Origin of the sequence: Marinobacter sp. SS8-8 (genome assembly GCF_030540945.1) — a bacterium.
GTDB lineage: Bacteria > Pseudomonadota > Gammaproteobacteria > Pseudomonadales > Oleiphilaceae > Marinobacter.
This window is the reverse complement of record NZ_JASSVN010000001.1, coordinates 346,029-402,793: the sequence shown is the minus strand read 5'-3', so window position 1 is coordinate 402,793 and position 56,765 is coordinate 346,029. Positions and strand designations below refer to the sequence as shown.

Genomic DNA, 56,765 nt, shown 5'->3' with positions numbered 1-56,765 from the left:
ACAGGAACAAATTAGCGACGATTGACGTATACGTCAATTTCAAATTGGTGAATGACTGGCCATTTTCATGAGTTATTCAACTAACGGTTTGAGCTTCGGGCAAAAATTTCCTGACGTATGGTGGTTTTTGCTTATTCGTTTTTCGCGAGTTACCGCATAGCTTCCCAAGATGTCTGCCATTACCTATTCTTATCAAATTCAGCCGCATAAAGTGCGTGCGGAATTCTTCCGCCTCTTACCCATCTCGCTGTTTGTGGTGGCGTTCGGGGCGGCCTTCGGCCTGGCCGCGACCCAGAAGGGGCTTCAGCCGCTGGAGGCAATTCTGATGAGTACCACTGTTTTTGCCGGTGCTGCCCAGTTTGCCGCCATCGATATGTGGGGCAGCGAAGTTTCGGCCCTGCCCCTGATGGTCGTGGTATTTGCCATCAACTCCCGTCATCTGTTGATGGGCGCTTCGCTGTACCCGATGCTCAAGGATCTGTCACCCGGCAAGCGGTATGGCCTGTTGTTGCTGCTGACGGATGCCAACTGGGCGGTATCTGCCCAGGAATACCAGAGTGGCCGGCGTAACCTTGAGGTGATTCTCGGTGGCGGGCTGGTGCTCTGGCTGGCCTGGATTGTCGGTACCTGGCTGGGTGTTTACTTCGGTGGGTTGTTGCAGAACCCGAAAGCCCTGGGGCTGGATATGGTTCTGGGGAGCTTCCTGCTGGCCATGGCACTGGGCGGCAAGAAATCACCGAGGGTGCTGGTGGCCTGGACTGTTGCAGCGCTGGCTTCGCTGGCGGCCTGGAAATGGCTGCCGCCGAATTCCCACGTTGTGGTGGGCGCCCTGGCCGGTGGCGCGATCGGGTTCTTCTGGCTCGAGCGCAAGCCTGCCATCGATGCGGAGGCAGATACGGAGGAGGGCGCCCATGATCATTGAAACCACCACAGCTGGCATCCTGTTTCTGATTGCGATCATGACCGCCGTTACCCTGGTGACCCGCTTCGGCGGGGTATTCATCATGTCCTTTGTAAAGATCAGTCCGCGGATTGAGAGTTTCATCAATACCATGGCCAGCTCGGTACTGATCGCCATTATCGTGCCCATGGCGGTCAGCGGTGACGCGGGGGCTCTCGCAGCCTTGCTGGTAACCGCAATAACCATGCTTGCATTGCGTAAACCGCTGCCAGCCATCGCTGCCGGCATCGCGGCGGCCGGGATCGTGCGTTATCTGGCGTAAGCTGCCGATTCCAGGCTGATTGGAATTCTCTAGCCTCTGAAACCCTGCATCGGAGCAAGGAACAGGCGGGCAGAGCCTCCCAAAAACCGCTGTGAATACGTCCATGTACGCTTGGCTCCGCCATCCATGGCTCCGCACATTTTTGGAAGGCTCTGCCCGCCTGTTCCCCCTGGCTAAGGAGTGGTATCGGGCATTGGGTTCGTGTTTCGCAACGCGAGTTCTCCAACACCGGGAAGTTTGATGCCCAGCGCCAGCGGATTAACTCCGAACGACAGTCCCAGCACATTCAGCTCCAGACCTTCCCTGATTCCTGCCAGCAGACCGAAATAGCCTCCCAGTGAAATCTGGTAACCGGCCCCGCCCGGCACCTCCGCGACGAACTGCTCACCCAGGTAATCCTTGCCAATCGCATGGCTTGGCAGTGCAACTTCGAGCCCCGGCACCTCCCGGATCACCCAGGCAACGAAGGTATTGCTGTTGGGTCCGGGCCAGGCTTCGTACTCGGTCGGGTAGGGGTAGGATTTCACGGCCTGGTAGATATCGGGGATCAGTTTCTCTGCTTCTTTGCCCCGTATGTCCGCATACAGCTCCGGCTTCGCGCCGTACCAGTGTCGGTCCGGTTCACCCGGTAGGGAGTTGACCACATAGTGGCGCCAGCCGGTGACCTCGTGAACACGGTAATAGCTGGCACCTTTCTCCTTGGTGGCAATCCAGGTGTGCACCGAAAAATAACCGCGCCAGCTCCAGGCCCGTGCGCCATAAACCTGCACGATCGCTTCCTCGGTTGTCTCCGGTGCCGGTGCGATGCCCGCGCTCTCCCGGGTGGCGGTCTGCCAGCTTTCCGCGCCCTGCAGGCTGCCGCTGGTGGCCAGGAGGATTGGTCCGGAAAGCAGGAGTAGCAGACCACCAAGAAGCCACCCGATGTATTTGAAAAATCGTTTCATGAACCTGTCCAGTGTGGTCAGACCTTCGAGACTTGGTCAGCGCCGATAAGTTCCGGGCCTGCAGAAGGATTGCAGTGAAGGAGTACGATCACGGTTACCTCGCGGATGAGCACTGGGTGGTGCCGTGGTTTGCCGGAGCGAAGCTTGTCTTCTAGGCTCAGGGGTATCACGAACAAATTTTCAGCGAGGCCTATTATGTCTGACCATCATGTTTACAAGAAAGTGGAGATTGTTGGCTCGTCCAAAAAAAGCATTGAAGACGCCATCGAAAGTGCGCTTGAAGAATGTGGCAAGAGTGTCCGCAACATGGAATGGTTTGAAGTGACGGAAACCCGTGGCCACATAACCGATGGAAAGGTAGGCCACTATCAGGTGGTAATGAAAGTGGGTTTCCGTATTACTGACAGCTAAGGCCCGCTGGTCTTCAGCTATTTTGGATGGTCCGGTGCCGGATGGATGACACCAGTTGATTCATAAGCTCCCGGGCCTCGCCCTCATGGAGACTGTGGCACTTGTCCTGCAGTACCCGCCGGTCGTGGTTCGATGAGGCGCTGGTGACATCTTTAAGAAGATCCAGATACTGGCAGGCAGCCAGGTGTGCCTTGATCTCTGCGTCAATCAATCGTGTGACCAGTTCATCCACGGATTCACTGCAGAAAGGGCGGTTCCTGTTCAGAAGGTGACGCGCTTCCAGGGCGGCGTTCCGGGATTCCAGCCTCAACTCCCCTGCGGGCTCACCCGCTTCTACGGCCCTCAGGAAGGTGCCCAGGCGCTCGTAAAGTTGCCACACCTGTGGCCAGATCTTACTGTAGGCCTCCATCTCGGTATGGTAGCGGGCTTCCTCAAATGACGAGGCTGCCCCAGCGCTTCCGGCATCGCCTGGGCGGTTGAATTGCGCTACCCGAATGTCATCTAACTCACGCCAGAGTGTGTCGCACTTCTCGCGTAAGCTCGCCAACTGGTCCCGGTTTTGGTGTCGGGTGCCGGAAATAAGGCTAAGGGAAATCAGGGCCAGCAGTAAGGCTCCCGCAGCGACCAGCAGCGGTAAATGTACTGATGAGAGCATGCGCCAAAGCGCGTCCGTGTCCATGGTATCTGACCCCGTCGAATTCCTGTCCCGGACTTTCAGTATAGAAGCTAATCCTGCCCCTGCTGTCGGAAAGGCAGGGCAGATCTGGCGTCTTCAACGTAATCGAGCACGTCGCCTGCTTCTTCCCGGGTAAAGTTTTTGATGGCCTCGCGAAAACCCGGGTGCAGAACGCCATGCCAGGAATGGGTAATAACGGGCTCAAAGCCCCGCACCAGTTTGTGTTCGCCCTGGGCGCCGGCGTCGATGTGCATCAGGCCCAGGTCCATGGCCAGCTCGATGCCCTGATAATAGCAAGTCTCGAAGTGCAGGTGATTGTATTCGTCCAGGCACCCCCAGTAGCGACCGTAAAGGGTGTCCTCACCGGCCAGGAACAGTGCCCCGGCAATTAATTCGCCTTCTCGAACCGCCATGATGAGGTGCACATGCCCGGGCAGATACTCCAGCAGAAGTTCAAAGAACCGTTTGTTCAGGTAGGGGCGCTGGCCACGCTTCCGGTAGGTTGCCTGGTAGAACAGGTAGAAGGCTGAGAGCACATGGTTCGGGGTATCCCGACCCTGAAAGCGGACAAAAGAAATGCCTTGCTCAGCCACCTGCCGACGCTCCTTGCGGATGGATTTGCGCTTGCGGGAGTTCAGTGCTCCCAGAAAATCCTCGAAGTTCTGGTAACCGTGGTTATGCCAGTGGAACTGGCAGCCGATGCGGTGCAAACCCCGGTCGTGATGGAGCAGCTCCTGGTCTTCGTTGTCCGGGAACAGCAGGTGCCAGGAGTGGGCACCAAGCTTCCCGGTCAGCCTGTCCAGTAAGTCATGAAGCTGTTCCGGCGTCAGTTGGTGGCGCAGGCACGGATCCAGCAATAACCTGGGGCCTGCGGAGGGTGTAAAGGGAACGGCGATCAGCAACTTTGGGTAGTAGTCGAGGCCATGACGCTGGTAGGCATTGGCCCAGGCCCAGTCAAAAACGTATTCACCCATGGAATGGTTTTTCAGGAATCCGGGTGCCACACCGACAATCCGGCCCGCCATTCGGAAGACCAGGTGACATGGCGTCCAGCCGGTAGCCGCAGAGGTGCAGGCAGACGCCTCCAGGGCCAGGAAGAACTCGTAGCGGAGAAACGGGTTGGTGTGCCCTGCCAGTCGCTGCCATTCCTGTGCAGGAATGACAGTGATGCTGTCACAGGTTTCCAGGGTGAGGTCGGAAAGTCCGGATTCTGGCATGGTTGGGCAGTACTCCTTGATCTACCCGATACCATACGTCAGAACCCGGCTTCTGATCACCTGTCGGATTCAGCGCAGCGTTTTTCCAGTTCCTCCTGCCAATTTTTCATGCGTTTTTCGTGCTTTTCACGCCTTTCTTCGTGCATCTGGTTCCAGATTTCACGCTGCTCATCGTTCAGTTTGAGGCGCTCGGCCATAGCCTCACGACGCTCCGCCATCTCTTGCTGGCGTTCTTCCCTGTTGAACTTACCTTTGCCATCTTTGAGATTCTCACACATCTGTGCCATGTCATGCCTGTCGCCCCGATGCTTGTAACCGTGATCGTCAGCCATGAGGGCCGGGCTGCTCATCAACAGGGCGGAAGCAAGGGCGCCTGCGGCAAGGATTGAACGGGTGCGTGTTTTCATAAAGCTATTCTCCAATAGTTGCTGCGTTGGCAGCGGTTGCGTTAACGGTTGCTATGTTAGCGCCACCTTTCGTCAACGAGCGTCAGGTCTGTGTAAAGGTTCTGCAAAGGAAATTACGCCGAATCAGCGGCTTGTCGTGAGCGTGTTAGACTTCTTGCAGTCAAGGTGGAGAGCAAAGATGCAGAGCAGGGTTTTACTGGTCGAAGACGATGATGAATTGCGAGAGCTTCTGGCCCGCTACCTGAACAATCAGGGCTTCTCCGTCCGTGAAGCGGCCAATGGCCGGGATGGTCTGGCTCTGGCGTTGGCACAGGACTGCGACATTGTTGTTCTGGATATTATGCTGCCGGATATCAGTGGGCTTGAGGTGCTGAGAGAGCTCAGGGCAGAAACTCACTTACCGGTTGTGCTGCTGACGGCCAGGGGCGATGAAACCGACCGGATCGTCGGGTTCGAAGTCGGTGCCGATGATTACATTCCCAAACCCTGCAATCCGCGGGAACTGGTGGCTCGTTTACAGGCCCTGTTACGCCGGATTGCCTGGGACCAGAAAACCGAGGTCAATGCTGCCCGGACTTATGGTGATCTGAGGGTCGAGCCGGGCCATCGCCGGATTTATCAGAACGATAAGGCACTGGAGCTGACGGCCACGGAATACGAAGTGCTGCAGGTTTTGCTGGCCCACGCCGGCAGTGCGGTTCGCAAAACCGATCTGATGCAGTGGGCTTTGGGTCGAAGGCTTGAGGCCTACGACCGGACCCTGGATATGCATGTCAGTAATCTTCGAAGGAAGCTGGGTAACGAGGATCCACCGAGGATCGAAACCGTGCGGGGTCTTGGCTACAGTTATCGGGTACCGGAATGAAGCATCAGGTGAGATTTCCACTTTTCTGGCGGATCTTTTTTTCGATCTGGCTGGCCATGGCCCTGACCGTTGTGGTCAGCAACATAGCGACCCGGGTGCTTCTGGATCGGGAACGGCAGGCTATTGAGCGGCAGGCGGGACTGCTGGACCTTGCCAGGGAAGCGGTAAAAATCCGTGAATCGGGCGAGCGGGGCAGTGCCTGGCGTTTTCTCAAGTCAGAGGGCGAGCGACTCGAGCTGCACCTGATCCTGCTTGGAAAAGATAAAAATGATGGCAGGCTGCCTCCGCACATTCGTGAGCGAATGGACTCGGGCTGGTATCCGCAGAAGCCTGCGGTGTTGGATGTCAACGAGGATTATCGCCTGGTGGCATGGCCAAGGGCCGAGGGGGAGGGTTGGTTGGACCCCCGGTTTTTCCGAGCCATTGAACTCGGCCTTGCCTTCGTGATGATTTCCCTCGCGTGCTGGTGGATTGCCCGGCGAGTATCCCGCCCTCTCAAACACATGGAAACAACGGCCCAGGCAATTTCGCGGGGGGACAATTCACTCCGTGTAAGTGATCGCATTGCCCAGCGTAGAGACGAAGTAGGGCAACTTGCAACGGCTTTCAATGCCATGACGGAGCAGCTGTGCAGTCTGTTGGAGCGGCAGAAACACTTGCTCAGGGATATTTCCCATGATCTTCGGACACCGCTGGCACGCCAGCGTATTGCCATTGAGCTGGCGAGCGAAGCCGGCGCGGATGAGGAGCTGATGGCCAGCATTCTGCGCCAGAACGAGCGGCTCGAAACCATGACGGGCCAGATCCTGACGCTGTACCGGGTAACCGAAGCTGGCGGGGATATTGAGCGTGAGCCCCTGAAGCCGGTAAAGGTGATCAACCGGGTGCTGCAGGATGCGGCGGATTACGCGGAGCATCGGGGCGTCGACTGCAAACTTGTTGTCTCGCCGGAAAGTGCCGGCACCTCGGTGCTGGGCGATGAGGGGCTGTTGCAGCGAGCGATCGATAATATTCTGCAGAATGCCCTGGACCATACTCCGCCGGGCAAGGCCGTGAAACTTGCCCTGTCGGTCTCCGGCGGGTGGCTTAGTCTGGCCGTTGAAGATAATGGCCCGGGGGTTCCGCAGGAGACACTGCCGCATCTGTTCGAGCCGTTTTTCCGGGCCGATAAATCCCGGGGTGGAACGGGCTGGGGGTTGGGGCTGGCTGTTGCCAGGGATATCGTTTCCGCTCACGATGGCCGGATTGATGCAACCATCGCGGAGGCGGGCGGCCTAAAGGTGAGGGTTCGCCTTCCGGTGTTTATCGGTGGGTGAGGCGCAGGAATTCGGGGCATTTTGTGATGCCCGGACGTTGGATTACAGTTTTGAAAGGTGAGGGGTCTGAAGGGCACCTTTGTGCGTTTCCTGTGCGTATACTGGTTATCAGTTAAATCCTCCATTGAGGGAAGAAGTGATGATGCGTTTTGTGATGTTGGCGATTGTTGCATTGGCCATGACCGGTTGCGCGAGCAGTGTGGTGACCGACTACAACTCGTCTGTGGTTTTCGGAAACTACTCCTCCTGGGCGTTCGGCAATGGCACGGATTCTTCGTCTTTTATATCTCTGGATGGCACCCGGGTGCGCGCCGCTATTGAAAGAGAACTGAATCGTAAGGCTCTGAGGCAGGTGCCTGAGTCAGAGGCGGACCTGCTGGTCAACTGGCAGATTGTTCCCGAAGAAAGGCTTCAGCAGATTGGCCCTGGACTGGGGTTCGGCCTTGGTCACGGGAGCTTTGGGTGGTTGTTGTCCTCGCCGCCCCCGGTTCGCGAAATAGAAGAGGGTAAGCTGGTTGTCGAGCTGGCGGACAGTGAGTCCAAACAGGTTGTATGGCGGGCAGCCAGTCGCCGTTATCTGAACGAAAACCAGTCACCGGAAACCCGGAGGGAGCTGATCGACGAGCTGGTGTCCGAAATGTTTGCCAGGTTCCCCCCCGGCCTTGATGGAGCAACAGATTGAGCAGCGCAGGAAAAGCACGGAGACAGAATACAGAATGAAGAAACGACCTGAAGGCGGGCTGGTTTTTTCAACCGGGCAGGGTCGAATGTGCCCGGGCTGCAGAAACACCGTGGCTGACTGCACCTGCAGTGATTCCAGGCGGCCCGCCGGAGACGGCATTGTCCGGGTGAGCCGCGAAACCAAAGGACGCAAGGGCAAGGGCGTGACCCTGATCACTGGCATTCCCCTGGGCGACAGGGAACTCAAGGCCTACGCGAAGATTCTCAAGGCCAGGTGTGGTACCGGGGGCACCGTGAAAAACGGTGTGGTCGAAATTCAGGGCGATCAGCGAGACATTCTGGTGCCCCTGCTGGAGCAGAAGGGGTGGGTGGTCAAGCGCGCCGGTGGCTGATGGGATCACACGCAGTCGCCTCACTCTCAGTTTACAATACGGTCTGAAATTCACTATTCCCACGTTTGAGATTGACCGGAGTCTGGCCGGGATATCCCGGAGTTTCCCCGGGATGGGGGCTCCTATTGACCGGAGGCACGAATGCACATACTGGTTTTGGGTGCGGGCGTTGTTGGCATAACGACGGCCTGGTTTCTTCAGAAGCAGGGGCATCAGGTCACCGTTGTTGATCGGCAGAACCGGGCGGGTCTGGAAACCAGCTATGCTAACGGTGGTCAGATTTCTGTTTCCCATGCCCAGCCCTGGGCCAATCCGTCAGCACCCCTGAAAGTACTGAAATGGCTCGCCCAGCCAGACGCACCCCTGCTGTTCCGGCCAAAGCTGGACCCGGCACAGTGGCGCTGGGCTCTCTCTTTCCTCGGGCAGTGTACGTCTGCCAGGGCTGCTCACAATATCCGTCAGATGGTCAATCTGGGAACTTATAGTCGTAGCCAGTTACAGGCTCTGCGCAAGGATGCCAATGTTCAATACGACCACCTCGAGAAGGGCATTTTGCATTTTTACACCAATCCTGCCGAGTTTGAGGGTGCCAAAGAGCCTACCCGGATCATGCAGTCTCTTGGTTGTGACCGCCGGATTATCGATGCCGATCAGGCGGTTGAGCTGGAGCCGGCCCTGAAACCCATCCGGAACCGGATCGCCGGTGCAACCTACACCTCCGAGGACGAATCCGGTGATGCCCGGATGTTTACCCAGAACCTGGCCAAACGCTGCGCGGAGGTGGGTGCAGAGTTTCGATACGGCACCGAGATCCTCGGCTTCGAACAGGCCGGTGAGCGAGTGCTGGGGGTTCAGGCCCTCTGTGATGGCCGTCACGAGACTCTTCGCGCGGACGCCTATGTTTTGAGTATGGGCTGCTTCAGTGCCGCACTCGCCCGGCAACTGGGTATCTTCCTGAATATATACCCGGCCAAGGGCTATTCCATTACCGTGCCGGTGAAAAATGAGAAGGCAGCGTTCAAGGTCAGCCTCACCGATGATGAGTACAAGCTGGTTTACTCGCGTCTTGGAGACCGGATCCGTGTCGCGGGCACGGCGGAACTCAGTGGCTACAGCCGGAAACTCAATTACACCCGCTGCCGCGCCATCGTCCGGCGCACCGCGGAAGTGATGCCCGAGGCGGGTCACTGGGACCAGGCTGAATTCTGGACCGGCCTGCGCCCGGCCACGCCCTCTAACGTTCCTTACATTGGCAAAAGTCATTTCGCCAACCTCTACCTCAATACCGGGCATGGTACGCTGGGTTGGACTCATTCCTGTGGCTCGGCGGCGGCCCTGGCCGATATTGTTGGTGGTCGCACGCCGGAGGTGGATTTTACGTTCTCCGGACTGTAAAGACTGAAAAAGGGTCATGAAAAAGGGGTCAGATGAAAGCGTTCATCTGACCCCAGGTTCTGACCCCGCTTTCACGTCAGTTGATCCCGGATCAGCTTCTTGTTGATCTTGCCAACGCTGGTCTTCGGGATATCGTCAACGAAATCAATCTGTCCGGGAATGGCCCATTTATTGATTTCGCCACTGTCCACGAACTGCTTCAGGTGGTCCTGGATCTCCTCGGCACTGGCTTGCTCACCCGGCTTGAGGGTGACCAGGGCGTGGGGGCGTTCGCCCCATTTTTCATCGGGTACGCCAACAACAGCGGCGCCGGCCACGGCCGGGTGCTGGCTGATCAGGTTCTCCAGATCCAGTGAGGACAGCCACTCACCGCCGGTCTTGATCACGTCCTTGATGCGATCCTTGATGGTGAGCGTGTTGTCCGGTTCCATGGAAGCAACGTCGCCAGTGTGCAGCCAGCCGCCTTCCCAGAGCTGTTCGCCTTTCTCGGGCTCCTTGAAGTAACTCTGGGTCAGCCAGGGCGCGCGGGCCACGATTTCGCCTTTGGCCTGGCCATCGTGTGGCACCGGGTTGCCTTCGGGGTCCACGATTTCCAGCTCAACCATGGGCGTCGCAATGCCGGTCTTCACCCGGATTGCAGTCTGCTGCTCAAGGGGCAGTTCCATGTCTTCCGGCTTGAGGTGCGAAGCGCAGAGCAACGGACAGGTCTCGGACATGCCGTAGGCAGTGTACAGCTTGATTCCGAGCTTGGTCCCGGCGTCACACAGGCCTTTGGTCAGTGCGCTGCCGCCGATCAGGACGTGCCAGTTGCTCAGATCGGCGGTTTTGATGGATTCGGTGGCCATCATCATCTGCATGATGGTGGGTACGCAGTGAGAGAAAGTGACCTTATGCTCTTTCAGAAGGTCGACCAGCAACTCAGGCTCGTAACGGCCCGGATAGACCTGTTTGATGCCCATCATGGTAGCGGCATAGGGCACGCCCCAGGCATGAACGTGGAACATGGGCGTTACCGGCATGTAAACCGATGAGGAGCGCATCAATGGCATTTCATCGAATGAAGCCACGGTGCCTGTCATCACCAACGTATGCAGCACCAGCTGTCGGTGACTGAAGTAAACGCCCTTTGGATTGCCTGTGGTACCGGTCGTATAGAACGTGGTCGCCACGCTGTTCTCGTCAAAGTCCGGGAAGTCGAACTGGTCATCGGCTTTTGCAATCAGGGTTTCGTAGTCACCGATGGCATCAACAGAGGTTGCCTGCGGGGTATCGTTGTCGGTCAACTGAATCCAGGTACTGACCGTTTTGATGTCGTCTTTCACACCCTCGATGATCGGCAGGAAGTCGTCGTGCACCAACACAACGTCGTCTTCGGCGTGGTTCATCGTGTAAACAATCTGTTCTGGGGACAACCGAATATTGACCGTATGCAGAATGGCACCAATCATCGGAATGGCAAAGAAACACTCCAGGTATCGGGGCGTATCCCAGTCCATCACCGCAACCGTATCACCCGGTTTAACACCGGCATCCGTCAGGGCGTTTGCCAGACGATGGATTCGTTCAACCAGGTCGGTATAGGTGTATTTGCTTCGGTTTGAATAGACAATTTCCTGGTCCGGATTGTACCGGGGGCCTGAGAGCAGGAGTCGTTTGATCAGCAACGGGTACTGATAGGCGTTGTCAGCCGGGGGTAAAATGCGGGTCTGTGCCATTGCTCGTTTCCTCTTTCCCAGTTGTTGGTGTTATCGCGAGAAACAGGAATAAATCTGACACAGATTGGGTAAAACGGGAACCGGAAAAGTGAAAAAATACAGAGCGAACGCTGGCTTGGGTAAAAAGCCGGTTTCGCTCCGCGAACAAGCCTGTTGTCGGGCCGTGGGTTACTCGTAGGTGCAGAGGTAAGCGGTGTCGATGTCGGTCCTTGCCTTGAAACTTGCCTGGCCCGCTACGTCAAAACTTTCGCCCGCGCCGTAGGTCATCCATTCCTCCATGCCTGGCAGCAGAACCGTCAGGGCCCCGCTGATCACCGTCATGGTTTCCTTCTTGCGGGTGCCAAACTCGTATTCGCCCGGGCTGATCACGCCAACGGTGGCCGGCAGGGTGGCGGTCCGGAAGGCAATGGACTTGGCCTTGCCGTCGAAATACTCATTTACTTTCAGCATGTGCTGGGCTCCTCATAAGGGTTTGGGGGCCTACTATACGGCAAAAATCTTCAAGTCCAATGACAAAATCCGGTCGGTGTGCCAACTGCGGCCATTCACTGCTCCCAGGGCTTGCCTTTTGTGTTTTCCACCGTTCTGACGCCTATATGCATGGCCGCCTTGGCAAGAATGTTCGCGCTAACCGGGGCCGTGATTACCAGGAACAGGGTAATCAGGATCTCCGAAGTGCCCACGCCCTCTCCCGTGGCGCTGAAGTGAATCACCGAGCTGAGCATGATGGCGCCGACCCCCAGGGTTGTAGCCTTGGTCGGGCCGTGAAGGCGGGTAAAAAAGTCCGGCAGCCTGGCCAGGCCGATGGCACCAATCAGGGTAAAGGCGCTCCCGAGAAGCAACAGGGCAGAAATGATGTATTCCGCGATCATGCTCATGATCAATATCCTCCGCGACGTGATCGGTTAGGGGCAATCCTATTCAATGACACTGCCCCGCTTCAGGTATTTGGCCATGGCCACGGTTCCGACAAAGCCCATGACAGCGATAAGCAGGGCGGCTTCCAGGTACATCCGGGTCCCCAGAGTGATTCCAAGCAGGATAATCAGGGCAATGGCGTTGATGTAGAGCGTGTCCAGTGCCAGTACCCGGTCTGGTGCGTCCGGCCCCTTGATCAGCCGGTAGACATTGAGTAGGGTCGCCAGGGTGACCATGGAAATCGAGGTGTAGAGGGCGATTGTCATCATTGGAACATCTCCATCAATGGCTTCTCGTAGCGGTTGTGTATGGCGTCAATGACTTCCTGGTCGCTGGCGGCATCAAGGGCGTGGATCAGGAGGGTTTTGTTGTCATCGCTGACATCGACGCTGACGGTGCCCGGTGTGAGCGAAATGGTGCTGGCGAGGATGGTAATGGCCAGCGGCTGCTCAAGCTGAAGAGGGTAACAGACGAAAATCGGTCGCGGCTGGCGAGGGCTCAGAATCAGGCGGGCGACCGAGAAACTGGCAACGACTATGTCCTTGAGCACGACAGCCAGATACATTGGCATCCGCCAGGATTTAACGAACGCCGGCCGCTCGGGCCAGAATCCCTGAGTCAGTTGTGGGATCAACCAGGCCAGGATCAGGCCCATCACCATACTGGCGCCGGACACACCGTCGCTGAGCAACTGCCAGGTCGTGAACAGGATCAGGCTCAACCAGGGTTGCGGAAAACTCAGGCGATCAAGCATCAGTTATCCTCCCCGACCATGGGGGTCTGCAAGATTTCGAGGTAGGCATCGCTGTTATGAAGCTGTGCCGCTGTTGCGTCGGTGTACTGAGTTATTGGTCCGGCCAGGGCAACCATCACTATCGCAAGAGCGGTCAGCGCTCCGGCCGCAACAGAGATTCGGGCCTTAAGCGGGCCCGGCGTTTCCAGGTGGCCATCTATAGTCCGCCAGAAAACAACGCTTCCCGCACGGCTGTAGGCGATAACGGTCAGGAAGCTTCCGGTCAGGAGCACTGACCACAGCCAGGCCATTTCGGTTCCCGGCTCAACGGATTGCAGGATCAGCACCTTGCCAAAAAAACCGCTCAGGGGCGGCAGCCCTGCCGCAGCAACGGCACCGATCAGGAACAGAACACTCAGGAACGTGCGGTTTCGCATCCTGGGCGCAGTAACGATGCGATCAGTGGCCGTGCCCCGCTGGCTGGCCACCAGTTCAGAGACCAGGAACAGGCCGCCAACGGTCCAGGTGGTACTCAGCAGGTAGAACAGGGCAGCGGATAGACCGGCCTCGGAACCAAGTGCGACCGGAGCCAGCAAGGTGCCCACCGAAATGATGACCTGCCAGGCGACCAGGGTTTTCAGGCTGCCGGAGCCCAGAGCGCCAATGACACCCATGGCGAGGGTGGCCAGGGCAATGGGGAAGAGCCAGTCCATGCCGAGATTGGCGAGTTCGCCAGCCTTGTCGCCAAAGATCAGCAGATAGACCCGCAAAATCGCGTAAACGCCGACTTTGGTCATTACCGCGAACAGAGCGGCGACGGGAGCCGTGGCTTTCGAATAGGCTCTTGGCAGCCAGAAACACAGGGGCAGAATGGCGGCTTTCAAGCCGAATACCACCAGCAGCATCATGCCGCCAGCCTTGACGATATTCAGCCCCTCGCCGGAAACCCCGGGGATCTTGACCGCCAGATCCGCCATATTCAGGGTGCCGGTAACGCTGTAGATCATCCCGACGCTGATCAGGAACACGGCAGAACCGACCAGGTTAAGCACCACGTAATGCAGGCCCGGCACGGTTCTTACCGTTCCTCCGCCATGCATCAGCAAGCCGTAGGAAGCAATCAGGAGCACCTCGAAGGCAACGAACAGGTTGAACAGGTCGCCGGTCAGGAAGGCAATGTTCAGGCCCATCAGCTGGAACAGGAACAGGGCATGAAACTGGCGATTGCCTTCATCGGCGCCACCAATGGCGAAGATATGGCAGAACAGGGCCAGAACGGCGGTCATGGCCAGCATCAGGGCTGCAAGCCGGTCAAGCACCAGGACAATGCCAAACGGCGGCTGCCAGTTTCCGAAGGCGTATATCCGGTAACTGCCGTCGTCTGCCAGCACCAGCAGCACAATGGCCGAGACCAGTATCAGAACGGTGGTTGCCAACGCCAGCGTGCGGCGCAGGCTGATAGGTGCGTAACCCATCAACGCCTGCAGGATGCCTCCGAGCAGGGGAATCAGAACAGGAGCGGTAAGCCAGTGGTTCATTTACCGGTTACCTCCTCTTCTTCCTTGGGCGCGGGGGACTTATAGGGCTTCTGGCCATCCACATGGTCGTTCTCGTGATCCGCCAGACTTCGTAGTGACAGCACGACAACAAATGCGGTCATGGCAAAGCCGATCACAATGGCTGTGAGTACCAGCGCCTGGGGAAGCGGATCGGAATAGTTTGCTGCTGTACCGATAACAGGTTGCTGCCCCGTTGCCAGTCGGCCGCTGGCAAAAAGAAACAGGTTCACGCCGTAGGACAGCAGGGTGAGACCCATCACAACAGGGAAGGTGCGTGCCCGCATAATGAGATAAACCCCCGATGCCGTCAGGGCGCCGATAACGAGTGCAAAAACGAGCTCCATTACGCGCCCTCCTGTTTACTCTTGATGGCGGAGTGAGGTGACAGCCGGCCAACGCTCACCAGGGCCAGCAGGGTGGCTCCGATAACCGTCAGGTAGACGCCCAGATCAAAGACCAGGGCAGAGACAACTTCGAACTTCCCGACCACCGGCCAGGTAATGTAACCAAAGGTGGAGGTCAGGAACGGATAGCCGAACACAAAGCTTCCCGCGCCGGCAACGGTGGCGAACAGCAGGCCCAGGCCGATCACATTGTGATAGCGGAATGAAATCCGGTCCTGGGTCCAGATCATTCCGCTGGCAATATACTGGAGGATCAGGGCAACCGACGTGATCAGGCCGGCGATAAAGCCGCCACCCGGAAGATTGTGGCCGCGAAGGAAGATGAATACGGAAACCATCAGCGCCAGTGGCAGTATCGGGCGGGCAATCTGGCGCAGCATCAACGGATGGGCGTCCCGTGTCCACGCGTGTCCCTGGCCATCGCCTGGCGGCGGTGTCAGGGCGGTGTTCTTGAGCATGGCGTAAATGCCCAGGGCCGCGATGGCCAGAACGGTAATCTCGCCCAGGGTGTCGAAGCCACGGAAGTCCACGAGAATGATGTTAACCACGTTGGTGCCGCCAGCGCCGGGCTTGCTGTTTTCGAGGAAGAAATCCGAGATGGAGGTGAAGGGTTGTGTCAGCATCGCCAGGGTAACCAGAGTCATGCCGGTTCCCGCTGCCAGAGCAATTGCAATGTCGCGGAACCGCCGTCCGTTGGAGGTTTCGACGGGCGTCCAGGATGGCATGTAGAAAAGGGCAAGCATCAGCAGAACAATCGTGACAACTTCCACGGACAACTGCGTCATCGCGAGGTCTGGCGCCGAGAAGCGGGCGAACGCAAGGGCCACCATCAAGCCAACCACGCTCAGCAGGACCAGCGCGCAGAACCGATCCCTGTGCATGGTTGCGGTGGCCAGTGCACAGAGGATCAGCACACCGGCTGAACTAGCGGTTGGCCAGTCTACGGGGCTAAGGCCGCTCTCCCCGACAAAAATGCCAAGACTGAGGAGGGGCATGGCTGCGACGGTGATCACGCTGACGACCAGCAGCACGGCATAACGCTGGAGGGAGCCGTTTTCCACCCCTGCGGTAAACCGGTTGGCCAGGTCCACAATGCGGGAGACGACGGCTTCGAATACGGCCTTTTCATCAACTTCCCTGAACCGGGCGTGGAAGTCGAAGAAACGCTGGCGCTGGCTGTACATCAGCAAGCCGCCGGCGAAGGCCAAAAAACTCATCATCAGCGGGAGATTGAATCCGTGGAACGCCGCGAGTTGATAATCCGGGACATTGCCGCCAAATGTGGCCGACGCCGCGACGTAAAGCAGCGGGCCGACCGCAATGGTCGGAAAGATGCCGATCATGATTAAGGCAAACACGAGAATTTCCGCTGGAATCTTCATGTAACGGGGAGGCTCGTGTGGGGGGTAGATCGGAAGATCAACCGGCGTGCCGTTGAAGAAGACGTCGTGGATAAACCTTGCTGAGTAAGCCACCGTGAAAATACCCGCCAGGGTCGCTATGATCGGCGGCAACCAGGCCCAGAGCCCCGGCAGGTTCAGCGCCAGCGACTCCGCGAAGAACATTTCCTTGCTCAGGAAGCCGTTCAGCAGAGGCACCCCGGCGTTCGATGCGGCAGCAACCATGGCCAGGGTGGCCGTGTGCGGCATATAACGCCAGAGCCCGTTTATGCGGCGCATATCCCGGGTGCCGGTCTCATGGTCGATGATGCCCGCGGCCATGAACAGAGAGGCCTTGAAGGTGGCGTGGTTGATCACATGGAAAATCGCCGCAACAGCCGCAAGCTGGGTGCCCATGCCGAACAATAGGGTAATCAGTCCCAGTTGACTCACCGTTGAATAGGCCAGCAGGCCTTTGAGATCGTGTTTGAACATGGCGGTGTAGGCGCCCAGCAGCATGGTGGCCATGCCAGTAAAACTGACCATATAGAACCATTGCTCAGTCCCTGCCAGAGCAGGGTAAAGCCGGGCCAGAAGGAACACGCCGGCCTTCACCATCGTGGCCGAATGCAGGTAGGCCGAAACTGGCGTTGGTGCCTCCATGGCGTGGGGCAGCCAGAAATGGAACGGGAACTGGGCGGATTTTGTGAAAGCGCCCAGCAGAACGAGAGTGAGGGCAACCGGGTACAGGGCATGGTTCTTGATCAGGTCGCCCGCCGCCAGCACGTCGTCGAGCTCAAAACTGCCCACAATGTTGCCGATCATCAGCATGCCTGCAAGCAGGGCCAGGCCTCCGCCGCCTGTGACTGCCAGGGCCATCCGGGCGCCCCGGCGAGCGCCCTGCTTGTGGGTCCAGAAGCTGATCAGCAGGAATGAGGTCAGGCTGGTCAGCTCCCAGAAAATTATAATCAGAAGAAGGTTGCCTGAAAGCACGATCCCCAGCATGGAGCCCTTGAAACACAGCAGGAGCGTGTAGAACTTGCCGACGTTTTCGTGGGCTTTCAGGTAGTAGCGGGAGTAAAGAATGATCAGCAGCCCGATGATCAGGATCAGTAAGGCAAACAGCAACGAAAGCCCGTCGAGCCGGAAGCTGAACGAGAGCCCAAGGACCGGCAGCCATTCATAGCTGTGCAGAACCACGCCGCCATCGGCCAGTGTTTGCCAGTGAGGAAAGAGGGCTGCCAGGGCGATCAGTGCTGGCACGGACGATGCCACGGCAATCGCGGTCCGCCCACCCTGGGCGAACAGGGGAGCGGCCATGGCGCCCAGGAAAGGCAGCAAAACAACCAGCGTTAGCGACATCGCAACCTCGTTATTGGCTTTCTTTTACGTGAATATCGAAGGCGTGTTTGCCTGAGTCTAGTCTTCGGTCAGCCACCCTGCCTGATGCATTGCTGCGCCCTTACCATGGGGGTGTCAGGGTGGATCAGCAGGAAATGGGCGGGTCTGGGAAGTACGGAAGACATCCCCGATGCCGCGCGATGTCAGCGACAGCAGGTGGGAGGATAGTGCTAATGCAGCTGAAGGACCTTACGGTCATGGTTGCTCCGTCAGTGAAACTTGAAATCCGATGATACGTGGCCCGTCTGCAAGGTCAAGTCAACTTGCCATTGATCAAGGTATGCTCCGCACCTGATCGGCGGCGCGGATGTCGCCGAGGAGCTCGACGCAAAATGGACCATCCGTCAAGGTGCCGAAGTGGCGGCAGCCATCTGATACCGTCGGAAAACGGCAACAGGTGACCAGGAGTGGCAATCAATAGCCAATTGAGGCAGGTGGCTATCGAACGGATTTCAGCGCGCTTGAAATAGCCTCGGCTTCTGCTTCAAGGACCTGACAGCGCAAGCTGTTCCCCTGCTGGAGGGCGTGTTCAATCTGTTTGCGTTTCATATCATAAAGCCGGCTCAGAATGTCTGCCTGGCTTTGTCTGATCGGTGCGTTCATGGCGGACCTCCCTCTATGTACACCTGTCGGTATTCTTTACGTTACCGACCGGAACCTGGCCTTCAGGAAAATTCGATGCATAACCCGCGCCACATAGTGACCATGATTGTGACCATGATTATGTCGTAAGCGCCGGTTCCCAGGAAAAACCAGTTGTGAGAGGCTGTCTGCAACAAACAGGAGACCCAGCATGACCGACACCCTGATCGACCGCCGCGACCTGGCGTTCCAGCTCTACGAAGTTCTCGATACCGAAAACCTCACCACCCGCGAACGCTTCAGCGAACACAGCCGCGACACCTTCGATGCCGTCATCGAAACCGCCGACAAAATGGCCCGGGAAAAGTTTGCCACCCACAACAGCGCCTCCGACAAGGACGAGCCAAAGTTCGTCAACGGCCAGGTCGAAATGCTGCCGCAGGTCAAGGAAGCCTTCGACGCCTATGCCCAGGCCGGCTTCATTGCGGGGCGCTATGACTATGAGTTGGGCGGCATGCAGTTGCCAGAGTCCGTCATGGCAGCCTGCAACGGCTTCTTCACTGCGGCCAACCCAGGCACTGCCGGCTACCCGTTCCTGACCGCCGCCGCCGCCAACCTCATCCGCGTTTTTGGTGACGAGGCGCAGAAAACCACCTTCCTGCCGCACATGCTCAGCGGCCGCTCCAGCGGCACCATGGCCCTGACCGAACCCCACGCCGGATCTTCCCTGGCAGACATCCGCACCTCGGCTTCGCCCACGGATGATGGCCATTACCTGATCAAGGGCGCCAAGATCTACATCTCCGGTGGTGAGCAGTCGATCACTGACAATATCGTTCACATGGTTCTGGCCAAGGTCAAGGGCGCGCCTGCCGGCGTGAAGGGCATCTCCCTGTTCATCGTACCGAAATTCCTGGTGGATGAAGAAGGCAACCCTACCAAGCGCAATGGCGTCAGCCTCGCCGGCCTGATCCACAAACTGGGGTACCGGGGCACCACCTCCACCGCATTGAGTTTTGGTGACGACGCCCCCTGCCACGGCTACCTGGTTGGCGAACTCCATCAGGGACTGAAATACATGTTCCAGATGATGAACGAAGCCCGGGTTGGCGTTGGTTTTGGCGCTGCGGTGATCGGTTATCGCGGTTACATGCACAGCCTGGAATATGCCAAAGACCGCCTCCAAGGCCGTAAAGCCAGCGAAAAGAACCCGGAATCCCCGCAGGTGCCGATCATCGATCACGCCGATGTCCGGCGCATGTTGCTGGCCCAGAAAGCCTACAGCGAGGGTGGGCTGGCCCTGTGCCTCTATGGCGCCCGACTGATGGACGACCAACACACAAAGCCGGACAAACAGAAGCGTGTTGAGGCCGGCAAGTTGCTGGACCTGCTCACCCCGGTCATCAAAGCCTGGCCCTCTGAGTACGGTCCCAAGGCCAACGATCTGGCCATCCAGGTCTACGGCGGTGCTGGCTACACCCGGGAATACCCGGTCGAGCAGTGCTGGCGTGACAATCGCCTGAACCCGATCCACGAGGGCACTAACGGTATCCAGGCCCTGGACCTGCTCGGCCGCAAGATCTGGCAGGACCAGAGCCACGGCCTGCAACTGCTGATGCAGGAAATGCAGGTGGATCTGCAGGCGGCCACCACCGACCGCTGCCAGCAATGGGCGCTGTCCCTGAGCGAAACCCTGCAGCAGGCGGTGAAAGTCACCCAGAGCCTCGGCAAATCCCTGATGGGCGGCGAAGTCGACAAAACCCTGGCCAACGCCTCCTGCTACCTGCACCTGTTCGGCCACATCATCGTTGCCTGGATGTGGCTCCGCCAGGCCAACGCCGCAGCTCACGCTCTGGGTTCGGCTAACAGCGACGACGAGCGCAACTTCTACCAGGGCAAGCTGCAGGCGGCGCAGTATTTCTTCCATTGGGAATTGCCAACAGTGGCTCAGGACCTGGTGTTGCTGAGGAATCAGGATGACACCTGCTTCAACATGAAGTCCGAGTGGTTCTGATCTGAGGGGCGCGCCTCGCTGAAAAAAACAGACATTTTAAAAGGTAATTGAAATGGCTCTGGTTAACGTTGAAAAGAAAAATTACATCCTACTCATCGGGTTAAACCGCCCGGAAAAAATGAACGCCATGAACCGCGACATGTACCACCAGATCGCGGCGGCCTATTACCAATTGGAGAACGACCCGGATCTGCGAGTGGGGTTGTTGTACGCCGAAGGCGACCACTTCACCAGCGGCCTGCAACTGGACGACTGGGCCGGCGTGTTTGCCAACGGCAAAGGCATTGAACCCGGCGAGGGCGAACTCGATCCGTTCCACATCACCGGCGAGGGCCTCAGCAAACCCGTTGTCTTCGCCGCGCAGGGCATCTGCTTCACCTGCGGCGTTGAAATGATGCTCAACACCGACGTCCGCGTCGCGGCGAAAGGTACGCGCTTTGCCCAACTGGAAGTAAAGCGTGGCATCTTCGCCTGCGGTGGTGCCACCATCCGCCTGCAACGGGAAATCGGCTGGGCCAACGCCCAGCGTTACCTGCTGACCGGCGATGAGTGGAGCGCCGAGCAGGCGCACCAGTGGGGCCTGATTCAGGAACTGGTGGAACCCGGCGAGCAGTTCACCGTTGCGCTTGAAATCGCTGAGAAAATTGCCAAGGCAGCCCCTCTGGGTGTCCAGGGCAGTCTGAAATCCTCAAAGATCGCGGTCAGCGAAGGGCAGGAGATAGCGAAACAGCGGTTGTTCCCGGACCTTCAGCCGGTCATGGCCAGTGAAGACGTAAAAGAGGGCATTCAGTCTTTTCTGGAAAGGCGGGAAGCAGTGTTTAAAGGGAAATAGGAGCTTATTATTCATTAAGTGAGTTCTTTTTGAAACGTTCAAGCTAACCTGACACTTTCTCCAAAGTGAGAAGCGGCCGGCCGATTACTCCTTCCGGGAGTGTGCGCAGCAGGGATGCTGCGCTCAAGCCCCCATGGATGGGTTCACGGCGTCTCCCGGAAGGAGTAATCGGTTGGCTGCCTGCACAATACCAGGACGGCTGGGGCCAGAGTTGAAGCAGGCAGCGAGAATCAGGCGGCTTCGGAGTTTTCAGTATTGCGCCTGGCCTTAGCCTCGGCGGCGACCTCAGCTGCGTAGTCCGCATACTTGGCCATCAGATCCTCTTTCCGATCCGGATCCCAGTTGATCTTGCTCAGATCCCCCTCGTAGTGGTCAATCACCCGCTTATCCATGGTTTCATACCACCATTGCGGCAGGTAAGCCGGCAACAGCATCGACGCATAACCACCCGGCAACTGCGGCGCCTTCTCGAAATGCCTCAGGGCCTGGAAGCTGCGTTGTGGGTGGGCATGATGATCCGAATGCCGCTGCAACTGGTACAGGAACAGATTGGTCACAATATGATTGCTGTTCCAGCTGTGCTCCGGCTGGGTACGCTCGTACTTGCCGTTCTTGTCCTTCTGACGGAGCAGGCCATAGTGCTCAATGTAATTCACACTCTCCAGCAGGCTTGCGCCATACACCGCCTGGGCCGCCAGGAATGGTACTGCCCGTGGGCCGCAAACCAAGGTTGTCGCGCCAAAGAACCCGGCGCTCATGGCCCAGCCCTGCAACAACTCATTATCCAGGCTCCAGAAGCCCTTGCCTTTGCGGGCAAGCCGCGCCTTCTCAATCCTGATGGAGGATTTGATGCCACCCAGCACCGTACGGGGAAGGAACTTCCAGAAACTCTCGCCCATGCGGCTGCTGGCCGGATCCTCCGGTGTGGCCACCCGCTTATGGTGGCCGAAGTTGTGTTCGACAACGAAGTGGGTATACCCGGTGGGCGCCAGAGCCGCCATCGCCAACAGCTTGTTCAGTCTGTTCGATTTGTGACCCAGCTCATGGGCCGTGTTGATGCCTACGCCATTGATGGCACCAACGGTAAGCGTCAGGCCGATTTTATCGTCCAGGGGCGTATCCTTGCGGCTGGCCAGCCAGGCACCCATGAGGGTCATGGCGTACTGGGTCGGAATAAAGGCCTTCACGATCCGGTCGTAGTACTTGTCCCGTTCCAGGGTCTCCACTGCGGATTCCGGCGGGTTGCTCTGGTCCTCACCAATGGCCCTGTCCAGCGCCGGAATGATGCCGTGCACCAGAGCAGGGCCGGTCCAGGCCAGGGCTTTCAGTTTTTTGGGGGCCAGGGCGTAACCGGTCAGGGCCGCGAGCCCGATGCCCGGCAGGGCAGGGCCGAGTAACCACATATAGCGTTTCGGATCCTTCCAGTTGCCAGTGGAGCCGGATTCGGCGGGGGAAACGACATTATGCGATTCCGGGTTGTCGTGGGTCTTGGCGTTCATTGTGTTCTCCCGTTCGGTGCGCGTAATGTCAATTTATGTCGGACAATCTGGCAATGCAACGACCGTCCAGCAGAGCGGGGCAGCTTGGCGTAAAATGACAAATATCATTCTTTTGGCGAAATCCCGTTTTCTGAGCCAGACTTCGGGGAAAACAAGAATTCGACGGTAGTGAAGAATCAGCTATGCCAAATTTTCCCTCCACTCCCTCCACTACGGCTTCGTACTCAGTTCAGGGTATGCTTCAGGAGTATCTGGGCTCAGGGCAACTGACCGAGGTGGTTTACCGGGACAGCGCCGGCCAGATATGCACGGTGCACGATGTTATTCGTGAGCTTTGCAGTCGCGCAGGGCAGGATTTCCTGCTGCTCGGACGAGGCACCATGCTCCCGCTCGATCATGCCATCACCATTAATGGCCGGCTGCTGGCAGGCAGCACTGGCTAACCAAAGGGTAATCGCCGGGTAATTGCCTTTGGGCCGGGCCTCGCCGTACCCTGTTTCGCGTTGTAAATATTTATCAACAGAGGGATATGGTATGAACAAGCTCACGCTGGGTGCGCTTTTGGTGGTTCTGACACTGGGCCTTGCTGCCTGCGGTTCGGAGGACAACGAAGGCGTGGATGTCGAGCAGGCTGCGGACAACGCCGGAAACATGATGGAAGAGGCTGGCGATTCAGTCGAGGAAACCTACGAGGATGCTACTGGCCAGAACGAAAGCGTCATGGGAGAGTTACAGGAAGGAGCGGAAAACGCAGCTGAGGAGATGGGAGATGCCGCTGAGGAAGCGGGTGACAGGGTAGAGGAGGCTACTCAATAACTCTCCAATAACTCTCCGATAACTCTCCGATTTCCGCCGGCGCGCCTCTGTTTGCGCTGGCGGGTCCTGGTCATCAGCGTCCGGGGAGGAAAGTGAGTCGAATCTTTTGCGGCCAGACAACCTTAATGCCTGAGTAACACAAATGCAGGATTAACGTCATAACCAGCCCCTATCTTTTTAGCGGAGTCGATCCGGAATTCTGTTCGATGGACAGGTTGTACCGGAGTGGCAGACAACAACACCGTTGAAAGGATATGCGCTATGAATCTGGAAAGAGCGTTAATTTCCGTGGCGATCGGGCTGGCATTGTCCGCCAGTGTCGTCGCAGAGATACTACCGACCTCACAAAAGGGCAATATCTGGTTTATTAACGCCGCGGCACAGCTTCAGCAGAAGCTCTCCCTGAAGTCCTCGGATAAGGCGAAAAACGTCATTCTGTTTGTGGGCGATGGCATGGGGGTGTCCACCCTTACCGCTGCGCGCATTCTGGAAGGCCAGAGGCAGGGCAGTCCGGGCGAGGAAAATCTGCTGAGCTTTGAGAGTTTCCCCTTCACGACACTCGTGAAAACCTATAACACCGATGCCCAGGTTCCGGACTCAGCGGGCACCATGACCGCCATGATGTCTGGTTTGAAAACCGATGCGGGCGTGCTGGGCGTGGACGAGGATGTCCAGCGGGGTGATTGCAGCACGGTTGCAGGCAATGAAGTAGTAACCGCTCTGGAGCTTGCGGAAATCAAGGGTTTATCCACTGGTGTGGTCTCCACCGCACGCATTACCCACGCGACACCCGCCGCTGCCTATGCCAAATCGGCAGATCGCAACTGGGAAGACATTTCGGATATGCCTGCTGAAGCGGTTCAGGCCGGTTGCAAGGACATTGCCGATCAGCTGGTCAGTTTCGAGCAACTTCTGGAACAACGTTACGCTGGCGTGGATACCGATGGGATTGACGTGGTCATGGGCGGCGGCCGTCGCCACTTCCTGCCAAATGATGCCAGGTTCAACAGCCCGGATGCGCGATCCAGTGTCGAAGGCGACCGCACCGATGGCCGCAACCTGGTCACCGAGTGGCAGGCTCAGTATCCACAAGGCGTATACGTGTATGACAAGGCCGGTTTCGACAGCGTCAACGCCGCAACCACGTCCAGGTTGTTCGGCCTGTTCAACGAGTCGCACATGCAGTACGAGGCTGACCGTGGCAACGATGTTGCCGGTGAGCCGTCACTGAGTGAGATGACTGCCAAGGCCATTGATATTCTTGATAACAATGATAAAGGCTATCTGCTGGTCGTCGAGGCTGGCCGCGTTGACCACGCCCACCATGCCGGCAATGCGGCCAGCGCTCTGGCGGATACCATTGAACTGGCCGAAGCCGTAAAAGTGGCCGCGGATCAAACCAACCCGGAGGATACCCTGATTATTGTCACCGCTGATCACAGCCATGTGTTCACGATGGCCGGTTATCCGAAGCGGGGCAACCCGATTCTGGGCAAGGTGGTTAATGTTGGCGAGACGCAGCCGGCACTGGCCGCCGATGGCATGCCCTACACCACCCTGGGGTACGCCAACGGACTCGGTTTCCGTAATCTTGGTATGGAAACGGATTCAGACGTGGCCTACAGCCAGGCACCTAACGCCGGACGTCAGAATCTTACTGGCGTGGATACCACCACCACTGGTTATCACCAGGAGGCGCTGGTTCCGCTTGGTAGCGAGACCCATTCCGGTGAGGACGTCAGTCTGCATGCAAAAGGACCGGGTGCTCATCTGGCGCAGGGAACCATCGAACAAAGCACGGTTTTTCACCTGATCGACCAGGCTCTGGGCTTAATCGAAGAATAAGGAGCAAGGCAATGAACAAATTCTTTTACAGCGCACTGACGGCTTCAATGTTTGTCCTGACCGGGTGCACGGATGACGACGATAACAGCCCCGTGCAGCCAGCCGATGAGGCTGTGACCAGCCTTTCCTCGCAACAACTGGAAACGTCGCTGACCAACCCCTGGTTCCAGCAGGGCCAACAGGATATCGAAGCGGCGAAAGCGGCCTGGGCCGAGGTTACCGGTACCGTGGCCCCTGTCACTCAATCGGGCTCCCTGCAGGCGGCCATCGCCGATGCACGGGGCAAGGCAAAGAACGTTATCCTGTTCGTGGGCGATGGCATGGGCGTTTCAACCGTCACAGCAGCGCGTATTCTGGATGGCCAGAATCAGGGCAAGCCGGGGGAAGAGCATCAACTGAGCTTCGAGCGTTTTCCGTTCGCCGGTTTGGTTAAAACTTATAACGTAGATGCGCAAGTGCCCGACTCCGCTGGCACAATGACAGCCATGGTGTCTGGTGTAAAAACCGATGTAGGCGTGCTTGGCGTGGACGAGGACGTTAGCCGGGGCGATTGTGGTTCGGCCACGGGTAACGAGCTGATGACACTGACGGAGCTGGCGGAACTTGCTGGCAAGGCTACCGGGGTGGTATCGACTGCCCGTATCACTCACGCCACGCCGGCAGCCACCTACGCCAAGTCGGCAGATCGTAACTGGGAAGACATCTCCGATATGCCTCCCGAGGCAGTTACCGACGGCTGCCAGGATATTGCCGACCAACTGGTGAACTTTGAAGCAAACCTCGAAGCACGCACCGGCGCGGATATTGACGGCCTTGATGTGGTCATGGGCGGCGGCCGTCGCCACTTCCTGCCAAATGATGCCAGGTTCAACAGCCCGGATGCGCGATCCAGTGTCGAAGGCGACCGCACCGATGGCCGCAACCTGGTCACCGAGTGGCAGGCTCAGTATCCACAAGGCGTATACGTGTATGACAATGCCGGTTTCGACAGCGTCAACGCCGCAACCACGTCCAGGTTGTTCGGCCTGTTCAACGAGTCGCACATGCAGTACGAGGCTGACCGTGGCAATGATGTTGCCGGTGAGCCGTCACTGAGTGAGATGACTGCCAAGGCCATCGACATTCTGGATAACGATCCGGACGGGTTTTTCCTGACCGTCGAAGCGGGCCGCGTTGACCACGCCCACCACGCCGGCAGTGCCAATGGCGCCTTAACCGATACCATTGAACTGGCCGAAGCCGTAAAAGTGGCCGCGGATCAAACCAACCCGGAGGATACCCTGATTATTGTCACCGCTGATCACAGCCATGTGTTCACGATGGCCGGTTATCCCAAGCGCGGCAACCCCATTCTCGGTAAGGTGGTGAGCATTGGGGCGGAGCAGCCTGAACTGGCGTCGGATGATCTGCCATACACCACCCTGGGGTATGCCAATGGCCTCGGCATGCGCGACTATGGAAGCGAGACCGATGCGGACCGTACCTATGGCGACCCCATCAACGCCGGCCGAAAGGACCTGACCAACGTGGACACCACCACGCCGGGCTTCCACCAGGAGTCATTGGTGCCACTGGGCAGCGAGACACATGCCGGTGAGGATGTGGGCATTTATGCCAGGGGGCCGGGTGCCCATCTGGTAACGGGCACCAACGAGCAGAACATGATCTATCACATAATGGATTATGCCTCGGATATCAGCGGGGCTGCCAACCTGGCTGTGCGATAAATCCCGGGATTAATAGCTAAAAACGCGCTAAACACCGCAAGCCCGGCCCACTTGGTAACAGAGTGAGTCGGGTTTGCGGTTTTTTGTTTCAGAAACCCCTTTTCCTGCCGATAAGCCAGTTGAATACACTAAAGTATGAGTTATTAACTCACATCAATTCTTTAGTCTCCACGATGGCCTTAAATAACAAAATGTTGGCAGAAGCAACGATAAAGAAGAGGTTTCTATGGGGTTACTGGATCGGGCTTCAATACTATGGGGGGTGGCGGTTGCCGTTGTTCTTGCGATCATCAGTGCAGTGGTGGCGCCTTTGCTAGGCCTTGAACCGGCATCAATACTGGTTGGACTGGTGGTTGGCCTTGCAGCCGCCGCCGGCTTTCTGGTCATCCGGGTGCTGGAGCCTGCCGAACGCGGTCTCAGGGCTCTGGATAAGGGCACCCTGGCAGAAGATCATCCGCTCCGGGCCCATTGCCGGCAGCTGCTTTCCGATGCGAAAGCCGGGCGGGCTCTGGTGGAAACCCTCTCCGGAAGCGCGGACAGGAACGCTATTTCCGCCGCCCAGGTCTCCTTTGCCGCAGACCAGCTCAAGATCCGGCTGGACCGTCAGGTGGAAGAAACCGCCCAGATGGCCGATTACGCGGGCCAGATTACCGAGACCGTCCGGGAGTCCTCCGAGCAGGCGACCGATGCCGCCACCATGGCTCTCCAGAATAAGCAGGTCAGTACCGAGGGGCGCGAAGCGCTGGTCTCGGCCATCGATAGTGTGCGCGCGGTACACCAGCAGTCCGGTGAGAATCTCCGGCTGATCCAGGAGCTGAACGAGAAATCCAACAAGATCCAGGGCGTGACCGCCACCATTCAGGGTATTGCCGAGCAAACCAATCTGCTTGCACTCAATGCGGCCATTGAGGCCGCCCGTGCGGGTGATCAGGGCCGCGGATTTGCCGTGGTGGCGGATGAGGTGCGTCAGCTGGCGGGTCGCACGGCCCAGGCGACCGGTGAAGTGGCGGAAACCCTCGAGGAAATCCGTTCGGATACCACGCTGATTGTGTCCCGGATTGAAGACCTTGCCCGCAGTGTTGAGGCGGGGCTGACCTCCGTGGAGAGCGTGGGCGAGCGTCTGGAGCAGATCCGGGACCAGTCTGACCGGGTTCAGCAGCAGGTTGCCCGGATTGCTGAAATTGACCAGAACAACGAGCAGAGTCTGGCGCAGGTGTTCTCGGCCATTGAAACGGTACGGGACCAGATTTCCGAGAGCGATTCCAGCGTGGCATCTCTGGCAGAGCAGGCCGCCACATTGATGGAGCTGGCGGAAAAAGCCAATGCCTCCTTCGCACTGAACAGCGAGGCCAGTTATCACCGTCCGTTCTACGATCAGGCCAGGGCCGGTGCCGACCAGATTGGCCAGCTGTTCGAGCAGGCCATTCGTGACGGCAAGTTGTCAGAGAGCGCGCTGTTCGACAACAAACGAACACCCATCCCGAACACCCATCCGCCCAAGTATTCCAGTAGCTTTGACAAATTCACCGATCAATACCTGCCTGCGGTTCAGGAGCAGGTCAAGAATGCGCATGGGGCGATAGTTTTCGCCATTGCTGCTGCGCCGGATGGTTATGTGCCCACCCACAATCGGGATTTTGCCCACGCGCCGACCGGGGATCCGAAGGTGGACCTGGTCAGGAGCCGGAGCAAGCGACTGTTCAATGACCGGACCGGCATCCGTTGTGGTACGCACACCGAGAACATGCTGCTGCAAACCTACCGGCGGGACACTGGCGAGATCATGCACGATCTGTCCGTGCCTATCTACGTGAATGGTAAGCACTGGGGTGGCTTCCGTCTTGGTTACCGTCCGGACAATCACTGACCGGCCTGGCGTTTCCGGCCCGGGATGCTGTGATAGACTCCGGATAACCGTTCAACAGGAGCCTTGCCTTGACTGAGTCGGAATTTATCCCCGCCGATCCGGATCCCGCCTCCCGCAGGTCAGACCCGGCCCGTAACCTGGCCGTTGTGGTTTACATACTTCAGGCGCTGTCGTTTTTCCTGGGGGGCATCACGGGTCTGGTGGGTGTGATCATCAACTATGTCAAACTGGATGATGTGCGCAACACCTGGGTAGAACACCATTTCCGCTGGCAGATCCGCACCTTCTGGATTGGCCTGCTGTGGACGGTGATCGGCGTTGTCACCACGCCGCTGATTATCGGCTGGTTTATTCTCCTCGGCGTTTCGATCTGGATTATCTACCGGATCGTCAAAGGGGCCCTGGCACTGAATGATGGCAGGGCGCCTGTCTGAAAGGGCCGGCTGCAGGCAATCCTGCGGCTTGACAGGCGCGATCTGACCATTCAGGAAGCACTATGCTCAGCTATCTACACGCCTTCCACGCCGGAAACTTTGCCGATGTCCAGAAACATGCGGCGCTGACTCTGGCCCTGGCAATGATGCAGGCCAAGAAATCCGGCATTGCCGGCTTTGATACCCATGCCGGCAGTGCCATCTATGACTTGCGCAGTGAAAGAGCCCGGAAAACGGGCGAAGCGGACAGCGGTATCCAGAAACTCTGGAAGGCCCGGGAACAGTTGCGATCGGAGGACTGGCGGCCGGTGCTGGATGTTATGGCACAGTTCAATGCCGGAAGCGGAGAACTGACGGTTTACCCGGGGTCACCTGCCTGGTTTCGGCATTTTCTCCGGGCCGAAGATGGTCTGACCCTGTTTGAGCTCCATCCCGCTGAAGGTGAACAGCTGGCGGACTGGGCGTCTGCTGGCCGGGCCCGCGTGCTAAGGCAGGATGGCCTGGCGGGCCTTCTCAGGCAGTTACCTCCGAAGCAGCCTCGCCTGCTGGCACTGATTGATCCATCCTATGAAATCAAGTCCGATTACCGGGATGTTGCCGAAACTATGGGGAAAGCGTGGCAAAAGTGCCGGCATGGGGTCTATCTTGTCTGGTATCCGGTACTGACCAGTGGTCTTCACGAGCAGTTGAAAGACGCTGTCAGGGCCACCGCTGTCCGTAAGGTGCTGTGCAGTGAGGTGCATCTGCGAACGCCACCGGAGCGGGGCATGACAGGCTCTGGGCTTCTGGTGATTAATCCGCCCTGGGGATTTGATACCCGGTTGTCGGCGATGATGAATGATATTGCCGGTCCCGATGCCCTGAATCTGTCTCATGGAGTCGGGTGGCTGGTGCCTGAATAGCCCGGCCGGTTGAGCTGAAGGACCCGTTCCGCTTTATCTACGAATTAACGGCTTCGAACTCCTCAATCAGCTGAAGCAGCTTTTCCAGGATTTTCTGCCCACTTTCTCCGGTGCGTTCCAGATAAATGTCCCGCACCGGCCTGCTCGCCTCACGAAAAGCCTTCCGTTCCGCATCGGTGAGCCGAACAACGCTCAGTTGACCCTCTTCCAGCATTTTCTCAAGCCGTGTCTGATTGAGCTCTTCCTGGGTTTTCCAGGCAATTTCCGCGACATCTTTCAGGGCGTTGTCCAGCCATTGTTTCTGGTTTTCCGGTAATGAGTCGTACCACTCCAGATTTGAGATAACCGACGAGACAAACTGTGCGGGCCGTGCAAGGGTCAGCGTACTCTGGACTTCATGGAAATCCATTTCCTCAATCGCAAAAACGGGATTGCCCTGGCCATCAATCTTCCGGAGCTGGAGATCACTGTATACCTGCGAATAGGGAATCTGGCTGGGTTCGGCACCGTAAGCGCGATAGGCTTCTTCGGCCATATTGGAGGTCATGGTTCGGATCCGGAGTCCCTGGAAATCTTCCGGGGTGCGCAGAGCCTTATCCGCCGTCCAGGCCATCCAGCCTTCCGGAACGAAGCCCAGCAATTTCATGTTCTGGCGCGCGTAGGGCTGCTCAAACAGACCGGTCAGTTCCGGGCTTGCCAGCAGTTGCCGGGTGATTTGGGAGTCTTCGGGCAGAATAAAGTGCAGGGTGAAGATGCCCGCTTCCGGCACCTTGTCGGCCAGGTGCCCGGGTGAGGCGAAAGCGAGGTTTACCGAACCGTTCCGGACCAGTTCGGTGAGCTGGGTCGAGGTTCCGAGGGAGCCGTAAGGGAAGATGTCTATCAGAATCCTGCCGTCGGAACGCTCCTCAATGCGCTCTTTCAGGGCCTCGGCGTAGGCATGCTGAACACTGCCCTCAATCTCTTCCAGGGCAAACCGCCAGGTGACGGGATACTCGGGCGGCTCTGGGGTTCCGGCCGTGCTGTCCCCGTTGCCGGCATTCTGGTTGTCCGAGCATCCGGCCAACGCCAATACCAAGGCGGCGCACAGTGGCCAAAACCTGAAACGGAACGTGTGCATAACGGGAACTCCAGTTCTCTCGGTCCTTGTTTGATATCGATATACAAGGTAACACAAGAACACCCGCGGTCGTGGGTAACAGGGTGCGATTGGATTACACTGTCGCCCAAAACGATTCAGGGACTATGGGAGTGACTCGATGGAGCTTCAGTTGCCGGCCGGAGGCGGGGAATGACGAACCAGAAACAGGCCATGCTGTATGGCCTTGGCACGGTACTGTTGTGGTCAACGGTAGCAACGGCGTTCAAGCTTTCCCTGCGGGAGATGGCACCCCTCCAGATGCTGCTGGTTGCGAGTAGTGCGTCGGTTTTGGTGATGGCGTTAATCCTGATGCTCCAGGGCCGTTGGCATCTGGCGTTTTCCCTGAGCCGGAAGCAGTACGCCCAGTCCTTTGGTATGGGCCTGATCAATCCCTGCCTTTACTACCTGGTGCTGTTCGGAGCCTTTGATCGCCTGCCCGCTCAGGAAGCGCAACCGCTGAACTATACCTGGGCACTGGTGCTGGCCTATCTGTCCGTTCCCTTCCTGGGCCAGCGGCTGCGCAAGCTGGATATTCTGGCGGGCCTTGTCTGTTACGCCGGAGTGGTGGTAATCGCAACCCGTGGCGCCATCTCAACCCTGGGCTTTTCCGATCCTGTCGGGGTGTCTCTTGCCCTGGGCAGTACCGTGATCTGGGCGTCCTACTGGATTATTGCCACGCGGGATACCCGTGATCCGGTGGTTGGGCTGTTTCTGAACTTTTTGTTCGGGCTGCCGGTCATTTTTCTGATCTGCTGGTGGGCCGAAGGCTTGTCTTTTGTTTATGTTACCTCTGGTACGTCGCTTGTGGCGGCGGTCTATGTCGGTGTATTCGAGATGGGCGTTGCCTTTGTTCTATGGTCCTACGCCATGAAAAAGGCGGAAAACACGTCAAAAGTCAGTAACCTTATCTTCATTTCTCCGTTCCTGTCCCTGGTTTTCATCCATTTCATACTGGGCGAGCAGATTCTGCCCTCAACCTACATCGGGCTTGTTCTGATTATGGCAGGTCTCTGGCTTCAGCAGAAAAAGCTCAAAGCCCGGGAGGAGGCCCTTGCCCATGGCGGCTAACTGGTTCGTTTACATGGTACGGACTGCCCGGGGCGCGCTGTATACGGGCATCACCACTGACGTGGCCCGACGTTTCCAGGAGCACCAGGCAGGCGCCCCGAAGGGCGCCCGGAGTCTGCGGGGGAAAGGGCCGCTTGAGCTGGTGTTCAGCTCTGCCGCCGGAGACCGAAGCCGGGCTTCAAAGCTGGAGTGGCATATCAAGCAATGGTCCCGGCCACGGAAAGAGGCGCTTGCCCGGGGCGAGCTCAGTCTGCCAGATGACGTCTGATGTGTTCCCCGGCGGTTTCCATGGCAGCGGTTGCGCGATCAAGCTGGCCGCTGTGCACCTGGAACACATGCCACAGGTTGTTGAAGACCTCGAGCCGGGTTTGCACATTATCCCGGTTCGCAGCGTCGGCCAGGCGTTCGGCATCGTTCAGCAGGATTTCCTGGCTGCCTACCTGAATCAGTAAAGGGGGCAGACCGCTCAGGTCACCAAAAATTGGTGAAATAAGTGGGTTGGTCAGGGATTCCTGACCGGCATACAGCCTGGCAGCCTTGCTGGTCCAGCGTGCCTGGAGTACCGGCTCGCATTCCGGCGCATAGAGCTGTTCCTGGGTCAGGTCCACCCAGGGCGAAAACACGGTCAGTGACGCCGGCACTGGCAGCCCCTTGTCGCGCAGGCGCATGGCGAGCGCAATCGACAGGCCACCACCGGCGGAATCGCCGGCGACGGCGATCTGCTCCGGTTTGTAACCCTCTTCAAGCAGGCCATTCCAGCAGGCTTCGGCGTCATCCAGAGCGGCGGGGAAGGGATTTTCGGGCGCCAGCCGGTAATCCGGCGTAACGACAGAGCAGCCGCTGGTTTTGGCCAGGTGCCCGGTTATTCCCCGGTGGGTGCTGGAGGAGCCGATGATATAGCCTCCACCGTGCAGATAGAGAACCGTACCCCGCAGGCCCTGGCCGAAGGAGGTGCGGGTTGCCGGCACGCCGCCAGGGGATGCGCCCTGAAACCGGGTGCCCCGCGGCGGTATTGAGCTCCGGTAAGCCTGGCGGATAACTCTTCTCTGAAATGACACCGGAATGGCCGGATGGAGCACCGGTTTAACCAGACGATTCATGGTCTGGCGCAACGTGGTCTCGAGAAGCTGCTGCAACATCTGTGTCTTTCCCCCGCTATGGGTTAGGCCCGCTATAGGTTAGGATTGAGAGCCGAAAACGTATAACTCATCCATGACAGGCGTTTAACTCTACGTGTACTGGAAAACAGATACCATAGAAATACCGGATTGGGACAGACACTCGCTTCTGGACAGGCTCGAACCATTTGATCCCGCTCATTCACGGGAACTGCGTGAGGAGATGGTCGCCTACTGCCGTTTTTACGGCCTTGATCTCTGGGTCGAGCATCCGGAGGTAAATTATCACCAGGGCTATATCAAGGCGGGTGGTCACGAGGTTATGGTGCACTATTTCCGGCTCCCGGACGCGAAACCGGGTCGGGGCACGGTGTTTATCCTGCACGGTTACTTCGATCATGTCGGGCTCTACAGCCAGTTGATTGAACGGTGCATTGGCGCGGGATTTGATGTGCTGGCTTACGATCAGCCTGGCCATGGCCTGTCCAGTGGCACACCGGCGGCGATTGACAGCTTTCTGGAGTATCAGGGGGTTCTGGCAGACGTTTTGGCGCGGGCCAGGGGCAAGGTCCGTGAGCCGTGGTTTGCGGTCGGGCAGAGCACCGGTGGTGCGATCCTGATCGACTACCTGTTATCCAACAAGCACGATCAGGCCTCATCCGATTTCCGCAAAGTGGTCTTGCTGGCGCCGCTGATACGGCCTATGGGCTGGCTCGGAGCCAAAACGCTCCACAGTCTGGTAAAACCCTTTATAACCCGCTGGCGCCGGGTGTTTGCCGAGAACAGCGGCAACACCCGGTTCCTTCGATTTCTGCGGGAACACGATCCGCTCCAGGCCCGCGCCGTCCATGTGGACTGGGTGAGTGCCCTTCGGAGATGGGTTCCGCACATCGAATCCGCCAGGCCAGTCGATTTTCCGGTGACGGTGGTGCAGGGTGAAAAGGATCTCACTGTAGACTGGCAGCACAATCTGCGCATTATCCGGAATAAATTTTCATCAGTAGAGGAACTGAGAATCCCTGACGGACGTCATCATCTTGTGAACGAAGCTCAGGGTTTGCAGGCAACGGTATTCAATACCATTATTGATACATTCACGAACTCGGAGCAGGCGTCCGCTAAAGGGCCTGCTGAAGTGATCAGGCACAGGAGAAAGCTGTGAAGAAGACGATTCTTGCGTTTGCGGTGGCAACTTTCGGTCTCGCAGGTTGTATGACCTACGACCCGTACACCGGCGGGGAAAAGACATCGAGTGCGACCAAGGGCAGTATTATTGGCGCCATTGGCGGCGCAGCCATTGGCGCCGCAACCTCCAGCAAGAGTGACCGCGGCAAAGGTGCGCTGATCGGCGCAGCCGGCGGAGCGGCCATCGGTGGCGGTATCGGTTATTACATGGACAAGCAGGAAGCCGAGCTGCGTCGGAAGCTGGAAGGCACCGGTGTTCGCGTGGTACGAAATGGCGATCAGATCGAGCTGGTGATGCCGGGTAATATCACCTTCGATCTGAATGAGTCCAGCATCAAGCCCGCGTTCAGCGGCACCCTGGAGTCTGTGGCTCTGGTCCTGAAGGAATACGACAAGACCATCATTCAGATTGAGGGGCACACTGACAGCTCGGGCTCCGACAGCTACAACCAGCTGCTCAGTGAGCGTCGTGCCTCATCCGTCAGGGATTTCCTGCTGAATCAGGGTATTGCGCCCAAGCGCACCCGCGCCGTCGGTTATGGGGAGCGGTATCCGGTTGCTTCCAACGATACGGCTGCCGGTCGTGAGCAGAACCGCCGCGTTGAGCTGACGCTGGTTCCGATGCAATAAGCCTGGCCCTCAAAACCAGAAAAACCGGAGCGATTGCTCCGGTTTTTCAATTCACGCCGTTGATCAGAACAGCACGCGGCAGCGAATCGTTCCCTTCACCTTAAGCAGCTTCTCAAGCGCCAGCTCACCATAATCCTTGTCCACGTCAATCACTACGTAGCCAATATCTTCCTTGGTTTGCAGGTACTGACCACACACGTTGATGCCGTTCTCGGAGAATACCTGGTTGATCTCGGACATCACGCCGGGCACGTTCTCGTGAATGTGCAACAGACGGTGCTGGTTGGGGTGTGACGGCAGCGCCACTTCCGGGAAGTTCACCGAAGAAACCGAGGTGCCGTTGTCGCTGTACATGGCCAGTTTTTCCGCCACTTCCCGCCCGATGTTTTCCTGGGCCTCGATGGTAGAGCCGCCTACATGCGGGGTGAGGATCACGTTGTCAAATTCCCGCAGCGGAGAAACAAATTCCTCGTTGTTGGACTTCGGCTCAACCGGGAATACGTCAATGGCCGCACCCAACAGCTTGCCGCTACCCAGGGCATCGGCAAGGGCGTCGATGTCAACCACGGTGCCACGGGAGGCATTCATCAGGATGCTTCCGGGCTTCATCTGGGCGAACTGCTCGGCCTTGAACATGTACTTGGTGGCCGGGGTTTCAGGCACGTGCAGGCTGACTACATCGGCGATGTTAAGTAACTCCTGAAGGGTGCCCACCTGGGTGGCGTTGCCGATCGGCAGCTTGGAAACCACATCATAGAAGTACACGTCCATGCCCAGGCCTTCGGCCAGAACGCTGAACTGGGTGCCGATGTTGCCGTAGCCGATAATGCCCAGCTTTTTGCCGCGGATTTCGTAGCTGTCCTTCGCGGACTTCAGCCATTCGCCGCGGTGGGCCTTGGCGTTCTTCTCAGGCACGCCCCGCAGCAGCAGGATTGCCTGGGCCAGAACCAGTTCCGCAACGCTCCGGGTGTTGGAGAAGGGCGCATTAAATACCGCGACGCCCCGACGGGTGGCCGCCTGCAGATCCACCTGGTTGGTGCCGATACAGAAACAACCCACGGCCACCAGTTTCCTGGCGGCTTCAAATACTTTCTCGGTCAGCTGGGTACGAGAGCGAATCCCGATGAAGTGCGCATCGGCAATCTTCTCTATCAGGTCTTCCTCAGCCAGCGAGTGAGTCAGATACTCGATGTTGGTGTAGCCCGCAGCATTCAGGGTATCAATGGCAGATTGATGCACGCCTTCCAGCAGCAGAATCCGGATTTTGCTCTTCTCAAGAGACGTATTTGACATGGGCTTGCTTCCGAACCTTTCGTCACGTGAAATGACCCGTGGCCAGTGATCGTCAGGGCTGGCTCACAGAACAGGGGCGGTATGATACCATAAACGCAGACTTTCACAGCGCGCCGGTTTGTCTGAATCAACGGACTGTGATTCCCGTTGCGGGATGCCCCGGCCCAAACCTGACGAGACCGAAGAATCCATGAATTCCGAACAGATCATTGCTTCCCTCAAAGACCTGATGGCTTCCGGCGATGCCCCCGGAAAGGTACTGACCGACCCGGCGGATCTGGACACCTACGGCAAGGACTGGACCCGGATTTATCCACCCAGGCCCCTGGCGATTGTGTTGCCCAAGACCACTGAACAGGTCCAGGCGCTGGCGAAGTTCGCCAATGAGAACCAGGTGTCGCTGGTGCCCTCCGGCGGCCGTACAGGTCTGAGCGCGGGTGCGGTGGCAGCCAACGGTGAAGTGGTTGTGGCGTTCGATAACATGAACCGGATCCTGGAATTCAATGCCAGTGATCGCACGGTTCGTTGTCAGGCTGGCGTTGTGACTGAGCAGTTGCAGAATGCTGCCGAGGAAAACGGCCTCTATTACCCGGTGGATTTCGCCTCCGCCGGTTCCAGTCAGCTCGGTGGTAATCTGTCCACCAACGCCGGTGGTATCAAGGTGATCCGCTATGGCATGAGCCGGGACTGGGTTGCCGGCCTGAAAGTGGTGACCGGTAAGGGCGATATCCTGGATCTGAACAAGGATCTGGAAAAGAACAACACTGGCTATGATCTTCGCCATCTGTTCATAGGTGCGGAAGGTACCCTGGGCTTTATCACCGAGGCCACCATGAAGCTCTCCCGCAAGCCGGACAACCTGACGGTACTGGTTCTGGGCCTGAACGACCTGGCCAATACCATGGATGTCCTGCAAGCATTCCAGAAGAAGATCGACCTTACCGCCTACGAGTTCTTTTCTCATCAGGCCATGGGGCACGTGCTGGCTCACGGCCAGGTGCAGGCGCCGTTCGAGACAGAGGCGCCTTACTATGCACTGCTGGAGTTTGAAGCGGTCTCCGACCAGGTTATGGACGATGCCATGGGCCTGTTCGAGCTATGCGTGGAAAACGGCTGGGTGCTGGATGGCGTAATCAGCCAGAGTGAGACCCAGGCTCAGAACCTGTGGCAGTTGCGGGAGCGGATTTCCGAGTCGATTGCGCCCCGCACCCCCTACAAGAACGATATTTCGGTTGTTGTGTCCAAGGTTCCCGGTTTCCTGCAGGAAATTGACGAGGCGGTCACCGAGCATTACCCCGATTTCGAGATCATCTGGTTTGGCCATATCGGCGACGGCAACCTTCACCTGAATATTCTCAAGCCAGAGGATATGGCCAGGGAGGACTTCTTCGAGAAGTGTCAGCAGGTGAACAAGTGGGTGTTTGAGATTGTTGAGCGCTACCAGGGCAGTGTTTCTGCCGAGCACGGTGTTGGCATGACCAAGAAGCCCTACCTGAAGTACACCCGCAGTGAGGCGGAAATCGCTTATCTGAAAGGAATCAAGCGGGTTTTCGACCCCAATGGCATTATGAACCCGGGCAAGATCTTCGACTGATGCAGGATCACATCGTGGTACTGACAGGCGCGGGTGCCAGCTGGAATCCGCACAACCCAACCAGGCCCACCGCCTGCTGGCGGAGCCCAAGCGTCACATGGATGTGCCGCAAGGAGCGTGTTTTGGGAGCCTCATCCCGGTTCAGCTTGCCCCGGAATCCCAAGGTATTTTTCCAGTTCCGAGCGGAATGCCGCCTGAACGCCCAGCCGCTTCAGCATCCAGTAGTGGCCGGCGATCATACGGTCGATAAAAATACTCTCTACCGGTGGTTTGAAATAATCGAGATATTTGAAAACAGTGCTGGTTTTCGCGGCCACCCGCTTGTGAATTTCGGATTCGCCAAAGTCATAGGGCTCGTCGTGTTCGAACGGCACCACGAGTATATCCCGCCACATGGCGTAGTAGGCTCCATCCACTGCGGGTTGGCTGCCGACCCGGGCGCCGAGGTCAATGAGGTAGTTGTCCAGAGCTTCATAATCCTCGTTCAGGGCGGCAACCAGGGCGTTGCGGTAAGCCTCGACAATCTCCGGTTTCAGTTTCTTCACGCACCCGAAGTCGTACACGATGATGGTTCCGTCGGGACGATAGGCGAAGTTGCCGGCATGGGGGTCGCCGTGGATACACTGGAAGCGGAACAACTGGTCCGCCATCAGGGTGAAGATCCGGTGGCCGATCAGGTTGATGGTATCCTGGTTGTACCGCTCACGGGTGACCTTGCTGACATGGTCGCCCTCCACCAGTTCCATTGTAAGGACACGGCGGGTTGAATGGCTTTCCGCCACAGCTGGAATAAGGATCCACGGCTGGTTCTCGTGGAATTTGCGGAAGAGTTCTATATTCCTCGCTTCATTCTCATAGTCCAGTTCCTCTTTGAGCCGCTCACGAATCTCTGCGAACAGACGGTCAACAGATTCCCTGGGCATCTTCAGCAAGCCACCCAGTTTCAGGGCCATGCGCAGTTGCTTCAGATCGGAATCGCAGGACTCGTCCACACCGGGGTACTGAACTTTCACGATGACATCGGTGCCGTCCCGCAGCCGCGCCCGGTGCACCTGGCCGATTGAGGCGGCGGCATAGGGTGTTTCCTGCAGATATTCGAACAGTTCGGGGACCGGTTTTCCCAACTCTGATTCAATCTGCGCCACGATCACCTCAAACGGCATCGGAGGCGCTTCTCTTTGTAACTTCTCCAGTGCGTCTGAAAACTCCCTGGGCAGAAAATCCTGGGTCTGGGAGGCAATCTGGCCCACCTTCATGACCGCGCCTTTGAGCTCTCCAAGGGTGTCGGCAATCTGGCCTGCCATCCGGGTGTAACTCTCGCTACGGGCACCTTCATCATTTTCTGTTCGGAACAGTCGACGCGCGCGCTGGCCTGCATACTGCCCTGCGACAGAAGCCGTCATGCCCGCGAGTTTGAAAAAGCGCCCGCTTCGGGAGGTTACTGGTTTCTTTGCCATAACAGAGGTACGCCTTTGACCGGATTAGGGTTTAGCCGGGCCTGCACGTTAAACCACTTTGGTCTCCACGAACAGCAGATCTTCCAGCTCCAGTGACAGAGTCTGGCCGGAGTCCAGCGGGCCGACGCCCCTGGGCGTGCCGGTCAGCACGACATCGCCCGGCAGCAAAGTGAACTGGCTGCTGATGTGGGCAATCAGCGGAGCCACCGGATTGAGCATGTCCCGGGTGTCACCGGTTTGCTGACGGCTGCCATTGATGTCCAGCGTGAAGTGAATATTGCCACCGGCAAACTTCCCGGCGGCCACGAAGGGCGAAAGTGGGCAGGCACCGTCAAAGGCTTTGGCCCGCTCCCAGGGCTGGCCTTTTTCCTTGAGCTTGCCTTGCAGGTCCCGCAGCGTCAGGTCCAGTGCCAGACCGTATCCGAGGATGGCGGCTTCGGCCTCAGTGGCCGTGGCATTGGTCAGGGGGCGGCCAATGAGTACGGCCAGCTCGGTCTCAAAGTGAACCGCACCTTTGTCTCTGGGAAAGTCCAGCGGGCGGGTGATGTGGACAGCTGAGGTAGCGGGTTTGATAAACAGCAATGGTTCATCAGGCACCGGATTATTCAGTTCCTTCGCGTGCTCGGCGTAATTGCGGCCAATGCAGACAATCTTGCCCAGGGGCAGGTGAACGGGTGTGCCGTCCTTCCAGTGGTGTTGGTAATCCGGCATGCTTGCCTCCTGTTTGCTGTTGGTTATTCCCCTTCAAGCGAGCACACAGTATAAACCTGAAGCCCCTAATCCTGCAGCCTCCGGGAGGCCGGGATAATGCTGGCAATCGGTGACAGCAGAAGACTGGCCAGGAGCAGCGTGGCTACTACCGCTGCAGCCGGATATCAAACCGCACCGCAAGCATGCGCACGAGTGTGATAAACAGCAACCCAATGGTCAGGGACAGGGTTTCGTTCCCAAGGAACCACTGGCTCACGAAATACAGCCAGCACCCGGCGAAGGAAATGGATGCATAGATCTGGTCCTTGCGGAATATGTAAGGTACTTCGTTGCACAGAGTGTCCCGAAGTGCGCCACCAAAGGTGCCGGTCATCACCCCGAGAAGCGAGGCGATAAACCAGGAGTGCCCCATATCGAGGGCCAGTTGGGCACCCAGTATGGAAAAGACACCGAGGCCGATGGCATCAGGGAATACGATTCTGGACTCACGAATCCGCTCGGCCCGATTCCAGTAACTGAACACAATCGCCATACCCAGGATCAGAATGGGCTGTTCCTGGTGCTTGATCCAGTAAACCGGGTGGTTGTCCATGATCATGTCCCGGAGGGTGCCGCCGCCGAGGGCGGTAATGAATCCGATGGTAAACACGCCCACAGGGTCCATATTCTTGGAGCGCGCCATGATCATGCCGGAAATGGCAAACGCGATGATTCCAATCATTTCAAGCACATAGATCATGTCGAGCATGGCTGGCCCTGACTAGTGAACAAGGAGTGGCCTGGCGGCGAATTTCCGAGCGCGAAGGATAGCGGAAAACGCCCTTTGGTTCATTGTCACGGATTGGTTGGCAAATGGGGCAACCTGACGGACTGTGATCCATGACGCAGGCGTATCTTGCCTCCAACTTGCCTTTTCCTGCTGTCCGCAGCCGCGCTGTTCCTGATGCATCTGGCCGGTAGGTGAAAGGAAATAAGCAAGGCTTATGGAGTCCAATAAGAGAACTTTATTTGCTTCATGGTTAGACTGTGTTTAGCTTGACGGGTATCAAATAGCAGGCAAATCCCCAGCCTGAAACCCGATCAAACACCAACGGAGAGCCCATGAAAGCCATCCTCTGCAAGGAATACGGCCCGGCTGGAAAGCTGGTCATCGAAGACGTGCCCAGCCCGGATGTAAAAGGTCACGGGGTAAAGGTTCGCGTTAAAGCCGCGGGCCTGAACTTCCCGGATACCCTGATTATTGAGGGCAAGTACCAGCTTAAACCCAACATGCCGTTTTCACCGGGCGGCGAGATGTCCGGCGAGGTTATCGGCGTTGGCGAGAAAGTCACCCGTTTCAACGTGGGTGATCGGGTAGCTGGCCTGACCGGTTACGGTGCTTTTGCCGAAGAAGTTGTGGTTCCCGAGCAGAATCTGCTGCCAATTCCCGAAGGCATGTCTGATGAAAAGGCCGCCGCTTTTACAATGGTCTACGCCACCTCCTATTACGCACTCAAGCAGCGGGCAAACCTCCAGCCTGGCGAAACACTGCTGGTACTCGGCGCCAGCGGTGGTGTCGGTCTGGCGACGGTGGAACTGGGCAAGGCCATGGGCGCGAAAGTGATTGCCGCCGCCAGCTCCGCCGGGAAACTCGCTGTGGCCAAGGAAGCCGGCGCCGATGAGCTGATCAACTACACCAACGAGCCTCTGAAAGACGCGGTCAAGAAGCTCACGAAAAGCAAAGGCGTGGATGTGATATACGATCCCGTTGGCGGTGACTTCACCGAACAGGCCCTGCGGGCTATGGCCTGGAACGGCCGCCACCTCATAATCGGCTTTGCCGCCGGTGATATTCCGAAGATTCCGGCGAATCTCACCCTGCTGAAAGGCTGTTCTTTGGTCGGCGTGTTCTGGGGCAGCTTTACCCAGCGCGAGCCTGAGGCCAGTGCCCAGAACATGATGGAGTTGATGAAGCTCTACGGCGAAGGCAAAATTGATCCGAAAATCAGCGAAGTCTTTGAGTTCGAGGACTTCGCCAAGGCTCTGGGGGCGTTGACCGAACGGCGGGCTACTGGGAAGGTTGTGCTGAAAGTCGGCTCTTGAGTTATAACGTAGCCTGATGGCTGGGGGGGGAGGTTGACGGTTGGAGCCCCCTCCCAAAAAACGCTACAAGCACATCCATGTGCGCTTGGGCTCCGCCATCCATGGATCCGCACATTTTGGGGAGGGGGCTCCAACCGCCAACGTCCAGCAATGGAGATATATCCGCCCGGCACAGCCCTGCACCGACTCCTGAGGCCAGGGCCAAAACAAGCAGGCCAATATCAAAAGCTCACCTTGCCACCGTCAATGTCACCAACCAACTCCGGCGTAAGCAAGGTATACCCGTCAGTACGAGGCAACCAGGCATAAACTTCCTCACCGGAATCGCCAAGTGAGTAACCAGCTTTCTGGATATCCACTTTCCGGTACTTGAATGTCCCCGTTTTCTCGATGGCATGGGTTACCCGCACGAACACCGGAATGGCGTAGGCCGGCAGGTTGTCCCGCAGATAGGTGAACAGTTGGTCGACATCGAACGGGCTGTCGTTGCCTTGCTGAACCAGGGTCACCATGCCGGCTTTGCCGTTAGTGCCGGGGATTTCGACACCGTACACGATGGCTTCCTCGACCATCCCCGAACCATCAATAATATTCTCAACCTCTGTGGTTGATACGTTCTCGCCCTTCCAGCGGAAGGTATCCCCCATGCGGTCGACAAACCGCAGATGGCCGCAGCCGATGTCTTTCAGCACATCCCCGGTGTTGAACCAGGCGTCGCCTCTTTTGAAGGCATTGCGCAGGATGGATTTTTCCGTGGCCTCTGTCTGGGTGTAGCCCTCGAAGGACCATGCCTTGGTGATTTCGCCAATCAACAGGCCGGGTTCACCTTTGGCGACCTGCTGCATGAAGCCCTTTCCGTTGCGAACCGGGTCCCGGGTGCCGTCGCGGAATTTCACCAGTTTGTAGGGGGCGGTGGAGAAACCGACGGTGTTGTCCATGTTGAAGAAGTTGCTGAAGCCGATGTTGCCCTCGCTGGAGGCGTAGAGTTCCGCCACGGTTTCGATGCCGAAGCGGTCCTTGAACTCCTTCCAGATGGAGGGGCGAAGGCCGTTGCCGATCATCTTGGTCAGGCTGTGGTTTCGGTCCTGCTCGTTTGGCGGTTGATTCAGCAGGTAGCGGCAGAGTTCACCAACATAGCCAAAAGTGGTGGCGTGGTAGTAGCGGACATCGTCCCAGAAGGCGCTGACGGAGAATTTGCGGCGCAGGGCAATGGCGGAGCCACCGGCCATTACGGAGCCCCAGCACACCAGCAGCGCGGTGCCGTGGTAAAGGGGGAGGGTGCAGTAGAGTACATCCTCCGGCTCCATGGCCAGGGACATCAGCCCCAACCCGCCATAGGCCTTGATGAACTTTCGGTGGGACCCCGGCGCCGCCTTGGGCAGGCCAGTGGTGCCGGAGGTGAACAGGTAGACCGCGGTATCGCCCATTCTGGGCGGGTCGGCCAGGACGGGGTTGTCGCTGTTAAAGGCGCTGACCTGCCCGGCCATATTGGCATACCCCTCCGGAGCATCGCCAAAGGCGTTCAGGGTATTGATGTCGGCCAGAAACTGAAACGGATGGGGATGCCGGGGCTTCAGACCTGCTTTTATCCCGTTAAATGCCTCTGCCAGTTCTTCACCGACCACAATCATTTTCGGGTCAATCAGGTTGATGCTGTGCTCGAGTACCTTGCCTTTCTGGGACGTGTTGAGCATGGCACAGGCCACGCCGAGTTTGGCGGCGCCGGCTACGACGGCAAGAAGCTCCGGGCGGTTTTCCAGAAACACTGCAATTGCATCGCCTTTTCTGAGCCCCTGGTCCTGCAGGTAGCGGGCGATACGGTTGGCCCAACCATTGAACTCGCGCCAGGTAATGGCGCGGTCTTCAAACAGGATGGCTGGCCGGTTGCCGACATTCCTGGCGTTGTTCTCGATGAGGGTGCCCAGGGTCAGCGCCCGGCTCTCGTTTTTCAGGGCATAGTAATACAGACCCCGGGTAATGGCCGGCAGGCGCCGGACGACGCCTGGCAGGCTGCGGGCGATGTCCAGTGCGGATATGTTGTCTTGGCTCATGGTCGGTCCAGTTGTCTGTTTTTTATCGTACTAATGTCGAGCCCCGAAACAACCTATGCCCCGGGACACTAATCCAGGAACAGGTCCGGCAACAGCGGCTTATCGCCCGGTACGTACCGGTACTGTTCGAAATTGGTAATGCCGTCCTGCCGGAGCAGGTCTTCGTCGATCAGGTTCTGGCCGGTCATGGTGTCGGCCGACCGGTTCAGAATGCTGGCGGCGGCATCGGCCATGATGTCCGGCTTGCGGCCCTGGGCCATCATTTGCGGGCCGCCCACTTCAAACTCGATGGCTGCTGTGGCAATCAGGGTTTTCGGCCAGAGTGTGTTTACGGCAATGCCGTAGCGCCTGAATTCTTCCGCCATACCCAGGCTAAGCATGGTCATGGCGTACTTCGTGGTGGTGTAGGGCCCGTACTGGGCAAACCACCGGGTGTTCAGGTTCAGGGGCGGTGACAGGCTCAGGATATGGGGCCGGTCTGACTGCTTCAGCCAGGGCAAGGCTGACTGACTGCACGCCATCACCGCCCGGGCGTTGACCTGGTGCATCAGGTCGTAACGGCTGACCTTGAGATTTTCCACCCCCGTCAGCCGGATTGCGCCGGCGTTATTGATCAGGGCGTCGATGCCCCCGAAATGCCCGCCGGCTTCATCAATACGCTGGCGAATCTGCTTCTCATCCCTCACATCCAGAACCAGGGGCAATGCCTGGCCACCGGCCTCGCGTACTTCCTCTGCCACACTGTGAATGGTGCCGGGCAGCTTCGGGTGTGGTGTGTCCGACTTCGCGGCAATCACCACATTGGCTCCCTGTCGGGCACAGGCGAGGGCAATGGCCCGGCCAATGCCGCGGCTGGCGCCGGTAATAAAAACGGTCCGGTCATGTAAAGTGTTCATGGGTTGTTCTCCTGTTCGGTGGTTTCGTCTGCGGTGATTTCAACCAGTAACTGGCTCCGCTTTACCTGGTCACCCTTGCTGGCGTGCACCTGGCCGACCACGCCATCGCGGTCTGCTTTCACCGGGTGTTCCATTTTCATGGCTTCCAGAATCACCAGCGTATCGCCCTGGCGAACGCTGTGGCCAACTTCCACCAGCACATCGATGATAGCGCCGTCCATCGTTGCCTGAATACGACCGCTGCCGGCACCGTTTGCGCCCGCTGCCGGCTGGTGGGTAATGTCCCGCACCGACCAGGACTGCCCGAACGCCTGCAAATATAGGGAATCGCCCTGGCGGTGATATTGGCAAGTCTGACGAACGCCGTTGTCGATAATGCATAAAAGGCCATCACGCTGGCTTTCAAGCATCAGGGTATGCCGGGTCTCGCCCAGGCTGAAAGACACCCGGTTGCCGCTGCGGGTGACCAGTAACTCAACGATGGTGTCGCCGCTTTCCAGCGTGATCGGGGTCATGGTGGCCGGTGCATTGCTCCAGGCGGTCTGGCCTGAATTGCCCTGGTCAAGTGCGCAGGCGGCCAGGGCCAACTGGCGAATATTGAGTGTCTGGGGCTGCAGCGACGGATCGCCGCTGAACGCCTGTTGAAGGAAGGCCGTGGTGGCTTCGCCTGCGCCGAACGTCTCGTTGGCGATGATCCGGCTCAGGAAATAGCGGTTGGTGGTGACGCCAAATACCGTGGTGTCCTCCAGCGCCCGGGTCAGGCGGCGTCGGGCTTGATCGCGGTTCTGACCCCAGGCGATTACCTTTGCCAGCATCGGGTCGTAGTGGGGCGTAATGGCATCCCCGGAACGAACCCCAGTGTCGAACCGGAGGCCCTCGCCTTCCGCGGGTTCAAACGCATACAGGGGGCCGGTCTGGGGTGTGAAGCCCTGGGCAGGATCTTCTGCGTAAAGCCGTACCTCGATAGCGTGGCCGTTCAGGCGGATCTCGTCCTGGCCCAGTGGCAGGGGAAGCCCCTCCGCGACGGTAAGCTGCCAGGCGATCAGATCCTGACCGGTGATGAGCTCGGTCACCGGGTGTTCCACCTGCAGACGTGTGTTCATTTCCAGGAAATAGAAATTCCGGTGCTTGTCCACCAGGAACTCGACGGTGCCGGCGCCTTCGTAGTTGCAGGCCAGGGCGGCTTTGACGGCGGCTTCGCCCATGGCTTTGCGCAGTTCCGGTGTCACGAAGGGGGAAGGGGCTTCTTCAACGACTTTCTGGTGCCGGCGCTGAACGGAGCAGTCCCGCTCGCCCAGGTAAACGGCGTTGCCGTGGCGATCAGCGAACACCTGGATTTCCACGTGGCGGGGTTCGGTAACGGCTTTTTCGAGGATCAGTTCGTCGTCGCCAAAGGCCTGTTTTGATTCGGAACGTGCCCGCTTGATGTTGCTGGCCAGTCCGGTTTCACTCTCAACCAGACGCATGCCGCGGCCGCCGCCGCCGGCGGAGGCTTTGATCATCAGGGGGTAGCCGATACCCTTGGCCGCGGCGATGAGTTCGTCGTCGCTGGCGTTGTGGCCTTCATAACCGGGCACCACGGGAACGCCGGCTTCCTGCATGGCAATTTTGGAGCGCCGTTTGCTACCCATCAGTTCGATGGCGGTCGCTGGCGGGCCAACGAAGACCAGGCCGGCGTCTTTGCAGGCGGTGGCGAAGGCGGCGTTTTCAGACAGGAAGCCGTAACCCGGGTGGATGCAGTCAGCGCCGGTTTTGCGGGCGGCATCGAGGATGGCGCCGCTGTTGAGGTAGGAGGCCGATACCTGCGCGGGGCCAATGCAGACGGCTTCGTCGGCCAGTTCCACGTGCATGGCTCTGGCGTCGGCCTCGGAGTAGACCGCCACGGTGCGGTAACCCTGGGCTTTCGCGGTGCGGATGACCCGAACCGCGATTTCGCCGCGGTTGGCTATTAACAGTTTTTTTAGCATGTTCTTGTTCTCTTGCTTGGGTGTGGGGCCGCACGGGAGGTCGGATTTCTCTCCAGAAAACCGCTACGAGCACGTCCCTGTGCGCTTGTTTCCGGCCATCCATGGCCTCCAACATTTTCTGGAGAGAAATCCGACCTCCCGCGCTCCGCAATCATCAGGAATTGCCTGCCCAGGCGGCTGGACGCTTTTGCATGAAGGCCACGGTGCCCTCGGTTCCTTCGCTTCCCCGAATGGCTTCCGCAAATTTCTCCGCGGCGCTGTCGAGCAAACCGCTCATCGGCTCATGACCAACCCGATGCAGCAGCGCCTTGGTTTCAGCGGTGGCAACCGGCGCGCACTGGCGAACACGATCCAAAGCGCTAGTCAGCATCCCCTCCAGTTCATTATCCGAAGAGGCCGCCTGATGAACGATTCCAAGACGGCACGCCTCGTTTGCATCGATTCTCAAACCCAGCAAAGCCAGACGCCGGGCCTGGGTAAGGCCGATTCGTGCAACCACAAACGGGGCAATCTGGGCGGGAATGACGCCGAGGGAGGTTTCCGGCATACCGAATTTCGCGGTGGGCCCGGCGATGGCGACGTCTGATACGCAGGCCAGGCCGAAGCCACCGCCCATGACCGCGCCTTCGGTGATCGCAATGACCACTTTTGAGGATTCGTTTACCTGCTGGATCATCTGGCCGAACGCCCTGTTCAGACGATAGAACGGGTCGGCCTCGCCTTCAGCGGCTTTCTGGCCTCGTGCCCCGGCCATGTCCTTGATATCGCCACCGGCACAGAAATGACCACCGGCACCCCGGATCACGACGGCGCGGATGTGCAGGTCGGTTTCGATCTGGGAAAACACCGTGGACAGTTCGGCCACCATCTGCAGGCTCATGGCGTTGCGAACGTCCGGGCGGTTGATGGTGATAAACAGGGTAGGGCCCTGTTTCTCTAAAAGCAGTGTTTCGCAATGTGGTAGCTGATCCATAAATGACTCCATGACAAATGTCTGGGGCTTGTCAGGCCGGGTCAGGCTTCCGGGACTGTGAGCAGCATGGATGCTGCGATCAAGCCTACAGGGACGTATTCACGGCGTGTCCCGGAAGCCTGACCCGGCCTGATAAGCCTTCCACCAAGGCCCGAAATCAGTCTTTCCGTTTGCCTGGCAGGGTCCCCATAAGTTTGCAAATAATCCCGAGCATGATTTCGTCGGCACCACCACCAATGGACACCAACCGCACATCCCGATGCGCGCGGGAAACCGGGTTGTCCCACATGTAGCCGTTACCGCCCCAGTATTGCAGGCAGCTGTCTGTGACCTCGCGCCCCAGGCGCCCGGCCTTGAGCTTGGCCATGGAGGCGAGGCGGGTTACATCCTTGCCTTCAACGTGGAGTTCACAGGCCTGGTAGGTCAGGGCACGCAGGGCTTCGACTTCGGTTTGCAGTTCAGCCAGGCGGAAGTGGATGACCTGGTTGTCGATCAGCGGCTGGCCAAAGGTCTTGCGCTCGCGGCAGTATTCGATGGTCTTGGCAATGCAGTTTTCCAGCGCCTTGATCACATTGGCGGCGCCCCAGAGACGTTCCTCCTGGAATTGCAGCATCTGCATCATGAACCCGGTACCTTCGGCGCCAATGCGGTAACACCGGGGCACGCGAACGTCATCAAAGAAAATCTGGGCGGTTTCGGAGGACCGCATGCCCAGTTTGTTCAGGTGCGGGCTGAAGGAAATACCCGGTGTTTTGGTGGGCACCACGATCAGGGATTTGTTCTTGTGGGGCTTGTCGTCCGAGGTGTTGGCCAGCAGGCAGATGAAGTCAGACCTGGGGCTGTTGGTGATCCACATCTTGGAGCCATTGATGAGGTAGTCGTCACCGTCTTTCTTTGCGGTGGTTTTCATTCCCGCCACATCAGAGCCCGCGCCTACCTCGCTGACGCCGATACACCCCACCATGTCGCCGGCAATGGCCGGGGCCAGGAAGCTGCGTTTCAGTTCATCGGAACCGAACCGGGAAATGGCCGGCGTACACATATCGGTCTGCACCCCGATGGCCAGGGGCACACCCCCGCAATGGGCCATCCCGAGTTCTTCTGCGGCAACCAGGTTATAGCTGTAATCCAGCCCCATGCCGCCGTACTCTTCCGGCTTCTGGATGCCGAGAAGCCCAAGGTTGCCGAGCTTTTTGAACAGCTCATGAATCGGGAATTCCCCGGCGGCTTCCCATTCGTCGCAGTGGGGGTTGATCTCCTTCTCGACGAAATCACGGACGGTTTTTCTCAGGGCTTCGTGTTCGGCTGTGAATTTCACGTTCTTGTTCTCCTAGGGTAGCTCGTGCCTTCATTGGTTCGGTGCACGTTCTTTAGCTTGGGCGGCGTGTGTGCGGGAGGGGCTTCAGAAAACCGCTACGAGCACATCCATGTGCGCTTGTTTCGGGCCATCCTTGGCCCTCTAAATTTTCTGAAACCGGTCCCGCACACACGCCAATGTCTGCAAATTTGTTGCTGCCTGTTGCTAATTTTTGCGTTGTCTCCAATAGGGATAACTGGTGGTCGGCCAGAACCGGGGCGGAGGGCTTCCCAAAAACGTGGAACGCCAGGGATGGCGCGACCGAGCCCTACAGGGACGTATTCACGGGCGTTTTTTGGGAAGCCCTCCGTCCCGGTTCCTGCCCCAAAGCTCGAATGCCTACAGGCGGGCCACCCCAAAGGTATTGGGCCGCAACTGCCGAGCCTCGGCTTCCCGGCAAACCGAGAACACCATCGCCAGAACCCGCCGGGTATCCCGCGGATCAATCAGCCCGTCATCCCACAACCGCGCAGTGCCAAACAACGCGGTTGAGCCTTCCTCCAGTTTCCTGGCCGTCGCCTGCTCCAGAAAATCCAGTGTCTTCGGGTCCGGCTCCATGCCGCCCCGGCGCTGCTTGTCTTCAGCCACGATGCGCATCACCTTGCCCGCCTGGGCCGGGCCCATGACCGCGGTGCGGCTGTTGGGCCAGGCGAAGATAAACCTCGGGTCCAGGCCGCGCCCGCACATGGCGTAGTTACCTGCACCATAGGAACCGCCGATCACGATTGCGACCTTGGGTACCCGGCAATTGGCTACGGCCTGGATCATTTTCGAGCCGTGCTTGATGATGCCATTCTGCTCCGAATGGGTGCCCACCATGAAACCCGTGGTGTTGTGCAGGAAAAGCAATGGTGTACCGGCCTGGTCGCAGAGTTGGATGAACTGGGCGGCCTTGGCGGAACCTGCCGGGGTGATCGGGCCGTTGTTGCCGATGATGCCAACCGAATGGCCTTCAATGCGGATGGTGCCGCAAACTGTCTGGTCATCGAACTCATTCTTGAAATCCATGAACTTCGAACCGTCGGCGATGCGGGCCAGAATTTCGCGAACGTCGTAGGGCTTTTTGGAATCCGCCGGAATAATGCCCAGCAGTTCGTCGGCCGGGTAGAGCGGTTCGTCCCAGGCCAGTTCCCTTTGGGGAGGCAACTGCTCGTTCCAGGGCAGGGCTTCGAGGATGTTTCTGGCCTGGCGAATGCCGTCGGCGTCGTCCTCCGCCAGGTATTCGGCGGTGCCGGCCACCTGGGCATGCATTTCTGCGCCGCCCAGTTCCTCGTCGGTAGCCTCTTCGCCGGTGGCGGCCTTCAGCAACGGAGGGCCCGCCAGGAACATTTTGGCCTGCTTGCGCACAGCGATTACGTAATCGGACAATCCCGGCTGGTAGGCGCCGCCGGCGGTGGCATTGCCATGGACGACTGTGACTTGCGGGATGCCAGCTGCGGACATGCGGGCCTGGTTGGCAAAGCCGCGGGCGCCAAGCACGAAGATGTCGGTGGCATAGTTCAGGTTGGCGCCGCCGCTTTCGGACAGGGACACCACGGGGAGTTTATTCTCCATAGCGATCTGTTGCAGCCGGAGCGTCTTGTCCAGACCGGCCGGGGTAATGGTGCCGCCCTTGATGGCGCTGTTGCTGGCAACTACCAGGCATCGGATGCCACTGACATAGCCGATACCGGCGATGATTCCTCCACCGGCCATGCTGCCGTCCTTGTCATCATGCATCTTGTAGCCGGCCAGGGAACTGAGCTCCAGAAAGGGTGTACCACGGTCCAGCAAACGGTTGATGCGGTCCCGGGGCAATAACTTGCCCCGTTTGGTGAACTTTTCCCGGGCGGCTTCCGCCAGATCCAGAACCTTCTGTTCCACTTCCCGAAAAGCCGTGATGTGGGCTTCCATGGCTTCCGCGTTGGCGCGAAAGTCGTCAGACCGGGAGCTTACGGTGGACTCAAGTACCTGCATCATCTGCTCCTCAGTCGTCGCTCAGAACCTTCGGGGTAATGGCGCGGTGAAAGCCGTTGTAGGGTTCGTTGTTTTTCGCCTTCGGCAGCGGCCAGACCCGGCCACCCTGGGAAGCAGCACCATCGATTCGCAGGCAATCACCGCTGATAAACGCCGCCCCGGGGCTGAGCAGGAAACAGATGGCGGAGCTGACTTCAGACTCGGTACCCAGTCTTTTAATGGGTACATTGTCACCAAGACTGCGAATCCACGGCCTCATGTGTTCGGGATAGTTGTCCATGCCGCTGGAAGCAATCCAGCCTGGAGCCACTGCGTTCACCCGAACGCCCGAGGCACCCCATTCAACCGCCGCTGTCTGGGTGAAATTCACCATCCCCGCCCGGGCGGCGCCGGAGTGGCCCATACCTGGCATACCGCCCCACATATCGGCAACAATATTGACGATGGCACCACCGGTTTTGGACAGCGCCTGGGTATAGGCCTCCCGGGCCATCAGAAAGCCGCCGGTCAGATTGGTGCGCACCACCGTTTCCCAGCCTTTTTGATTGATCCCGGTCAGCGGTGCCTGAAATTGCCCGCCGGCATTGTTGACCAGGCCGTTCAGGCCACCATGCTCGGCAATAATCGCCTTCACGGTCGCTTTAACTGACTCCTCCTCCCGGATATCACAGACATGGGCGGAAGCCATGCCGCCGTCTTCCGTGATCTCCGCTTTAACAGACTCCACTTTTTCAGCCTTACGGCCCACCAGGGCAACCCTCGCGCCCAGCGCGGCGAGTTCATGGGCGGTACACCGACCAATGCCGGAGCCGCCGCCAGTGACGATAAACACCTGGTCCTTGAACAAGTCTGGATGAAAAACTGATTGATAGCTCATACCTGGAAGACCCTTATCGATGTTCGGGCGCTGAGGCAGGGAGGGCGTTCCGGGACTGTGCGCAGCAGGGAAGCTGCGCTCAAGCGTACATGGACGTATTTACAGCGTGCCCCGGAACGCCCTCCCTGCCTCAGTGCATGCTCCATTTGTTTATTTGTTGATGATCCTTGAAGAGATCGGCACCGGAAACTCCAGTAGTTGCTGGGCAAACGCCTTGCCCTGGGGATCAATGCGAAGGCTGGCGACACCGCCGCCGCCCAGGCTGTGCTCCAGCAGGAAATTGAACGCATGGAAACCCGGCAGCGCCCAACGGGTCACCTTGCCGGTCTCCGGATTCAGGGTATGGGCCATCCAATCGGCCACGGCGGACTCCGTCAGGGCCGCTTCGATAAACGGCACATACTCCGGGTGCCGGGCGATCACGCCGATATTGCTGTGATCGCCCTTGTCGCCGCTGCGAGCCCAGGCCAGTCTGACCAGAGGTACCGTTGTGTCGGTTGCCGGTGCTTTGCTGCTGAATGACTGAGTCTGAAGCTGGTTTGGATCGAAGCCGCCGCCCGTACCTGTCACCACCGGTTGCTTGCCGTTGTTCAGGTCCACTGAAACCGACACTTCGGTTTTCGGCACCAGGCAGGAATACAGGCGAATCTTCGGCCACACCGCAGGCCGGCCGCCAACAATTCCGGTAATGCCCGGTGCCATCGCAGTTGCCGCCTGGGCAATTTCCCGGGAAAACAGCACCAATGCCTCTTTCTTCACATGGGACGTACTGATTTTTACCACCACTTCCCGGCAGTCACCGCCTCGGCCATGGGCGCCGTAGGTCGTCTCTGTGCCCAGAAGCTCAATGCTGGTTTCGCTGTAATCAGGCAGGCCCCGCTCGCTGAACATCCGCGAGGTTTTTGCGAGGATAGCCCCGGCCACCGTCTGCGCTTTGGCTTTTGCGTTCATGCCGGCCAGCAGAAAGGTAACGGTGCATTTGAAACCATCCGGCCAGGTGCCGGAGACCTTGTAACTGTCGGTCGGGGGAAGCCCCCGGGCACCGCGAACCGTAACCCGGTCCGTTCCGGTTTCCGTCAGCTCCACACCGGTAAAGTCGCAGGCCACATCCGGCAGCAGATAGGCCCTCGGATCGCCAATCTCATAGACCAGTTGCTCGGCCACCGTGCCCCGGCTGACCTTGCCCCCGGTACCATCCGGCTTGGTGATCAGGAAGTCGCCATTGGCACTCACTTCCGCAATCGGGAAGCCCATATCGGCGTAGCCGTCGGCCACCTCCTCCCAGTCCGTGAAGTTGCCTCCCGTGGACTGGGCACCACACTCAAGCAGATGCCCGGCCAGGCTGCCCTGGGCCAGTTTGTCGTAGTCCTCCCAGCGCCATCCGAATTCATGCACCAGCGGCGCCAGCACCAGGGCGCTGTCCGCTACCCGCCCGGTGATAACAATGTCGGCGCCCTGTTCCAGGGCAGCTACCAGACCGGGTGCCCCCAGGTAGGCGTTCAGGCTCACCATCATTGGCGGCATGGGCTGGCCGGAACTCATTTCGGTAATGCCGGCCTCGGCCAGTTTCGTTTTTTTCATCAGCAGGTCATCGCCCAGCACCAGGGCAATCTTTATCTTTACGCCCGCTTTCTCGCAAAGTGCCTGCAGGGCATCGCGGCAGGCGGCCGGATTTACGCCTCCGGCATTGGCCAGCACCCGGATGCCTCTCTCTTTGATGTCACCGAGAAGAGGACCCATGACCGTCTGGACGAAATCGCGCGCGTAACCCTGGCTCGGATCTTTCATTTTCTGGCCGGCCATGATCGACATGGTGATCTCGGCCAGATAGTCGGCCACCAGGTAATCAATATCGCCCTGGTGCACCAATTGCGCTGCGGCGGTTTCCGTGTCACCCCAGAAAGCGGAGGAGCATCCGATGCGGACGGTTTTCGGGGAATCAGCCATGTGTTTTGCCTTGTCTGCTGTCGCCAGCCCGGAGCGAGGCTCTGGGTCTGGCACTATTATCCAACGATGAAACCGACAATACCAAGCAAGCGCTTGGTTTGTAAACAGGCAAGTTTAAGGTAGAATTAAAGACCTTGTCTGCCAACCGGATAGCGCTAGTGAGCCAGAACCAGATTCTCCAGTGCCTGATCGCCGAAAACCTTGTGTCCGATCCCAGCGGAGCCCGGGGCCGCCTGCTCACAGAGGCGGCCAGGCTGTTTCGTGAAAAGGGGTATGAGCGGACAACGGTGCGGGATCTGGCAGCGGCAGTCGGTATTCAGTCCGGCAGCCTGTTCCATCATTTCCGGACCAAGGAAGACATTCTCAAGGCCGTCATGGTGGAAACCATTCGTCTGAATACCGCGTTGATGCAAGCGGCCCTGGAAGCTGCCGAATCCAGCTCCGACAAACTCCGGGGGCTGATCCGGGCCGAGCTGGAGTCGATCAACGGGCAGACCGGCGAGGCGATGGCGGTACTGGTTTTTGAATGGCGAAGCCTCTCGGCTTCCTCCCAGGCGGAAGTGCTGGAACTGAGGGATATATATGAGAAACTCTGGCTGGATGTGCTGGACGCGCTGAAAAGAGAAGGGGCCCTGAAGGCGGAACCCTTCGTGGTGCGCCGGATGTTAACCGGCGCCCTTAGCTGGACGGTTACCTGGTACAAACCCGAGCGTGGGGGGCTTACGCTGGACGGGTTGACGGATCAGGTCATGGCGATGATGGCCCTGAAGAACAGTTAACCCTTTCAGAAAGCCCCTGGTTTAAATGAGGAAGATATAAATTCCCTTCCTTTCCTTTCCTTTCGGGCCATTGGCCTGATCGGCATGGCTGAGTCGGCATTCCAGCCATTTTTGTTGGACAGTTTTCGCCGCATTCTTGCACCCGTTGAGAAAAACCGAGATTCAGATCGGGCATACAAAAACAACGAAATGCAGGGTGAAACATGATCTTCTCACTGGCAAGGTTTGCACCGCACCTGACGGCCGCGCGCCTGAAGGCGCTCACAGTCGCGGCAGTGGCCACGCTGGCCGGTTGTTCAGCCAACCCCATTTACACCACAACCGGTGTTGTACTCTCTGGTTACTCCGAAGACGAAGCCACACCTTATGTGATGCAGATGTCAGATCCGGAAATGGCCTGTGCCCTGGGTGAAGGCGTCGACCCGCTGCTTTATTCGTTTTCCCGTGTTACCGAGGCGCCTGACAGCACCGGTTCCCTCCTGATGCTGCTGGCTGCAAACTGCATGGAATACCGCGCCTGGGAAGCTGAGCTTGCCTACCTGAGAGCCGATTATGCAGGCAAAGTGCCCGCGGCCAAAGATGCCCGGGAAGAGTCCAAGCGGCTGAACGCGAAAACCGCGCAACGCCGGTATCGCGCGTTTAATCGTGCGATGGCAGCCTACGATTTCGACCCGGCTGCAGAACCTGTCGAGTGCCCTTTCCTGTTCAGCGAGCAGGATGAAATCACCTTCCTGCTGGGCCTGATGACGGGCATGCAGGCCATCGTGAACGACGCCAATTCCGGAGCCATGGCGGGCATCCCCCGCAGCATCGCGCCCCAGGCCGAGCGGGCAGCGACCTGTGTGGATAATGAAAAGTGGGGTGGCTTGCCCAATGCCATTCGGGCCCTGGTCTGGCTGTTGTTGCCCGATACCCGTCCTGAACTCTCGCCGGACCCCTGGAGCGTTCTCGAACACAGCTCGGAACTGGGTGTCCAGGCTGGTATCCGTGCGTCCCTGGCGGTTGAGGCGGTGGCGGCTGAAACCTTTGGCCGACCGGATGTCCTCGCCGATGCCATTGCCCGCTTTGTCGCGGCCGAAGGCCAGATGAATGTGTGGGAAGAGTACCGCCTGGTGGATGAAGTGGCCGCCGGTGTTATCCGGTTCTCATCAGACAAGCACTGGACCGCCGGTTACGGCCATCGCACCCCGCAAAGTTTCTTCGGAAAAATGAGCCCGGACCAGGGCACGGAAAACGTTGAAGCCATGAATCTGGACGACCTGCTCTGAGGCAGGCGTCCCAAGCCTTCTGATTACCCATAACCACAAGAATGACCCGGAGGTCGTTATGATCCGAAAATCCGTTGCCGCTCTGACTCTCGCTGCCATTGCACCGATTGCCTCAGCCCAGACCGTAAAGATGTGTGTCTTCGATGTGATTGGCGCCAATGGTGATGTCTACAACATGATCAAGGACTATGCGCTGGAAATGAAGGCGTACGACGTCGATTTCGAGCTCAAACCCTACACCGATGAAGGTGTTGCCGTCGGGGA

The 56,765-nt window shown here is 58.4% G+C and carries 54 protein-coding genes (1 of these 54 only partly in view); 26 read left to right on the top strand and 28 right to left on the bottom strand.

Features of this window, described 5'->3' with window-relative positions; genetic code table 11:
• The first annotated feature begins 169 nt into the window (after window positions 1-169).
• Both QPL96_RS01740 and QPL96_RS01735 read left to right on the top strand, forming a co-directional pair.
• On the top strand, window positions 170-922 hold the full coding sequence (locus QPL96_RS01740) for an AzlC family ABC transporter permease (RefSeq protein ID WP_303285153.1): 753 nt from the start codon (window positions 170-172) through the stop codon (window positions 920-922).
• Window positions 912-1,223: an AzlD family protein gene (locus tag QPL96_RS01735; RefSeq protein ID WP_117617904.1), complete on the top strand. Its 312-nt coding sequence runs from the start codon at window positions 912-914 to the stop codon at window positions 1,221-1,223. The genes QPL96_RS01740 and QPL96_RS01735 overlap by 11 nt, the downstream gene beginning before the upstream one ends.
• Window positions 1,224-1,396: 173 nt before the next feature.
• Here QPL96_RS01735 and QPL96_RS01730 read toward each other — a convergent pair whose 3' ends face one another.
• Window positions 1,397-2,167 (bottom strand): DUF3750 domain-containing protein, encoded by a 771-nt coding sequence (locus QPL96_RS01730; protein WP_303285151.1) that lies wholly within the window; start codon window positions 2,165-2,167, stop codon window positions 1,397-1,399.
• Window positions 2,168-2,362: 195 nt separating this feature from the next.
• Between QPL96_RS01730 and QPL96_RS01725 the strand changes: the two genes are divergently transcribed.
• The gene (locus QPL96_RS01725) at window positions 2,363-2,578 is read left to right on the top strand and encodes a dodecin (RefSeq protein WP_303285150.1); all 216 of its coding nucleotides are present in this window, start codon (window positions 2,363-2,365) and stop codon (window positions 2,576-2,578) included.
• Window positions 2,579-2,591: 13 nt separating this feature from the next.
• Here QPL96_RS01725 and QPL96_RS01720 read toward each other — a convergent pair whose 3' ends face one another.
• The 3 genes from QPL96_RS01720 to QPL96_RS01710 are packed head-to-tail and all read right to left on the bottom strand — an operon-like array spanning window position 2,592 to window position 4,878.
• Window positions 2,592-3,257 carry a hypothetical protein gene (locus QPL96_RS01720; protein WP_303285149.1) on the bottom strand — a complete coding sequence of 222 codons (666 nt, stop codon included), beginning with the start codon at window positions 3,255-3,257 and terminating at the stop codon, window positions 2,592-2,594.
• Between the two features lie 47 nt (window positions 3,258-3,304).
• On the bottom strand, window positions 3,305-4,471 hold the full coding sequence (locus QPL96_RS01715; RefSeq protein ID WP_303285148.1) for a GNAT family N-acetyltransferase: 1,167 nt from the start codon (window positions 4,469-4,471) through the stop codon (window positions 3,305-3,307).
• 56 nt (window positions 4,472-4,527) lie between these two features.
• Window positions 4,528-4,878, bottom strand: a complete 351-nt coding sequence (locus tag QPL96_RS01710; protein ID WP_303285146.1) for a hypothetical protein — start codon at window positions 4,876-4,878, stop codon at window positions 4,528-4,530.
• Window positions 4,879-5,056: 178 nt separating this feature from the next.
• On the opposite strand from QPL96_RS01710, the gene QPL96_RS01705 reads away from it, so the two are divergent.
• The 5 genes from QPL96_RS01705 (at window position 5,057) to QPL96_RS01685 (ending at window position 9,527) form a co-directional block, all read left to right on the top strand.
• The gene (locus tag QPL96_RS01705) at window positions 5,057-5,743 is read left to right on the top strand and encodes a response regulator transcription factor (RefSeq protein ID WP_303285144.1); all 687 of its coding nucleotides are present in this window, start codon (window positions 5,057-5,059) and stop codon (window positions 5,741-5,743) included.
• 8 nt (window positions 5,744-5,751) lie between these two features.
• Window positions 5,752-7,059: a HAMP domain-containing sensor histidine kinase gene (locus QPL96_RS01700; protein ID WP_303285142.1), complete on the top strand. Its 1,308-nt coding sequence runs from the start codon at window positions 5,752-5,754 to the stop codon at window positions 7,057-7,059.
• A gap of 142 nt (window positions 7,060-7,201) precedes the next feature.
• Window positions 7,202-7,741 carry a DUF4136 domain-containing protein gene (locus tag QPL96_RS01695; RefSeq protein WP_303285235.1) on the top strand — a complete coding sequence of 180 codons (540 nt, stop codon included), beginning with the start codon at window positions 7,202-7,204 and terminating at the stop codon, window positions 7,739-7,741.
• Window positions 7,742-7,775: 34 nt separating this feature from the next.
• Entirely contained in the window at window positions 7,776-8,132 is a 357-nt protein-coding gene (locus tag QPL96_RS01690; protein ID WP_303285140.1) for a translation initiation factor Sui1, read from the top strand.
• 141 nt (window positions 8,133-8,273) lie between these two features.
• Window positions 8,274-9,527: a D-amino acid dehydrogenase gene (locus QPL96_RS01685; RefSeq protein WP_303285139.1), complete on the top strand. Its 1,254-nt coding sequence runs from the start codon at window positions 8,274-8,276 to the stop codon at window positions 9,525-9,527.
• Window positions 9,528-9,598: 71 nt separating this feature from the next.
• On the opposite strand, the gene QPL96_RS01680 is transcribed toward QPL96_RS01685, so the two are convergent.
• The 9 genes from QPL96_RS01680 to QPL96_RS01640 all read right to left on the bottom strand — a co-directional run bounded on the left by QPL96_RS01680 (window position 9,599) and on the right by QPL96_RS01640 (window position 18,239).
• Entirely contained in the window at window positions 9,599-11,242 is a 1,644-nt protein-coding gene (locus tag QPL96_RS01680) for a fatty acid--CoA ligase (RefSeq protein WP_303285137.1), read from the bottom strand.
• A gap of 168 nt (window positions 11,243-11,410) precedes the next feature.
• Window positions 11,411-11,692, bottom strand: coding sequence for a pyrimidine/purine nucleoside phosphorylase (locus QPL96_RS01675; protein ID WP_303285136.1), 282 nt, complete (start codon window positions 11,690-11,692; stop codon window positions 11,411-11,413).
• Window positions 11,693-11,787: 95 nt separating this feature from the next.
• A complete protein-coding gene (locus tag QPL96_RS01670) occupies window positions 11,788-12,120 on the bottom strand; it encodes a Na+/H+ antiporter subunit G (protein ID WP_303285135.1) in 333 nt (110 codons plus the stop codon).
• A 39-nt stretch (window positions 12,121-12,159) separates the two neighbouring features.
• Window positions 12,160-12,429 (bottom strand): K+/H+ antiporter subunit F, encoded by a 270-nt coding sequence (locus QPL96_RS01665; protein WP_303285133.1) that lies wholly within the window; start codon window positions 12,427-12,429, stop codon window positions 12,160-12,162.
• Entirely contained in the window at window positions 12,426-12,914 is a 489-nt protein-coding gene (locus QPL96_RS01660; protein ID WP_303285132.1) for a Na+/H+ antiporter subunit E, read from the bottom strand. Before QPL96_RS01660 ends, QPL96_RS01665 begins: the two co-directional genes overlap by 4 nt.
• Window positions 12,914-14,431, bottom strand: coding sequence for a monovalent cation/H+ antiporter subunit D (locus QPL96_RS01655; protein ID WP_303285131.1), 1,518 nt, complete (start codon window positions 14,429-14,431; stop codon window positions 12,914-12,916). The genes QPL96_RS01660 and QPL96_RS01655 overlap by 1 nt, the downstream gene beginning before the upstream one ends.
• Complete coding sequence (locus tag QPL96_RS01650) at window positions 14,428-14,796, bottom strand: Na+/H+ antiporter subunit C (protein ID WP_303285130.1); 369 nt, start codon at window positions 14,794-14,796, stop codon at window positions 14,428-14,430. Before QPL96_RS01650 ends, QPL96_RS01655 begins: the two co-directional genes overlap by 4 nt.
• Complete coding sequence (locus tag QPL96_RS01645) at window positions 14,796-17,597, bottom strand: monovalent cation/H+ antiporter subunit A (RefSeq protein ID WP_303285129.1); 2,802 nt, start codon at window positions 17,595-17,597, stop codon at window positions 14,796-14,798. The genes QPL96_RS01650 and QPL96_RS01645 overlap by 1 nt, the downstream gene beginning before the upstream one ends.
• Before the next feature lie 477 nt (window positions 17,598-18,074).
• Entirely contained in the window at window positions 18,075-18,239 is a 165-nt protein-coding gene (locus tag QPL96_RS01640) for a hypothetical protein (RefSeq protein ID WP_303285128.1), read from the bottom strand.
• Between the two features lie 190 nt (window positions 18,240-18,429).
• Here QPL96_RS01640 and QPL96_RS01635 point away from each other — a divergent pair, with 190 nt between their 5' ends.
• Window positions 18,430-20,232 carry an acyl-CoA dehydrogenase gene (locus QPL96_RS01635; protein ID WP_303285126.1) on the top strand — a complete coding sequence of 601 codons (1,803 nt, stop codon included), beginning with the start codon at window positions 18,430-18,432 and terminating at the stop codon, window positions 20,230-20,232.
• 52 nt (window positions 20,233-20,284) lie between these two features.
• The gene (locus tag QPL96_RS01630) at window positions 20,285-21,064 is read left to right on the top strand and encodes a crotonase/enoyl-CoA hydratase family protein (RefSeq protein WP_303285125.1); all 780 of its coding nucleotides are present in this window, start codon (window positions 20,285-20,287) and stop codon (window positions 21,062-21,064) included.
• Window positions 21,065-21,294: 230 nt separating this feature from the next.
• On the opposite strand, the gene QPL96_RS01625 is transcribed toward QPL96_RS01630, so the two are convergent.
• A complete protein-coding gene (locus QPL96_RS01625) occupies window positions 21,295-22,563 on the bottom strand; it encodes an alkane 1-monooxygenase (RefSeq protein ID WP_303285124.1) in 1,269 nt (422 codons plus the stop codon).
• 182 nt (window positions 22,564-22,745) lie between these two features.
• On the opposite strand from QPL96_RS01625, the gene QPL96_RS01620 reads away from it, so the two are divergent.
• From QPL96_RS01620 to QPL96_RS01590, 7 genes are all read left to right on the top strand, one after another.
• Window positions 22,746-23,006 (top strand): hypothetical protein, encoded by a 261-nt coding sequence (locus tag QPL96_RS01620; protein ID WP_303285123.1) that lies wholly within the window; start codon window positions 22,746-22,748, stop codon window positions 23,004-23,006.
• 91 nt (window positions 23,007-23,097) lie between these two features.
• Entirely contained in the window at window positions 23,098-23,379 is a 282-nt protein-coding gene (locus tag QPL96_RS01615) for a hypothetical protein (protein WP_008174002.1), read from the top strand.
• A 261-nt stretch (window positions 23,380-23,640) separates the two neighbouring features.
• Window positions 23,641-25,224 (top strand): alkaline phosphatase, encoded by a 1,584-nt coding sequence (locus QPL96_RS01610; protein WP_303285122.1) that lies wholly within the window; start codon window positions 23,641-23,643, stop codon window positions 25,222-25,224.
• Window positions 25,225-25,235: 11 nt separating this feature from the next.
• Window positions 25,236-26,951: an alkaline phosphatase gene (locus QPL96_RS01605; RefSeq protein WP_303285121.1), complete on the top strand. Its 1,716-nt coding sequence runs from the start codon at window positions 25,236-25,238 to the stop codon at window positions 26,949-26,951.
• Between the two features lie 226 nt (window positions 26,952-27,177).
• Complete coding sequence (locus QPL96_RS01600) at window positions 27,178-28,818, top strand: methyl-accepting chemotaxis protein (protein WP_303285120.1); 1,641 nt, start codon at window positions 27,178-27,180, stop codon at window positions 28,816-28,818.
• 68 nt (window positions 28,819-28,886) lie between these two features.
• A complete protein-coding gene (locus tag QPL96_RS01595; RefSeq protein ID WP_303285119.1) occupies window positions 28,887-29,252 on the top strand; it encodes a hypothetical protein in 366 nt (121 codons plus the stop codon).
• A gap of 62 nt (window positions 29,253-29,314) precedes the next feature.
• A complete protein-coding gene (locus QPL96_RS01590) occupies window positions 29,315-30,154 on the top strand; it encodes a 23S rRNA (adenine(2030)-N(6))-methyltransferase RlmJ (protein ID WP_303285117.1) in 840 nt (279 codons plus the stop codon).
• A 37-nt stretch (window positions 30,155-30,191) separates the two neighbouring features.
• Here the strand turns inward: QPL96_RS01590 and dctP are convergent, their stop codons facing one another.
• Window positions 30,192-31,271: a TRAP transporter substrate-binding protein DctP gene (dctP, locus tag QPL96_RS01585; RefSeq protein WP_303285116.1), complete on the bottom strand. Its 1,080-nt coding sequence runs from the start codon at window positions 31,269-31,271 to the stop codon at window positions 30,192-30,194.
• Window positions 31,272-31,442: 171 nt separating this feature from the next.
• On the opposite strand from dctP, the gene QPL96_RS01580 reads away from it, so the two are divergent.
• On the top strand, window positions 31,443-32,360 hold the full coding sequence (locus QPL96_RS01580) for a DMT family transporter (protein ID WP_303285115.1): 918 nt from the start codon (window positions 31,443-31,445) through the stop codon (window positions 32,358-32,360).
• Window positions 32,350-32,628, top strand: a complete 279-nt coding sequence (locus QPL96_RS01575; protein WP_303285114.1) for a GIY-YIG nuclease family protein — start codon at window positions 32,350-32,352, stop codon at window positions 32,626-32,628. Before QPL96_RS01580 ends, QPL96_RS01575 begins: the two co-directional genes overlap by 11 nt.
• Here the strand turns inward: QPL96_RS01575 and QPL96_RS01570 are convergent.
• On the bottom strand, window positions 32,606-33,499 hold the full coding sequence (locus tag QPL96_RS01570; protein ID WP_303285112.1) for an alpha/beta hydrolase: 894 nt from the start codon (window positions 33,497-33,499) through the stop codon (window positions 32,606-32,608). The genes QPL96_RS01575 and QPL96_RS01570 overlap by 23 nt on opposite strands.
• A 94-nt stretch (window positions 33,500-33,593) precedes the next feature.
• Here QPL96_RS01570 and QPL96_RS01565 point away from each other — a divergent pair, with 94 nt between their 5' ends.
• Entirely contained in the window at window positions 33,594-34,640 is a 1,047-nt protein-coding gene (locus QPL96_RS01565; protein ID WP_303285110.1) for an alpha/beta hydrolase, read from the top strand.
• On the top strand, window positions 34,637-35,293 hold the full coding sequence (locus tag QPL96_RS01560; protein ID WP_303285107.1) for an OmpA family protein: 657 nt from the start codon (window positions 34,637-34,639) through the stop codon (window positions 35,291-35,293). Before QPL96_RS01565 ends, QPL96_RS01560 begins: the two co-directional genes overlap by 4 nt.
• A 63-nt stretch (window positions 35,294-35,356) precedes the next feature.
• Here QPL96_RS01560 and serA read toward each other — a convergent pair whose 3' ends face one another.
• Entirely contained in the window at window positions 35,357-36,586 is a 1,230-nt protein-coding gene (gene serA / locus QPL96_RS01555; protein WP_303285106.1) for a phosphoglycerate dehydrogenase, read from the bottom strand.
• Between the two features lie 190 nt (window positions 36,587-36,776).
• On the opposite strand from serA, the gene QPL96_RS01550 reads away from it, so the two are divergent.
• Window positions 36,777-38,180, top strand: coding sequence for an FAD-binding oxidoreductase (locus QPL96_RS01550; RefSeq protein WP_303285104.1), 1,404 nt, complete (start codon window positions 36,777-36,779; stop codon window positions 38,178-38,180).
• Window positions 38,181-38,311: 131 nt separating this feature from the next.
• Here the strand turns inward: QPL96_RS01550 and QPL96_RS01545 are convergent, their stop codons facing one another.
• The 3 genes from QPL96_RS01545 to QPL96_RS01535 form a co-directional block, all read right to left on the bottom strand.
• Window positions 38,312-39,637: an AarF/ABC1/UbiB kinase family protein gene (locus QPL96_RS01545; RefSeq protein WP_303285103.1), complete on the bottom strand. Its 1,326-nt coding sequence runs from the start codon at window positions 39,635-39,637 to the stop codon at window positions 38,312-38,314.
• Between the two features lie 48 nt (window positions 39,638-39,685).
• Window positions 39,686-40,348 carry a fumarylacetoacetate hydrolase family protein gene (locus QPL96_RS01540; protein ID WP_303285102.1) on the bottom strand — a complete coding sequence of 221 codons (663 nt, stop codon included), beginning with the start codon at window positions 40,346-40,348 and terminating at the stop codon, window positions 39,686-39,688.
• 145 nt (window positions 40,349-40,493) lie between these two features.
• Complete coding sequence (locus QPL96_RS01535) at window positions 40,494-41,096, bottom strand: trimeric intracellular cation channel family protein (protein ID WP_303285101.1); 603 nt, start codon at window positions 41,094-41,096, stop codon at window positions 40,494-40,496.
• A 353-nt stretch (window positions 41,097-41,449) separates the two neighbouring features.
• Here QPL96_RS01535 and QPL96_RS01530 point away from each other — a divergent pair, with 353 nt between their 5' ends.
• Entirely contained in the window at window positions 41,450-42,430 is a 981-nt protein-coding gene (locus QPL96_RS01530; RefSeq protein ID WP_303285100.1) for an NADPH:quinone oxidoreductase family protein, read from the top strand.
• 221 nt (window positions 42,431-42,651) lie between these two features.
• Here QPL96_RS01530 and QPL96_RS01525 read toward each other — a convergent pair whose 3' ends face one another.
• The 8 genes from QPL96_RS01525 to QPL96_RS01490 all read right to left on the bottom strand — a co-directional run bounded on the left by QPL96_RS01525 (window position 42,652) and on the right by QPL96_RS01490 (window position 54,454).
• Window positions 42,652-44,481: a long-chain-acyl-CoA synthetase gene (locus QPL96_RS01525; protein ID WP_303285098.1), complete on the bottom strand. Its 1,830-nt coding sequence runs from the start codon at window positions 44,479-44,481 to the stop codon at window positions 42,652-42,654.
• 68 nt (window positions 44,482-44,549) lie between these two features.
• On the bottom strand, window positions 44,550-45,377 hold the full coding sequence (locus QPL96_RS01520) for an NAD(P)-dependent oxidoreductase (RefSeq protein WP_303285097.1): 828 nt from the start codon (window positions 45,375-45,377) through the stop codon (window positions 44,550-44,552).
• Window positions 45,374-47,344 carry an acetyl/propionyl/methylcrotonyl-CoA carboxylase subunit alpha gene (locus QPL96_RS01515; RefSeq protein WP_303285096.1) on the bottom strand — a complete coding sequence of 657 codons (1,971 nt, stop codon included), beginning with the start codon at window positions 47,342-47,344 and terminating at the stop codon, window positions 45,374-45,376. Before QPL96_RS01515 ends, QPL96_RS01520 begins: the two co-directional genes overlap by 4 nt.
• A gap of 154 nt (window positions 47,345-47,498) precedes the next feature.
• Window positions 47,499-48,317, bottom strand: a complete 819-nt coding sequence (locus QPL96_RS01510) for an enoyl-CoA hydratase/isomerase family protein (RefSeq protein WP_303285095.1) — start codon at window positions 48,315-48,317, stop codon at window positions 47,499-47,501.
• 157 nt (window positions 48,318-48,474) lie between these two features.
• Entirely contained in the window at window positions 48,475-49,635 is a 1,161-nt protein-coding gene (gene atuD / locus QPL96_RS01505) for a citronellyl-CoA dehydrogenase (RefSeq protein ID WP_303285094.1), read from the bottom strand.
• Window positions 49,636-50,013: 378 nt separating this feature from the next.
• Window positions 50,014-51,630: an acyl-CoA carboxylase subunit beta gene (locus tag QPL96_RS01500; protein WP_303285234.1), complete on the bottom strand. Its 1,617-nt coding sequence runs from the start codon at window positions 51,628-51,630 to the stop codon at window positions 50,014-50,016.
• 10 nt (window positions 51,631-51,640) lie between these two features.
• Window positions 51,641-52,507, bottom strand: a complete 867-nt coding sequence (locus QPL96_RS01495; protein ID WP_303285093.1) for an SDR family oxidoreductase — start codon at window positions 52,505-52,507, stop codon at window positions 51,641-51,643.
• Between the two features lie 150 nt (window positions 52,508-52,657).
• A complete protein-coding gene (locus QPL96_RS01490; RefSeq protein WP_303285091.1) occupies window positions 52,658-54,454 on the bottom strand; it encodes an acyclic terpene utilization AtuA family protein in 1,797 nt (598 codons plus the stop codon).
• Between the two features lie 149 nt (window positions 54,455-54,603).
• On the opposite strand from QPL96_RS01490, the gene QPL96_RS01485 reads away from it, so the two are divergent.
• The 3 genes from QPL96_RS01485 to QPL96_RS01475 form a co-directional block, all read left to right on the top strand.
• Window positions 54,604-55,233, top strand: coding sequence for a TetR/AcrR family transcriptional regulator (locus QPL96_RS01485; RefSeq protein ID WP_303285233.1), 630 nt, complete (start codon window positions 54,604-54,606; stop codon window positions 55,231-55,233).
• A gap of 203 nt (window positions 55,234-55,436) precedes the next feature.
• Window positions 55,437-56,501 (top strand): hypothetical protein, encoded by a 1,065-nt coding sequence (locus tag QPL96_RS01480; RefSeq protein WP_303285089.1) that lies wholly within the window; start codon window positions 55,437-55,439, stop codon window positions 56,499-56,501.
• A gap of 58 nt (window positions 56,502-56,559) precedes the next feature.
• A protein-coding gene (locus tag QPL96_RS01475; protein ID WP_303285087.1) for a putative solute-binding protein crosses the window boundary here: on the top strand, window positions 56,560-56,765 show its 5' end (the start). Its footprint extends 805 nt past the window's final position; the window shows 206 of its 1,011 coding nt (coding positions 1-206); its start codon is at window positions 56,560-56,562; its stop codon lies off the right edge, out of view.

Bases quoted from the DNA above. Each gene is read 5' to 3' on its own strand.
- QPL96_RS01740 (WP_303285153.1), top strand. From the start codon at position 170: ATGTCTGCCATTACCTATTCTTATCAAATTCAGCCGCATAAAGTGCGT.
- QPL96_RS01735 (WP_117617904.1), top strand. From the start codon at position 912: ATGATCATTGAAACCACCACAGCTGGCATCCTGTTTCTGATTGCGATC.
- QPL96_RS01730 (WP_303285151.1), bottom strand. From the start codon at position 2,167: ATGAAACGATTTTTCAAATACATCGGGTGGCTTCTTGGTGGTCTGCTA.
- QPL96_RS01725 (WP_303285150.1), top strand. From the start codon at position 2,363: ATGTCTGACCATCATGTTTACAAGAAAGTGGAGATTGTTGGCTCGTCC.
- QPL96_RS01720 (WP_303285149.1), bottom strand. From the start codon at position 3,257: ATGGACACGGACGCGCTTTGGCGCATGCTCTCATCAGTACATTTACCG.
- QPL96_RS01715 (WP_303285148.1), bottom strand. From the start codon at position 4,471: ATGCCAGAATCCGGACTTTCCGACCTCACCCTGGAAACCTGTGACAGC.
- QPL96_RS01710 (WP_303285146.1), bottom strand. From the start codon at position 4,878: ATGAAAACACGCACCCGTTCAATCCTTGCCGCAGGCGCCCTTGCTTCC.
- QPL96_RS01705 (WP_303285144.1), top strand. From the start codon at position 5,057: ATGCAGAGCAGGGTTTTACTGGTCGAAGACGATGATGAATTGCGAGAG.
- QPL96_RS01695 (WP_303285235.1), top strand. From the start codon at position 7,202: ATGCGTTTTGTGATGTTGGCGATTGTTGCATTGGCCATGACCGGTTGC.
- QPL96_RS01690 (WP_303285140.1), top strand. From the start codon at position 7,776: ATGAAGAAACGACCTGAAGGCGGGCTGGTTTTTTCAACCGGGCAGGGT.
- QPL96_RS01685 (WP_303285139.1), top strand. From the start codon at position 8,274: ATGCACATACTGGTTTTGGGTGCGGGCGTTGTTGGCATAACGACGGCC.
- QPL96_RS01680 (WP_303285137.1), bottom strand. From the start codon at position 11,242: ATGGCACAGACCCGCATTTTACCCCCGGCTGACAACGCCTATCAGTAC.
- QPL96_RS01675 (WP_303285136.1), bottom strand. From the start codon at position 11,692: ATGCTGAAAGTAAATGAGTATTTCGACGGCAAGGCCAAGTCCATTGCC.
- QPL96_RS01670 (WP_303285135.1), bottom strand. From the start codon at position 12,120: ATGAGCATGATCGCGGAATACATCATTTCTGCCCTGTTGCTTCTCGGG.
- QPL96_RS01665 (WP_303285133.1), bottom strand. From the start codon at position 12,429: ATGATGACAATCGCCCTCTACACCTCGATTTCCATGGTCACCCTGGCG.
- QPL96_RS01660 (WP_303285132.1), bottom strand. From the start codon at position 12,914: ATGCTTGATCGCCTGAGTTTTCCGCAACCCTGGTTGAGCCTGATCCTG.
- QPL96_RS01655 (WP_303285131.1), bottom strand. From the start codon at position 14,431: ATGAACCACTGGCTTACCGCTCCTGTTCTGATTCCCCTGCTCGGAGGC.
- QPL96_RS01650 (WP_303285130.1), bottom strand. From the start codon at position 14,796: ATGGAGCTCGTTTTTGCACTCGTTATCGGCGCCCTGACGGCATCGGGG.
- QPL96_RS01645 (WP_303285129.1), bottom strand. From the start codon at position 17,597: ATGTCGCTAACGCTGGTTGTTTTGCTGCCTTTCCTGGGCGCCATGGCC.
- QPL96_RS01640 (WP_303285128.1), bottom strand. From the start codon at position 18,239: ATGAACGCACCGATCAGACAAAGCCAGGCAGACATTCTGAGCCGGCTT.
- QPL96_RS01635 (WP_303285126.1), top strand. From the start codon at position 18,430: ATGACCGACACCCTGATCGACCGCCGCGACCTGGCGTTCCAGCTCTAC.
- QPL96_RS01630 (WP_303285125.1), top strand. From the start codon at position 20,285: ATGGCTCTGGTTAACGTTGAAAAGAAAAATTACATCCTACTCATCGGG.
- QPL96_RS01625 (WP_303285124.1), bottom strand. From the start codon at position 22,563: ATGAACGCCAAGACCCACGACAACCCGGAATCGCATAATGTCGTTTCC.
- QPL96_RS01620 (WP_303285123.1), top strand. From the start codon at position 22,746: ATGCCAAATTTTCCCTCCACTCCCTCCACTACGGCTTCGTACTCAGTT.
- QPL96_RS01615 (WP_008174002.1), top strand. From the start codon at position 23,098: ATGAACAAGCTCACGCTGGGTGCGCTTTTGGTGGTTCTGACACTGGGC.
- QPL96_RS01610 (WP_303285122.1), top strand. From the start codon at position 23,641: ATGAATCTGGAAAGAGCGTTAATTTCCGTGGCGATCGGGCTGGCATTG.
- QPL96_RS01605 (WP_303285121.1), top strand. From the start codon at position 25,236: ATGAACAAATTCTTTTACAGCGCACTGACGGCTTCAATGTTTGTCCTG.
- QPL96_RS01600 (WP_303285120.1), top strand. From the start codon at position 27,178: ATGGGGTTACTGGATCGGGCTTCAATACTATGGGGGGTGGCGGTTGCC.
- QPL96_RS01590 (WP_303285117.1), top strand. From the start codon at position 29,315: ATGCTCAGCTATCTACACGCCTTCCACGCCGGAAACTTTGCCGATGTC.
- dctP (WP_303285116.1), bottom strand. From the start codon at position 31,271: ATGCACACGTTCCGTTTCAGGTTTTGGCCACTGTGCGCCGCCTTGGTA.
- QPL96_RS01580 (WP_303285115.1), top strand. From the start codon at position 31,443: ATGACGAACCAGAAACAGGCCATGCTGTATGGCCTTGGCACGGTACTG.
- QPL96_RS01575 (WP_303285114.1), top strand. From the start codon at position 32,350: ATGGCGGCTAACTGGTTCGTTTACATGGTACGGACTGCCCGGGGCGCG.
- QPL96_RS01570 (WP_303285112.1), bottom strand. From the start codon at position 33,499: ATGTTGCAGCAGCTTCTCGAGACCACGTTGCGCCAGACCATGAATCGT.
- serA (WP_303285106.1), bottom strand. From the start codon at position 36,586: ATGTCAAATACGTCTCTTGAGAAGAGCAAAATCCGGATTCTGCTGCTG.
- QPL96_RS01550 (WP_303285104.1), top strand. From the start codon at position 36,777: ATGAATTCCGAACAGATCATTGCTTCCCTCAAAGACCTGATGGCTTCC.
- QPL96_RS01545 (WP_303285103.1), bottom strand. From the start codon at position 39,637: ATGGCAAAGAAACCAGTAACCTCCCGAAGCGGGCGCTTTTTCAAACTC.
- QPL96_RS01540 (WP_303285102.1), bottom strand. From the start codon at position 40,348: ATGCCGGATTACCAACACCACTGGAAGGACGGCACACCCGTTCACCTG.
- QPL96_RS01535 (WP_303285101.1), bottom strand. From the start codon at position 41,096: ATGCTCGACATGATCTATGTGCTTGAAATGATTGGAATCATCGCGTTT.
- QPL96_RS01530 (WP_303285100.1), top strand. From the start codon at position 41,450: ATGAAAGCCATCCTCTGCAAGGAATACGGCCCGGCTGGAAAGCTGGTC.
- QPL96_RS01525 (WP_303285098.1), bottom strand. From the start codon at position 44,481: ATGAGCCAAGACAACATATCCGCACTGGACATCGCCCGCAGCCTGCCA.
- QPL96_RS01520 (WP_303285097.1), bottom strand. From the start codon at position 45,377: ATGAACACTTTACATGACCGGACCGTTTTTATTACCGGCGCCAGCCGC.
- QPL96_RS01515 (WP_303285096.1), bottom strand. From the start codon at position 47,344: ATGCTAAAAAAACTGTTAATAGCCAACCGCGGCGAAATCGCGGTTCGG.
- QPL96_RS01510 (WP_303285095.1), bottom strand. From the start codon at position 48,317: ATGGATCAGCTACCACATTGCGAAACACTGCTTTTAGAGAAACAGGGC.
- QPL96_RS01500 (WP_303285234.1), bottom strand. From the start codon at position 51,630: ATGCAGGTACTTGAGTCCACCGTAAGCTCCCGGTCTGACGACTTTCGC.
- QPL96_RS01495 (WP_303285093.1), bottom strand. From the start codon at position 52,507: ATGAGCTATCAATCAGTTTTTCATCCAGACTTGTTCAAGGACCAGGTG.
- QPL96_RS01490 (WP_303285091.1), bottom strand. From the start codon at position 54,454: ATGGCTGATTCCCCGAAAACCGTCCGCATCGGATGCTCCTCCGCTTTC.
- QPL96_RS01480 (WP_303285089.1), top strand. From the start codon at position 55,437: ATGATCTTCTCACTGGCAAGGTTTGCACCGCACCTGACGGCCGCGCGC.